This window comes from Streptosporangium sp. NPDC020072 (genome assembly GCF_040631445.1).
Taxonomy (GTDB): domain Bacteria; phylum Actinomycetota; class Actinomycetes; order Streptosporangiales; family Streptosporangiaceae; genus Streptosporangium.
Map to the genome: position 1 here is coordinate 114,393 of NZ_JBEYAB010000019.1, position 50,008 is coordinate 164,400.

The following is a 50,008-nucleotide window of genomic DNA, read 5'->3' on the forward strand; positions in this document are numbered from 1 at the left end:
ACCTGGAGGTCTGGAAGGTCAGGCCGCTCGGTGACGACGCCGTCCAGCTCTACACCAAGGCGGCGGAGGACGTGCTGGCGGCGTTCGCCGAGGACGGCGTGCTCGAACGGGGGTTCACGCTGCCCGAGTTCGCCCCCCGGGGACCGGTATTTCCTGCCCGGCAGGCCATCGGCTTCCACTTCATCGACTACCTGGTGCACGCCTGGGACGTGGCCCGCTCGATCGGCGCCGACTACCGGCCCGACCCGGAGCTTGTCGAGGCCGCCTGGCCGATCGCCCTGGCCGTCCCCGACGACGAACGGCGCACCAGGCCGGGAGCCGCCTTCCAGCCGGGCCTGCCCGTCGACGACGAAACGCCGGGCTTCGACCGCGTCCTCGCCGTACTCGGACGCACCCCCGGCTGGACCCCCTCGGCGTGAGACCGGGAGCCTGGGACGTTCCGCCGCGCGGGAACGCAGCGTGACCACCGGCCGACTGAGTGATATGTCAGTATCAGTGGTTTGTCGGTAGGACCGGCTACCGTTCTCCGGAGTACGGCCACCGCATGTGGTGGTGCCGTTCGGGACGAAGGGATGCTCAGGTGAAGTTCCGGGTCAACCGTGATGTCCTGGCCGACGCCGTGGTCTGGGCCGCTCGTGCCCTGCCGACCCGCCCGGCCGTTCCCGTGCTCTCCGGTCTGCTGCTTGAGGCCGACGCCGAGGACCTGGTGTTGTCGGCCTTCGACTACGACGTCTCCGCCCGCGCCACGATCGAGGCCGAGGTCGCCGAGCCCGGCAGGGTGCTCATCCCGGGCCGCATCCTCGCCGAGATCACCCGGAGCCTGCCCGCCCAGCCGGTCGAGATCGTCACCGACGGGTCCGAAGCGGTGCTGACCTGCGGAAGCGCCGAGTTCGGCCTGCTCACCATGCCCGTTGAGGACTTCCCGTCGCTGCCCAAGGCCCCGCCGAAGATCGGGGCGGTCGGCGGCGGGGTCTTCGCGAGCGCGGTCGGCCAGGTGGCGCCCGCCGCCAGCCGTGACGAGACCCTCCCCATGCTGACCGGCGTCCGCTTCGACATCGCGGGCGAACGCGTGACCATGGCCGCCACCGACCGCTACCGCATCGCCGCCAGGGAGTTCGACTGGCGCCCCGAGCAGCCGGGCGCCACGGCCGCGGCCATGGTCCCGGCCCGGGTGCTCGTCGAGGTGGCCAGGTCGTTGCGCGGCGGAGAGGTCTCGATCGGCCTGGGCGAGGGAGTCGCCGGGTTCGAGAGCGTCGGCAGGAGCACCACGGTCCGCCTGCTCGACGAGCAGTTCATCGACTACCGGGCACGGCTGACCGACGAGTGGCCGATCAGGGCGGACGTGCGGGCCGCCCCGTTCGTCGAGGCGATCAAGCGGGTCGCGCTGGTCGCCGAGCGCAACACCGCGATCAGGCTCACCTTCGGCCAGGGACAGGTGCTCATCCAGGCGGGCGGCGGCGACATCGGCCGGGGCACCGAGGTGCTGGAGGCCGAGCTGTTCGGCGAGGAGATCCAGATCGCCTTCCAGTCGCACTTCCTGCTGGACGGCCTGAGCGGCGTCGAGACCGAGTTCGTACGGCTCAACATGCAGACGCCCAGCCGGCCCGCCCTCATCACCGAGGTGCCCGGAGACGCCGAGCCGGCCTTCCGCTATCTCGTGATGTCCCTGCGTCTGGCCGCCTGAGGCCCCGACCCGGACAGGAAGCACCCGGCGCGGCGGCGTCCGCCGCGCCGGGTGAAGGTCAGCTGGTGAGTTCCTGGGCCTCGGTCAGAGCGATCAGGATGTGCTCCATGCACGCGTGACCGGCGCGCTCGGCGGCGGCGGCGTCGCCCGCCATGATGGCGCGGGCGATGGCGTCGTGCGGGATGTAGGTGCTGTTGAGCGAGGTGCCCGCGGCGGTGATGCTGGCCCGCAGCGCGGCGGAGAAGTCCTGGTAGAGGTCGATCATGACCCGGTTGTGGGTCGCCTGGACGACGGCGACGTGGAAGGCGAGGTCGGCCTCGACGAAGGCGGTCGGCTCGCCCGACTCCCAAGCCTGCTCCCGCTCGGCGAGGGCGGCCTCGATGTGGGCGATGTCGGCCTCGGTCCGCCGCGTCGCGGCCAGCTTGGCGGCCTCGACCTCAAGTGCGCGCCGTACCTCCAGGATCTCCAGTTGCTCGGCGGCGCGTAGCCGTCGCAGCATGGCGCCGGAGAGTTCGCTCGTGGCGCGGACGTAGGTTCCGTCGCCCTGGCGGCATTCGAGCAGGCCTGCGTGGGTGAGTGCCCTTACCGCCTCACGCACGGTGTTGCGTCCGACCCCGAGCTGCTCCGCGAGCACGGTCTCGGTGGGAATCTTCGTGTGCATCTTCCAGGAGTTCGACGTGATCTGCTCTTTGAGCTGGTCGATCACCTGGTCAACGAGAGACGCCCGCTGCGCCGTACGCAGACTCACAGTCCGCCTCCTCCGGAGAAGCCAATCATCCTATGATTCAATGACTGGTAGACCCTAGTTATTCCGGAGGCAGAAAAACAAATCCGGAACGCCGGAGGAGGCGGATTGCTTTATCGAACCAGTGTCGAATCGACCGTCATTCCCACCATCGCGTCGCGGACTCCCGCTGCCTCAAGAGCCTTACGATACGCGCTGGTCTGCTCTTCTCCCGCGCCGACCCTGCCGTAGAGGTCGCCCAGCTCACGCCAGGCACGCGCGACCTCACGGTCGGGATTGGACCGCTCCGAACGCAGGGCGTGAAGAAGCTCCCCCGCGGTGTTCAGCCGTGACAGAACCTCACCCTCCCCCCGCGAGAGCGCGGCCTGGGCAAGGACCAGGTGCGCGGCGGCGGCGGTGGGGCTGGCCTGGCCGGACAGCGTGTCGAGGGCGGACGAGGCCAGGTTGACCGCGCCGTCCGGGTTACCGCTCCCGAGCTGGAGGCGGGCCAGGACCACGAGGCTTCCCGCGTACTCGTTGACCTTCTCGTCGAACGTGGCGAAGACCCCGCTGGCAGCGGTGGCCAACTCGTAGACCTCCTCGGAGAGGGAGGCGCTTCCGAGAGAGACCGTGAGTCTCGCCCATTCCAGTGCGATCCCGGCCAGCCTGAAGGCCATCCGGGCGGGTCGGCCGGTCGCGATGGCGTCGTCGGCCAGGCGTACCGCCAGTGCCGAGTCCTCACCCTCCGCCGCGGCGACGCTCGCCTGCCAGAGGGAGTGGATCTCGGCGGCGCGGTTGACCACCGAGGGAACGCCGTTGACCGCCAGGATGTGCCTGACATACGACAGGCCGGGAGACTGGGGCCTGGCAGCCTCGGTCTCCACCAGCGCGGCGGCCAGTTCGATCGCGATCTCGCCCTGCGTCAACGCCAGGTGGTTGACCTGGCTGAGGGCGTAGATGGCCAGATCATGCGCGCGAAGCGTGTCGCCCGCGCGCTGGTAGCAGCGGCTCAGCGCGACCGTCAGAGGAAGGTCTGCCAGCCGTTCGGGGTGCGCGGCGGCCTCGCGGCGGAGCCGCTCGAACGCCTCTACCGCTGGTCCGACTCGGTCCTGGGCCTCCAGCGAGCGAGCCCGCCCCAGCCGCGCGTGCGCGGCCAGCATGGCGTTCTCCTCGCCGGCGACCTTGACGATCTCGCCGAACCGTTCCGCGGCGACCCCGGGGTCGCCGTGCTGCAGCTCAAGCTCCGCGTGACGCAGGCCAAGCTCGGTGTCGATCCGTTGGCGCGGCTCGATCCCGTGCAGCAAGAACTCGGTAGTGCACCCCAGCCGTTCGGCGAGAAGCCGCGCGACCACGGGGGTCGGCGTGCGCTTGCCGGACTCGATGAGGGAGACATAACTGTCGGAGAGGTCAGGCCCTGCCAGCTGGGCCTGAGACATGCGCCTACTCAGCCGCAGTCCGCGGACGCGGTCACCGATGGTTCCCTGACTCGGCATCTGATCTCTCAGGGCGGGGGATGGTCAATGTTCCCGCCATGATTGCACGAAGCAGTCGAATCGGTAACCCCACGTGAAGAGAATCCACCTGCGGACTCTTCGGGCCCCTATGTCATACGGGACATAGGGGCACTAATCATCCGAATCGTTGCCGCCGGGGAAGAGCATCTGACACACCTCTAGGTAGATGGTCTCCGGATAGGGGATGAAGTTGATCCTTGAGAGGGCCTGGTCCTGACCCGCCGACTCCAGGACGAACTCGCCGTATCCCAGCATGCGACCGAGCAGTGAGCGCTGGAAACTCATGTCGGTCACCTTGCCGAGGGGCATCATGTCGACCTTGCGTGTGATCAGGCCCGTGGTGAGCAGCACACGCTTGGAGGTGACGATGAAATGCTCAACCGACCATTCCGCCACTTTCCACACAAAACGGATCAAAAGGAGGAGCCAAGCCCACCAGACGATCACCAGGGCGGTGCCTCCGGAGCTCTGTCCCCCGAACCACCTGCTGAGCAGGCCGGCCAGGATCAGGCCACCGAAGACCTCGGCGATGGGGCGCAGCAGTACGGCCGGGTGAAGCCGCACCATGATTACTTGTTGCTCGTGGGGGAGTAGGTAGCGGTTGACCGACGCGGGAGCCGAGTCCCCGTGGGTCACCAGCCTCATGACAGATGGGATACGAATTGGGCCAGAGAATTGGCCGCGTTGAACATGGTGTCCATGGCGCCCCTAACTGTGTTCGCTGCGTCACCCGGTCTTGTGAAGAGGTAGAACGCCACAAAAGCAATGGCGCTGTATGTCAGAACCTTCTTGACCTGCACTGCGGCCTCCTACGACCACTCACCCACTGCACCCGCCGTATACATTACCCATGCCATTCGCGAGGTAAAGCGTCTTCCCTGACAGGGTCACGATCTCAGCGACGGGACCCGACCAGGACGGTGTGACATTCGTCACCCACCCTCGCTCGCGGCCAGTGCGAGGACCTCCAAGTGCTTGCGGGCGATCCGCTCGACCAGCACCGGGTGGGCCTGGCCGGTCACCTCCAGCGCGCCGTAGTGCGCGGCCTGGATGCAGCGGGTCACCGTGGCCGCCGGATGGACCTCGGAGAACTCGCTCCGCAACGCGGCACTGACGTGCTCGTAAGGGTCCGGCTCCTGATCCTGGATGGTCCGCTCGCTCATGTTTCTCCCTGATGTGTGCCCGCGGCCTCCCCTGGCCGGGGACACGGAAGAGGCATCCTCGCTACTGCTCGTACCCATTCAAGCACGTTGGGTAACGAAGGGGAGGGTTAACGCCTCCCCCCACACCGGGGAGATCCTCAGACCACGCCGTAGAGACGGTCCCCCGCGTCCCCGAGGCCGGGGACGATGTAGCCGTGCTCGTTCAGCCGTTCGTCGAGCGCGGCGGTCACCAGGCGGATCGGCCTGTCGCTGCCGGCGAACGCCTCGTCCATGTAGGCGATGCCCTCGGGGGCGGCCAGCAGGCACAGCGCGGTCACGTCGTCGGCGCCGCGGTCGAACAGGAACCGGATCGCCGCGGCCAGGGTGCCACCCGTGGCCAGCATCGGGTCGACCACGTACACCTGACGCCCGGACAGGTCGTCGGGCAGCCGCGTCGCGTAGGTCTCGGCCTTGAGCGTCTCCTCGTTGCGGATCATCCCCAGGAAGCCGACCTCGGCCGTCGGCAGCAGCCGGGTCATACCGTCCAGCATGCCCAGGCCCGCACGCAGGATCGGCACCACCAGCGGGTACGGCTGCGCCAGCCGTACGCCCTTGGCCTTGGCGACCGGGGTCTCGACGGTGACACCGGTGACGCGGACGTGCCGGGTCGCCTCGTAGGCCAGCAGCGTCACCAACTCGTCGGCCAGGCGCCGGAAGGTGGGCGAGTCCGTACGCGCGTCCCTGAGAGCGGTCAGCTTGTGCGCGACCAGCGGGTGCTCGACGACGAGGGTCTCCATGGACGTCAACGCTATCCGGACGGCCGTGCGGGGGACAGCGGCGGGACCCACGTCCCGGACGACGGGCGCTCGCCTGGACGACATCGCCCGCTCACCCGGATTTGGATCACAATTTGGCCCCGGAGGCGTACGGCGACGCGGTGCTTCTGAAAGCATTGACGTCCGTAGCGAGCGCACCGGTGGGGATGAGCATGTCAGACGAAGACCCTCTGGACTTTGCCATCGTCGTCTATCGCGAGGACGACGGCTGGGAGGCGGAGCTGCTTCCCGTGGCGCTCACCTCCGACCTCCAGGGTCTCGTCCACGCCCTACGCCAGCAGCCGAGCATCAACGGGACGATTGGCCTGGTCGCCGTTGGGGATGAGTTCTTCGTGGCGTTACGAGTGTTCGGTGAGCATGTGGAGGTCTTCCTCTCCGACATCGCCGCGTCCTGGGACTTCCCCCTGGCGCGGCAGGCGCTGGAATACCTCGACGTGCCGGTGCCCGACGAGGACGAACTGGACGCGATCCTCCAGGATGAGGAGACGGCCCTGCCCGCCGGAGATCTGTCGATCTTCGCCGACCTGGGGCTCGACGAGATGGAGCTCGGCATCCTCTCCGGGGACATCGACCTCCTTCCCGAGGACGTGCTGTCCAGCATCGCCGCCCGTCTGGGATTCTCCGAGCCCTTCGAACGCGCGATCGACTCTGTGTTCGGCTGACCCCGGGAGACCGGCCATGTCCTCCAGGCAATCCACTGGCAGTGTGTTCTCCGCGGCGTTCGTCCGCACCGAGGACGGATGGAACGGCGCCGAGATCGACCTCGGCGCCGCGGAGATAGCCGACGACCTGGGCGACGCCGTACAGGAGCATCTGGGGCTCAACGGTGACGAGCTGGCCCTGCTGTGCGTCGAGGTCGAGGACGAGTGGTTCGCCATCGTCCGCTACGAGGGAGACCGGGAACCGCGCACCTTCCTGTCCGACGCCCAGGCGGGGTTGACCGACGGGCTCGGCGAGCTCTTCACCGAGCTGGCCGGCGTCGCCCCGGACAAGGAGACCCCCGACCTCGGCGTACGGCCCGCGGGCGACTTCGAGCTGCTGAGCGACCTGGGCATGAGCCCGGAGGAGCTCGTCGAGCTGAGCATGGAGGAGGGCGCGCTCCCCGCGGACACGCTCTCGGTGATCGCCGAGCGGCTGGCCTTCGCGGACGAGCTCGACCGGCTCCGGTGAACCCCGAGGCGTACGCCGCCGGGATGCGGCTGGCCCTTGAGCAGGCCGCCGAGGCGGGCGCCAGGGGGGAGGTGCCGATCGGCGCGGTCGTCCTCGACCCCGAGGGGGCCGTGCTGGCCGGGGCGGGCAACGACCGTGAGTCGCTGGCGGACCCGACCGCGCACGCAGAGGTCCTGGCCCTGCGGCGGGCCGCCCTCTCGCGTGGTGAGTGGCGGCTGACCGGCTGCACGCTGGTCGTGACCCTTGAACCGTGCACGATGTGCGCCGGAGCCGCCGTGCTGGCCCGGGTCGACCGGGTCGTCTACGGCGCCGTCGATCCCAAGGGGGGCGCCGCGGGCTCGCTGTGGGACGTGCTGAGGGACCGCCGCCTCAACCACAGGCCCGAGGTCGTCATGGGGGTGCTGGCCGACGAGTGCGCCACGGTCCTCACCGACTTCTTCACCTCTCGCCGGATGCGCGAGCAATAGCGGATATCCGGTAAGCTGCTCGGCGGTGGAGTCGCCTAGTGGCCGAGGGCGCACGCCTCGAAAGCGTGTGATGGGGCAACCTATCCGTGGGTTCAAATCCCACCTCCACCGCCACAGCAACGAAAGGGCCCCCGGTTCGCCGGGGGCCCTTCGTCGTGCCAGGGGTTCCTCAGTCCTCGGGGCGCTCTCAGTCCTCGGGGAGTTCGAGGACGCGGGCGTGCAGAATCGAGCGCTGGTGCAGCGCCGAGCGCAGGGCACGGTGCAGGCCGTCCTCCAGATAGAGGTCGCCACGCCACTGGACCACGTGCGGGAACAGGTCGCCGTAGAAGGTGGAGTCCTTGGCGAGCAGCGAGTGCAGGTCGAGCACCGTCTTCGTGGTGATCAACGTGTCGAGGCGGACCTGCCGCGGCGGTATCTGCGCCCACTCGCGATGCGAGAGACCGTGCTCGGGGTAGGGCCGTCCATCACCGACCAGCTTGAAGATCACAGTACGTAGTTTATGAGAGATTCGGATTCTTTGCCTGCTTGCCCAGGTCGGCGACGGCCTCAGAGGCTCCCTGAGAACGTGTCGCACCGGTTGGGATCCCCGCTCTCGTAACCGGTGGTGAACCACCTGACACGCTGCGCCGACGTGCCATGGGTGAAGGCGTCCGGGTTCACCCGGCCCTGGGTGCGCTCCTGGATGCTGTCGTCCCCCACGGCCGAGGCGGCGCTCAGCGCCTGCTGGATGTCCTGCTGGGTGAAGGGCTTGTCGAACAGGCCGGTCTCGTAGGCGTTCTTCGCCCACACGCCCGAATAGCAGTCGGCCTGCAGCTCAAGCCTGACCGAGCCGCTCCGCGGTCCCTGCCGGTCTCCCTGGGCCATGGAGCTGGTGCCCAGGAGGTTCTGCACGTGGTGGCCGTACTCGTGCCCGATCACATACGCCTGGGCGAACGGACCGCCCTCCGCGCCGAAACGGGTGCGGAGCTCGTCGAAGAAGCTCAGGTCGAGATAGACCTTCTGGTCGGCAGGGCAGTAGAACGGGCCAACCGAGGCGTCGGCCGCGCCGCAGGCGGTGTTCACCTGGCCGGAGAACATCACGGTCTTGGCGGGCCGGTAACCCTGCACGACGGTCGGCCAGTAGTCCTGGATGCTGTTGACCACGCCGACCACCCGGCACTCCTCGTTCTGGTCGGCGTCCTGCCCTGTCCTGCACTTGGCCGCCAGGTCGGTTCCCGGCCCCACGGGGGCGGGCTCGTTCCCGCCGACGATGTCCCCGGGGTTGAGCCCGAACAGCAGGGCCACGATGAGCGCGAGGATTCCGGCGGCGCCCCCGCCGACCGCGAGTCCTCCTCCGGGAATCCTCCTGCGGCCACCGCTTTCCACCTGTGAGCTGTCCAGCCGGGCGTCGTCTCTGAAATCCATCGCAGACGTCCCTTCGATCCGCTTGGACCCCCACTGCCCTCCCCGGGGCCGACCATGCCCACCGGTTCGCCGGGTACGGCGCAGCGCCTCATCGGCGTCGACTTGCACGAAATATATCCCCCACCTGCAGCTTTTCACCGCCAACAAGGGAAATATCGTCACATGCGGCAGATGCGGATGGTAGTCATCAATGCGCTCTTTGTGATGGCCGTACTCCTCGGCAACGATCTGGGCGCCGACCCGGAGACACCGGACAAGGCGGACCTCGAAACCGGGTCCTCCGTGGCCGTCCCCGTGGCGAGAGGCCCGCTGACACTTGAGGCCGACTACCGAAGGGGCATCGCCAGGGTGCTGCCGTCCGTCGTGCAGATCACCTCGCGGTCGGGAGAGGAGATCAGCGAGGGCTCGGGCATCGTCTACGACGACCTCGGGCACATCGTGACCAACGCCCACGTGGTCGGTGACGCCGAACGCTTCGAGGTCATGCTCGCCACCGGTGGCGCCCCCCGTACGGCCCGGCTCGTCGGGGTCTACAAGGCCGGGGACCTGGCCGTCATCAGGGTGGACGACCCGTCGGGCCTCGTCCCCACCGGCTTCGGCGACTCCGACCGGCTCGCCATCGGCCAGATCGTGCTGGCCATGGGCAACCCGTTCGGCCTGTCGGGCAGCGTGACCGACGGCATCGTCTCCGGGCTGAACCGGACCGTCCAGTTCGCGGCCGAGGGGCACGAGACCGTCGCTCCGACGGCCGGCGGCCTCATCCAGACCTCCGCCGCGATCAACCCGGGCAACAGCGGAGGCGCCCTGGTCGACCTCGCCGGACAGGTCGTCGGCGTGCTGGTCGCCGACCTGGTGAACGCGGACACGGGCAGTGTGCTCCCCGGTATCGGCTTCGCCATCCCGGCCAACACGGTCACCCGCGTCGTCCACCGGCTCGTCGAGAAGGGCGAGGTGACCGAAACCGGCCGGGCGGACCTGGGAGTCGCGGCGCAGACCGTGGTCGACAGACACGGCAGACCGAGCGGTGTCGGCGTCGTGCGGACGGCCCAGGGGACGCGGACGACGCTCAGGCCGGGCAACGTGATCGTCGCACTCGACGACACCCGGTTCTGACCGCGCAGGACCTCGCCAGAGCCCTCGCCGCCCACAAGCCAGGTGACTCGGCCAAGGTGGAACTCCTCCACCCCGACGGCTCGACCACCACCACGACCGTACGGCTCGGCACCACCGGAGGCGACTGACCGGTCCTTTCGATGGAGCCGAGGCTTGGGGGCGGGACCAGGCGATCGCGATGCCCGGCAGGAGCGAACAGGCGGATCTCCAAACAGCGGCACAGGTGCTCACGTGCGTCACCGCCCTGGTGGACGCCGCGTCACCGGCCCGCACAAGCACGGTGGCGTCCGCCGGGTAGGGGCCGCCCTCTCCGCGCGTGACCCTCTGCGCCACCGTGAGACAGCTCTCCGGCTGACGCGTGATCCCGGTCACCGCATACGCCGCGTTCGGGCGGAGGCGTTCCGAACCACCTCCGCCGATCACCACTACGGCATCCGCAAGACGGTCTCGCTTCCTCCGGCCAGAGGTCGGTAGGCGTGACGTCGATTCGGGGCGATGCTTTGATCCCTTCCCTGTGGGGGTTGGGCGACGGGGACTCAGCCTGCATGCCTGCGAGGGTTACTTGCCCGGCTCTGGGCCGTACCACTGGAGTGCTTGACCGGTGACCCGGGCGATGCACTCGAAGTCTCGGTCTCGGTGGAGGAGCGTAAGCCCTCGAAGTTCCGCTGTGGCGGCGATGACGAGGTCGACAGGGCCTGCGCTGCGATGTCGCCCTCGCCGGGTGAGGGCTTCCTGAACTTTCCAGGCGCGGTCGTAGGCGCGGTCATCGATGGGGGTCCAGCCGAACAGAAGCCGTAGATCTTCGACGCCTTGCTCGCGATCCGTAATGGATCGGGCACTGGAGAGGAACTCAAATTCGGTGATGGGGCAGACTGCGATGAGTCCTGCGACGGCAGCTTGATCCCAGCCGTACCGGTCCGCGTCGGGGCGCAGGAAACGGGCAAGGGCAGTGGTGGCGATCAGAAACTGAGCCGCATCCATCGACGGTAATTGCTCTTCTCTTCGAAGAGTTCCAGGTCGAAGCCTCCTTCTGAGGCGTCGGAACGGAGCCGAGCGAGCGCTCGGCGCCGGTGCTCCAGCACCTCACGGGTGGCCCCGCACCATCGCCGGCAAGCGCGCATGCTTCGAAGTGGGCGTGTCGACCGAGGCCGGACAGCACGAAGGGCCCGGGTGGATAGTCCGGGCCCTTCGTGTCTTGCTGCTCAACCAAGCGCGGAGGATAGGAGATTCGAACTCCTGAGGGGTTGCCCCCAACACGCTTTCCAAGCGTGCGCCCTAGGCCAACTAGGCGAATCCTCCGTGGAGTAGCTTACCGAACTTTCAGGACTGCGTTGACCACATATTCGAGGCATCTTCGTTGGCGGCCGTTCACTACTCCGAGCACTCGCGACAGAGGCTAGACTGTGCCAGGACCCCTCGCGCGGCGTCATCCTGTGAACCTCCCCAGGGCCGGAAGGCAGCAAGGATAAGCAGGCTCTGGCGGGTGTGCGAGGGGTCTCTTCGTTTCAGACTCCCTCGCAGGTGGGATCGTCGCATGAGTCTTGCGCTGTACCGCAAGTACCGGCCCGGGACCTTCGCCGAGGTCAAAGGGCAGGAGCACGTCACCGAGCCGTTGCGGCAGGCGCTGCGGAGCGGCCGGATCAACCACGCCTATCTGTTCAGCGGGCCCAGGGGATGCGGCAAGACGTCAAGCGCCCGCATCCTGGCCCGTTCGCTGAACTGCGAGAAGGGGCCGACCCCCGACCCCTGCGGCGAGTGCGAGTCGTGTGTGGCCCTGGCGCCGACCGGGCCCGGTCACCTGGACGTCATCGAGATCGACGCCGCCTCGCACGGTGGTGTCGACGACGCCCGCGACCTGCGGGAACGGGCCTTCTTCGCCCCCGTCTCGGCGCGCTTCAAGATCTACATCATCGACGAGGCGCACATGGTGACCCGCGAGGGGTTCAACGCGCTGCTCAAGCTCGTCGAGGAGCCCCCGCCGCACCTGAAGTTCGTCTTCGCGACCACCGAGCCGGAGAAGGTCATCGGGACGATCAAGTCCCGCACCCACCACTATCCCTTCCGGCTGATTCCGCCCGCCGCGCTGCGCACGCTCATGGAGGAGATCCTCACCTCGGAGAACGTGCCGTTCGAACCCGCCGCGCTGCCGCTGGTGGTCAGGGCGGGCGCCGGGTCGGCCCGTGACTCGCTGTCGATCCTGGACCAGCTCTTCGCCGGGTCGGACGAGGCCGGCATCACCTACGCCCGCGCGGTCTCCCTGCTCGGTTACACCGACGGCGACCTGCTCGACGACATGGTCTCCGCTTTCGCCACCCGCGACGGGGCGAAGGTCTTCCAGGCCGTGAACCGGGTGGTCGAGGGCGGTCACGACCCCCGCAGGTTCGCGATGGACCTGCTTGAGCGCTTCCGCGACCTGGTGATCCTGGCGAACGTGCCCGAGGCCGCGACCAGCGGGCTGCTCGACCGTCCCGGTGACGAGCTGGAACGGCTCCAGCAGCAGGCGGCCTCGATGGGCCCGGCCGAGCTGACACGTGCGGCGGAGATCTTCAACGAGGGCCTGACCGAGATGCGCGGCGCGGCCTCGCCCCGGCTGCTGCTTGAGCTGATGTGCGCCAGGACCCTGCTGCCCGGGGTGGCCAGGGACGAGGCGGCGCTGCTGACCCGGCTTGAGCGGCTTGAGCGGGGCGGGGTCACGGTGGTCCAGGCGGCGGCTCCTGGAGTGGCCCCTGCAGTGGCTCCAACGGTGGCCCCGGCAGTGGTCCCGGCGGTGGCCCAGGCGCCTCCCGCTCCGGCTCCCATGGCCGCCCAGGCTCCGGCCCCCACGCAGACCCCCACGCAGACCCCCACGCAGACCCCCGCGCAGCCCGCCGCGGCCGCCGTACCGGTTCGGGCCAAGGACGACGACTGGCCGGCTCCCACGCGGCCGGGAGGGCAGGCGCCCGCCCCCGCCGCGGACCAGCCCCAGGCCCAGGCTCCTGCTGTCCCGGGAGTGTCGGGGGGCGACGCGGGAGCGGTACAGCAGGCATGGCCGCAGGTGCTCGCGGCCCTCAAACGGCGCAGCATCGTCGTCTGGGCGAACGTCAACACCAACGCCCAGGTCGTCGGGGTCGAGGGCAAGGTCGTCACGCTGGGTTTCGCCCAGGTGGGCGCGATGCGCAACTTCACCGGCGGCGGCAAGGACGTGGTGGTCGCGGGGGCGCTGCAGGACGTGCTCGGCGGCACCTGGAAGGTGGAGGCCGTCGTCGGCGGTTCGCCCATGCCGTCCGGCGCCCGGCAGCAGACGCCGCCTCCTCCTCCGCCACGCGCCGAGCCCGTCCAGAGCCCCGTCCAGAGCCCCGCGCAGAGTCCCTCGCAGGGGCCCGTCACGAGGCCGACCGCGGAGCCCCAGGGGGAGGCGCCGCCCCAGGCGGTTTCGCCTCCCCGTGAGGCCCAGCGAGCCCCTCAGACCCCGCAGACGCAGCCTCGCCAGAGCCCGCAGGCCACCGACGAGTCCTGGCCCGACGCACCGCTCCCCGAGGACCCGGGTTCGCCTCCGCCGCCGAGTCCCGGTCTGGCCGCCGCGCGTTCCGCCGCCAGGACGGCCGCCCATACGGTCGCCCAGACGGGGCCGAGGGGGGCGGGGACCAAGTCGGCGTGGCCGGAGGCCGTGCCCGGCAGGTCGTCCGGCTCCGACGACGCCGGTTCGTCCGACGACGCGCTGACCGGCATGGCCCTCCTCCAGCGTGAGCTGGGCGGCCAGATCATCGAGGAGATCGGCCACGCCTGACGGTCCTGCGGGATCAGGGCGAGTCCAGGGCCGACAGGCGGATCGCGGCGGTCACGGCGCGGTGGTCGCTCCGGGGAAGCACGGCGACGAGTCGTTCCAGGACGTGGGCGTCGCCCCTGGCTCCCTCGGTCTCCGCGTAGGCCCACAGGTCGTCGGGGGACCCCCGGGTCAGGAGGCGGGCGCGGACCCGGCCTTCGAGCTCCTCGCGTTCGTCGCGCACCGCGGGGGCGTCGGAGCGGGGCAGCAGCGGCCCGCCGTACGCGCCGGCGATCGCGGTGGTGTCCTCACCGGCGAGCAGGCGTCGCAGGGTGAGGAAGTCGGCCCGCACCACACAGGTCAGCCGGTACGGCCGGGCCGCGACCACGGGGCCGAGCTGCAGGCGCAGGCGGTGGATCTCGGCGCGGGCGGTCACCGGGTTTCCCGCGTCGCCGTACAGGTGGAGGGAGAGCTGTTCGGCCGTGACGCCCTTGGGGTTGAGGGCCAGCACCGTGAGGATCTCGGCGTGACGGGGGGACAGCGGCACGTGGGCGCCGTCGAGATCGGCCGCGGGATGCCGCGTCCCGAGGAAGGACAGGGTCAGCACGGGCGTGTCGGCCGTGCCGAGGACACGCAGCAGGAAGCCGTCGCGGACGGGGGTCAGCAGCGCGGTCTCGCCGTCGGGCAGCACGACCCGGTCGCCGGAGGCGGGCAGCCGTACGCGGTCACCCCATCGCAGGGAGCGGTCGGAGGCGACGACACGGCCCGTGGCGGTGACCAGGGCGCCGGGTTCGCCGCGCAGCGCCAGCAGGTGCTCGTCGTTGCGGGCGCGGAACAGGTCGTCGCGCTCGCGCATGCGCAGCGCCAGGTGGCTCTCCGCCAGTCTGGCCGTGGTCTCGACGAGGGCGACGGTCGCCGGATGCAGGGCGTTCATGGTGCCGCTGATGTCGACGCAGCCGATCACCTCGCCGCTGTCCGGGTCGTTGATCGGCGCCGCCGAGCACGACCAGGGGTGCAGTGCCCTGACCAGGTGCTCGGCGGAGAAGACGTGGACGGGGCCCCGGGTGGCGAGCGCGGTGCCCATGCCGTTCGTCCCGATCACCTCCTCGCCCCAGTGGAAGCCGTCGGCGAGCCCGACTTCGTCGGCCATGCCCATCACCCGGTGGTCTCCGTCGCGCCAGAGCACCCGGCCCTTCTCGTCGGTGACCATCAGGATGTGCGCGCTCGCCGAGGCGGCATCCAGGAGGGTTCCGGCGACGAGCGGCAGCAGGGCGCCGACGGGATGGTGGGAACGGACGTCCTCGACGTCCTCCCGTTCGAAGGCGGGCGGGGCCGCGCTCGCCTCGGGATCGACGCCCGCGTCCATGGATCTGCGCCACGAGGCGGAGATCAGGCCGCGTAACGCCCCGTCAGGAGGTTGGGCACCGTTCAGCACGGACTCGTGCAGACGGCGCAGTCGTAACGAGTGGACGTTCAAATCCGGGACGGCTTCCCGGCGGCTGCCGGACATATGGCTCCCCAGGAATCAGACCGATTGCCGAAGCATCGGTTGTCGGGACGGGTGCACGCAACCGGTTCGGCGAAAAGGGAGTGCGAAGGGTGATTGAACGATCGCAACGTGTGTGCAACCTGGAATCGGTTACCTTCGCAGCGCACGCCGTCGTGTGCGGCCGCTCCGGCGCGTGCGCCGTCGGGTCCCGGACGTCGTGGAGGGGGGCCGGGACCCGACAGGATCGTCGTGAACCGGCGGACCGGGTTTAGTCACCACATGGGGGGAACACGGGCATGGGCCAGTACAACACCCGCCTCTGACCCCGTAGGCTCGTGACGACTGACGTCACGGACGAGGAGCACAACGACGGTGAACCCAGGGGATGTCAACCTGCAGCAGCTGCTGGAGCAGGCACAGCTCATGCAGCAGCAGCTTGTGAGCGCTCAACAGGAGCTGAACGACGCCCAGGTCGAGGGCTCGGCGGGCGGCGGGCTGGTCGTCGCCACGGTCAACGGCGGCGGCGAGCTGCTCGAACTGAGGATCAGCGCCGAGGCCGTTGACCCCGGCGACCCCCAGGACACGGCCGACACCATCGCCGACCTGGTCATCGCGGCGATCAGGGACGCGGTCCGCGCCGCGGCCGACCTCCAGCAGGAGAAGCTCGGCCCGCTCGCACAGGGACTTGGGGGCGGCAGCGGCCTCGGTCAGCTGCCCGGGTTCTGAAGCCATGTACGAGGGGGTCGTCCAGAACCTGATCGACGAGCTGGGCATGCTGCCCGGAGTCGGCCCGAAGAGCGCCCAGCGGATCGCCTTCCATCTGCTGTCCGCCGAGCCCGCCGACGTGAAGCGGCTCGCCCACGCCCTGCTTGAGGTCAAGGACAAGGTCCGTTTCTGCCGGACCTGCGGGAACGTCGCCGCCGACGAGGAGTGCCGGATCTGCCGCGACGCCCGGCGCGATCCCCACGTGATCTGCGTGGTCGAGGAGTCCAAGGACGTCGTGGCGATCGAGAAGACCCGTGAGTTCCGCGGGCGTTACCACGTGCTCGGCGGCGCGATCAGCCCGATCGACGGGGTCGGCCCCGACGACCTGCGCATCCGCGAGCTGATGACGAGACTGGCCGACGGCCAGGTCACCGAGCTGATCCTCGCCACCGACCCCAACCTTGAGGGGGAGGCGACGGCGACCTATCTCGCCCGTCTGGTGAAGCCGATGGGGCTGAGAGTCACACGACTGGCCAGCGGGCTGCCCGTGGGCGGTGACCTCGAATACGCCGACGAGGTCACCCTGGGCCGCGCGTTCGAGGGAAGGAGGCTGCTGGATGTCTGACGCATGGGGTGCTCTGGCGGAACGGGTCGCCGGGCACGCGGAGAACTACATCGACGGTCTGACCAGGCTGGCGAACGGTGAGGGCGGCGACGCCATCCTGTCGTTGCTGCTGGTCGAGGTCGCGCAGGTCAGCTCGGCGGGCGCGCAGCTCGGCGCCAGCCAGGACGTGATCCTGTCCGGCAACTGGGAACCGCACCTGAGCGAGGACCCGGACGTCGACGCGGTCCGTACGGCCCTGGCCGAGCGGCTCGGCCCGGTCGACGACTACGCCGAGGTCTTCGACCCGTACAAGGACACCGCGGTCACGCCGTACCGGCTGTCGGACGACCTGACGGCGGTGGCCGCCGACCTTCTTCACGGGCTCAGGCACTACCAGGCGGGGCGTCCCCTTGAGGCGCTGTGGTGGTGGCAGTACTCCTACTTCAACACCTGGGGCAACCACGCCGGGGCCGCGCTGCGCGCCCTGCAGGCACTCGTCGCCCATACTCGGCTGGACGTGGCCGAAGAGCGCACAACCGTGTGATTGTCCACATAGTGGGCCAAACCAGAAGTGCGCTACCCGGGCGACAGTAGACTGAGAGCTCCACAGCCCTAGATTGCTTCGGAGACATCTCGTGGCGCTCGTTGTTCAGAAGTACGGTGGTTCGTCCGTCGCCGACGCGTCCTGCATCAAGCGGGTCGCCCAGCGGATCGTCGCGACGAAAAAAGCCGGCAACGACGTCGTGGTGATCGTCTCGGCGATGGGCGACACCACCGACGAGCTGCTCGACCTCGCCCAGCAGGTCTCGCCGCTGCCGCCGGTGCGCGAACTCGACATGCTCCTCACCTCGGGTGAGCGCATCTCGATGGCGCTGCTGGCGATGGCGATCGCGAACCTGGGCCAGGAGGCCCGCTCGTTCACCGGCTCCCAGGCCGGGGTGATCACCGACTCCTCGCACGGCCGAGCCCGCATCATCGACGTGACGCCGGGCCGCATCAGCGAGGCGATCGGCGCCGGTCAGGTGGCGATCGTGGCCGGGTTCCAGGGGGTCTCCCAGGACACCAAGGACATCACCACCCTCGGCAGGGGCGGTTCCGACACGACGGCCGTGGCGCTCGCCGCCGCCCTCGAAGCCGACGTGTGCGAGATCTACACCGACGTGGACGGGGTCTTCACCGCGGACCCGCGCATCGTCCCGGTCGCCCGCAAGATCCCCAAGGTCTCCTACGAGGAGATGATGGAGATGGCGGCCTGCGGCGCGAAGATCCTGCACCTGCGCTGCGTCGAGTACGCCCGCCGCTTCAACCTGCCGATTCACGTAAGAAGCTCGTTCAGCACCAAGGAAGGCACGTGGGTCATCTCCGACCCCGACAGTGAAGGAACACAGATGGAGCAGCCGATCATCTCCGGCGTCGCGCACGACCGGAGCGAGGCCAAGATCACCGTTGTCGGGGTGCCCGACAAGGTCGGCGAGGCTGCCACGATCTTCAAAACGCTGGCCGACGCCGAAGTCAACATCGACATGATCGTGCAGAACGTGTCGGCGGCGGCGACCGGTCGGACGGACATCTCCTTCACGCTGCCCGCGAGCGACGGCTCGACGGCGCTGACCGCACTGAAGAAGATCCAGCAGAACATCGGCTTCGAGTCGCTGCTGTTCGACGACCAGATCGGCAAGGTGTCGCTGATCGGCGCGGGCATGCGCTCGCACCCCGGCGTCACCGCGACGTTCTTCGCCGCCCTCGCCGACGCGGGGGTGAACATCGAGATGATCTCCACCTCGGAGATCCGCATCTCGGTGATCGTCGGGCAGGACGAGGTGGACTCGGCGGTCAGCGCCGCCCACCGCGCGTTCAATCTCGACGCCGACCAGGTTGAAGCTGTGATCTACGGAGGTACCGGCCGATGAGCCGCAAGCCCACCCTCGCTCTGATCGGCGCGACCGGTGCCGTCGGCACCGTCATGCGCGACATCATCTCCAACCGGGAGGACATCTACGGCGAGATCAAGCTCGTCGCGTCCGCCCGGTCCGCGGGCAAGGTCCTGCGGGTCCGCGGTGAGGACCTGGTCGTCCAGGAGCTGACCGCCGAGGTCTTCGACGGCGTCGACATCGCGATCTTCGACGTGCCCGACGAGGTCTCCGCCGTATGGGTGCCGATCGCCGCCGAGCGCGGCGCGGTCGCCATCGACAAGTCCGGCACCTTCCGGATGAACCCCGAGGTGCCGCTGGTGGTGCCCGAGGTCAACCCGCAGGCGGCGCGCAACCGCCCGCTGGGCATCATCTCGACCCCCAACTGCACCACGCTGTCGATGATGGCCGCGATGGGCGCCCTGCACACCGAGTACGGCCTGCGCGAGCTGGTCGTCTCCTCCTACCAGGCGGTCTCCGGCGCGGGTGTCGCCGGTTCGGGACGCCTCTACGACGAGGTCGAGGCGCTCGCCGGCGACCGGACGGTCGGCCAGAGCGCCGGTGACGTGCGCAAGGCCCTGCAGAACAAGCTCGGTGACGGCGAGTCTCCCTTCCCCGCGCCGATCGCGTTCAACGTCGTGCCGTGGGCGGGTTCGCTCAAGGACGGCGGCTGGGCCTCGGAGGAGATCAAGCTCCGCAACGAGTCCAGGAAGATCCTCGGCATCGACGACCTGAAGGTCTCCGCGACCTGCGTCCGTGTCCCGGTGATCACGACCCACTCGCTGGCCGTGCACGCGACCTTCGAGCGGGAGATCACCGTCGCCGACGCGCACCGCATCCTGGAGGCGGCGCCGACGGTGGTCGTCATGGACGACCCGGCCAACGGAGTCTTCCCGACCCCGGCCGACGTCGTCGGCACCGACCCCACCTACGTGGGCCGGGTTCGCCAGGCGCTCGACTTCCCCAACACCCTCGACCTGTTCGTCTGCGGCGACAACCTCCGTAAGGGCGCCGCCCTGAACGCGGCGGAGATCGCCGAGCTGGTCGTGGCCGAGCTCTTCTAGCACGTCGTCGTCGCCGGGCGGGTCGTCTCATGGACGGCCCGCCCGGCGTGGTTTCCCGGGCATCCGGTTTCCCGGGTGACAGCGGCGTTCCCGGGCGTCAGCGGAAGAGGATGTCCCAGTGGTCGGACTCCCTGGCGTAGACGGTCTGTGAGTCCCCGTAGAGCGGGGCGCCGTCACCCCTGACCCGCTGGTAGGGATACTTGCTCTTGATGTAGCGGCTGACGCACCGGTTGGGCTTGATGTCCAGCTTGTAGCCCTCGTAGTGGCTGTACAGGCCGGGGGCATGGCCGACCTCGGTGCCTCCGGTGATCACGATGGGGCACCCGCTCTCGCGCTTCAGGCCGATCACCCTGTTCACCGTGTCCGTCCTGACGGCCTCAAGTGAGGTGCACCGCCCGTTGTCTCGGCTGGCGCACCGGCCTGAGGACTTCCGGCCGAGACCGGCCCGCTTCAGCAACTGGGCGGCCTGCGTGTGGGCGAGCCGTACCGAGGGCAGGCGGTGGGCCGTCTGGGCGCTGGTCCGCGCCTGGCCCTTTCTGACCGGGGCCTTGGCCTCGGGCTGCCGGGCCTCACTCAGCCCTTCCCGTTCCCACAGTCCCGTGCCGAGGTCGGCGGGCTCGCGCAGGGCTACGGCCTTCAGGTACAGGTCACGGGTGTAGCGCCTGGCGGCCTCCAGGGCGTTGATGTCGTAGCGGCCGGTGCTCGGCACCCGTGCGGACGCGTCGGACGAGTCCGCGATCATGACGGCGACCGGCGAACTGGCGGCCCCGGTCTCGGCGTTTCCGTCCGAGGCCAGGGCGATGAACGATATCTGCAGAGCCAGAAGTGCTCCCGCCGTAAGCCGGGCCGCTCTCCGTCTACAGGGACGTTTCCCCATTTTCTATCCCTTGTCGCGGAAGCCCTTCCACAAGAAGGATCAATCCCACGCCGAACCGGTGGTGACCCCCGAACATCGCGAAATTTGCCCCGTGCTGGCGATCACCGTGCCCCCCGCTGAACAGGCCTTACGCCAACAAACGCGACAAAGTAGCCGGTTTCCGCAGGGTGTGCCGTACGGCCTCGGGGAGAGAAGATCGCCGAAACGGACGGGGAAAGTGTGCCCGCAGTACCGGGTCATCCGGGATCGCCGATTTCGTGAGTGAACTGTGGCGGAACCGTAGGCATCTGTGTAATGAAAAGATTACCCTAAGTAGTTACATTCATGGTTGATCCGAGGGAGTCCCATGGGCTGGATAAGCGTGCTGGTGGTAGTCGCCGTCGCGATCACGCTGATCGCGCTTCTCGTCCTCAGGAGGAGGGGGCACGAGGGGGAGGACAACGGCTCGGCGTCGATCGACTTCGCGGCCAACCTCGCCCTCGCCATCTACCTGCTGGTCCTGGCCTACGCCGTCGTGCTGTGCCGGGACGCCATCTCCACCTCGCAGACCGACGTCCAGGCGGAGACGGAGGCCCTCAGCGAGCTGTACTGGTCGGTCGCGCCCATCCCCGAGGCGGGGCCCATCCGGGCCCAGATCAGGGACTACTCCGCCAAGAGCGTCTCCCTCGACTGGCCGCTCATGGCCCACGGTGAGATGTCCCCGGTCCCCACGAAGCTGCTTGAGAACATGCGTGCCGAGGTGCTCAGACTCAAGCCGGCCGACGACGCGGGCAAGACCCTCCAGCAGGACGCCCTCAGCCACATCTCCGACGTCTTCCACTCCCGCGCCGTACGGGCCGACGACGCCAACACCGGTCTTGAGAGCATCTTCGTGATCTCCATGCTCATCTCCGGGCTGCTGGTCGTCGTGCTTCCCTGGACGGTCGGGAACCGGCCGACGGGCGCCTCGGTGGTCGGCGACCTGGTCAGGGTGACCGTGGTCGTCGTCGGGGTCGGCTTCATCATGCTGACCGGTCGCCCGTTCAACGGCCTGGGCTCGGTCGGGCCCGACGACTTCGTTGCCGTGCAGCAGCAGTACGACCAGATCGACGCCCAGTTCCCCGCGAAGCTGCCCGAGGGCTGAACGGGTCACACGTAGGAGGCCCGGTTGGCGACCGATCGCCAACCGGGCCTCACGCGTTTATCTGCGCGGCCTGCGCTTGAGCAGGGCGACCGCGGTGACCGAGATGACGCCGGTGAAGAGCACCAGGATGACCAGCCTGCGGTCGGTTCCCTGGCGCCGTTCGGCGAAGCGGTCCTGGATGCGCTGCCGTCGCATCCCGAGGACCGAACTCTCCGGGCTCGGCGACACCGTGGGAGGCGGCGTCGGCGGAGTCGGGGTGGGTGTCGGCGGTGCCGGGACGACGGCGACGGGCGAGACCTGGACGGGTCTCGGCGGCGGCGGTGGCGCGGGTGGCTCCGGGGTGGTGGGCGGCGTCGGAGCGGGTGGCTCCGGGGTCGTGGGCGGGGTCGGGGTGGGGGCAGGCGGCTCGGGCGTCTGGGGAGGCGTCGGAGCCGGGGTCTGCGTGGGCGGGGGTGTCGGGGTGGGCGTGGGGGTGGGCGGAGGAGCCGGGGGCGGGGACGTCGGGGTGGGGGTCGGTGCGGGCGGCGGAGTCGGCGTGGGGGCCGGGGGCTCGACCGTCGGGGTGGGGTGGGGAGCGTGACAGGACTCCCCACCGAGCAGCAGCGAGACGATGGGCAGGCAGATGACGGGTCTCACGGCCTTGGCGAGCGGCTCGCAGTGCGGGACCAGGCCGAGCAGCGGCCCCAGCAGGCCGTGCCCGCAGGACGGCGGCCCGACCCTGACCCCGGACCCGGCCTCCTCGTCGGCGGCCTCGCCCTGGCCCGTGCCTTGGGTTCCATCCTGGGCCCCATCCTGGGCCCCATCCTGGGCTTCGTCCTGAGCCCCGTCTTGAGCCTCGTCCTGAGCCCCGTCCTGGGCCTCGCTCTGGGCTCCACCTTGGGTTTTGGCCGGGGCCTCTTGGGCTTTGGCCGGGACCTCCGGGGAGGCCTTGGGCGGAGCCTCGGCCGGAGTGTCGGCAGAGGCGTCACTCCCGCCCGCGGGGCCGGGCCTGTCGGGAAGGTCGGCTTCGGGCTTCACCCGGGCCTGCGCCGTGACCGACGTGGCCGGGGGCCCGGTCCGGGATGCCTGATGAGTCTGGGGCGTCCCCTCGGTTTGAGGCGGGGAGGCCTCGGGGGTGGTGTCCTGGCCCGCGTCGTACGGCGGGGCGCACTCGGGCGTCCCGTTCCGGGTGGCCGTCAGACATTGGCCGGGAGAGTCCTGGACACCGGCGAACGCCGCGACGGCTCCCCCCGTCACCGGGGCGGCCACACAGGTCGCCAGCACCGCCGTACCCAGAAGTGCGTGTCGTCGTTTTCCGCGCCGGTTTTTCGTCACATAAACGTTCTAACATTTAACAGAGTGTCACGGTAGGGTAATGAAACCCTTGCGAAGATCCACCCACGGAACCACGTTTCCCCCCTGGATCGGGAAGGATGTGGCCACGGCCTCGAAAGGCCCCGAGAGCCTTTCGAAGGGGTGCGTTCGGCAAGGAGTGAGGCGTTGGACGAGCTGTTCGACCTCGACGCGGTCGGCCAGGCGGAGGCGGTGCGCGCCGGTGACGTCTCGCCGAGAGAGCTCGCCGAGGCGGCGATCGCGAGGATCGAGACGCACGACGGGGAGATCAACGCGGTCGTCCACCGCAGGTTCGAGCGGGCGCTCGCGGAGGCCGACAGGCTCACCGGGGACGCCCCCTTCCTGGGGGTGCCGACCCTGCTGAAGGACCTGGGCTGGAGCATGGCGGGTGAGCCGTACCGGGCGGGCTCCCGGGTGCTCGACGGCGTCGAGGTGGCACGGGACGGCTACGCGCCGGCCAAGCTGCGCGCGGCGGGGTTCGTGGTCCTCGGCCGGACGAACACCCCCGAGTTCGGCACCGCGATCACCACGGAGCCCAGGGCCTTCGGGCCGACGCGTAACCCCCATGACGTCCGCTACAGCCCCGGCGGGTCGAGCGGCGGGTCGGCCGCGGCGGTCGCCTCGGGCATGGTCCCGGTGGCCGCGGGCAGCGACGGCGGCGGGTCGATCCGCATCCCGGCGAGCCTGTGCGGGCTGGTCGGCCTCAAGCCGAGCCGGGGGCGGGTGAGCTACGGGCCGGCCGTCGGCGAGGCCTGGGCGGGCTTCTCCACGCCGGGCATGCTCTGCCGTACGGTCAGGGACAGCGCGGCGACCCTCGACGTGATCGCCGGGGCGATGCCGGGCGACCCGTACGGCGCGCCCGTCTGGCCCCGGAGCCTGGCTCAGGAGGTCGGGGCCGACCCCGGACGGCTGCGGATCGGCTTCCTCACCGAGCACCCGGGGCGCCCCGGTGAGACCGACCCCGACCTGACGGCCGCCGTGTTCGGCGCGGCCCGGCTCCTTGAGTCGCTCGGCCACGGCGTCGAGTCCGGCGGCCCCGAGGCGCTCACGGAGAAGGACTTCGCGCTGCACTTCGGCACGGTCGTCGCGGCCCACCTGGCCGCCGACCTTGAGGACTTCGGGCGCTGGCGCGGCAGGCCCGTCGATCTCGACGAGCTTGAGGAGCGCAACCGCATCCTCGGGGCGACCGGGCGAGGGCTCAGCGCGGTCGACTACGTGGCCTCACGCGACTGGATCGACGGGTTCCGCCGCAGGATGGCCACCTGGTGGGAGTCCTTCGACCTGCTGCTCACCCCGTCCCTGGGGGCGGCGCCGTTCCCCATCGGCTGGCTCGCCTCCGACGACGTCAGCATGGCGCGGGGCCGGATGAACCAGGCCGTGGCGTTCAGCTCGCCGGTCAACGCGACCGGCCAGCCCGCGATCTCCCTGCCGCTTCACCGGACCTCGGGGGGGATGCCGGTCGGTGTCCAGCTGGTCGCGGCGGCGGGCCGGGAGGACCTGCTGATCCGGGTCGCCTCCCAGATCGAGGCCGCGGCCCCCTTCGAGCACACCGCGATCAGGCACGCGACCTCCCGCTGACCGCGTCGATCTCCGAGGCGAGGAAGGCGACGGTCAGCTCCGCCCTGAGTGTGGGCCATCCGTCGTCCTGGACCGGGCCGGGCCGGGCGTAGCGCCGCCGTTCGATGTCGTCGACGATCCGTGTGGGGGCGCCCATCTCCCTCAGTACGGCCAGCGCCCGGTGTTTGGTGACGAGTCTCCCCTCCCTGAGGGTCACCGTGGCCCGGGCCAGGGTGAGCATGGCCGCGTCCACCCAGATGTCACGGAGCCACAGGTCGGGGCGGTCGAGCAGCGGGCGCCAGAACTCCCGCAGGTCCCAGGCCACGAACCCGGCGAGCTCCTCGTCGGTCACCGGCGGCAGGAGGGTCGCGGGGGGCGGGCCGTACAGGACCAGGCCGAACTCGTGGAGCTCGCGTCTGGTCACCGGGGTGATCGGCCGGTGGGTGACCTCCTCGTGCGCCCAGGCGAGGTGGGGCCGTGCGGGGTCGTCCAGTTCGGTCGTGACGACGTAGCCGCAGTGCAGCTTCGCCGCGAGCGGTACGGCGGCGCCGAGGCGTTCGTGCATCAGGGTGAGGCCGGACTCCTCCTCGGGGGAGCAGGGGCGGCTGAGGACCGCCACGAGATCGAGGTCGCTGCGGCCCGGCTGGTAGTCGCCCGCGGCCAGGGAGCCGTGCGCCCAGACCGCGAGCAGCGGGACCATGGGGACGAGGCCGGTGACGAAGCGGTCGACGAGGGCGGCGGTGGGGGCGTGTTCGGTCACGGTCATCCCTTTCCCCGGCCGCCCGTGCGTCAGCCCTGGCTTCGGTTCTGGCTGAGGAAGACTTCGAGCTGGATGCCGTCGGGGTCCCGGAAGGCGAGCAGGGCGAAGCCCGCCTCGGGGATGTCCTGGACGCCGGAGTGGGTGACCCCGGCCTCGGTGAGGCGGGTGGCCCAGGCGTCGAGCTCCTGCCGGGTGTCCACGGTGAACGCCAGGTGGTCGAGGCCGGTCCTGCGCTCGTTGAACTCCGCGTCGCCGTCCTCGTGCTTGTGCCTGGTCAGCCCGATGACGACCCCGCTGGGGTGCCGCATGAGCTGCCGTTCGAAGCCCGCGTTGTTCCAGGGGAACAGGGGTGCGAAGTCCAGGACGTCGCCGTACCACCGCACGGAGGCGTCGAGGTCGCGCACGTTCAGCGCGATGTGGTGAACCCCGGAGAAAGTCGTCATCTGTCTCACCTTTCACGTGATGGACATAACCCTAGATTCCTCGGGAACCGTCCACGAGGAGTACGCGTTATATCTTGAGGCGACGGGGTAGAAGGCCGTCGACGAGCGTGCCCCCCGAGGAGGGTTCCCATGGCGAAGGCAGCGCGTGCGGCACAGGCATGGCGGGTCTACAAGCAGGTGTCCCAGCCGGGTTCACCGGGACTCATCACCAGACTGCGCACCGTTCCGAGGATGGTCGGCGCGGTGACGCGGGGCCGGTACCCCGGCATGAGCAAGAGCAGGCTGGCCATGCTCGGCCTGGGCGTGGTCTACATCCTCTCGCCGATCGACGTCATCCCCGACTTCCTGGCGCTCGTCGGGGTGGCCGACGACTTCGGTGTCCTGCTGTGGCTCACGGCCTCGCTGCTCGGCGAGAGCGGACGCTATCTCGACTGGGAGCGCAGGAACATCCAGGCGAGCGTCTTCCCTCCCGAGCACGGGCGTTAGAGCTGTTCCATCCTGAGCCAGGCCCGTGACGGCAGCGGGTGGCCGAACAGGCGGGCGGCGTTGCCGTAGGCGACCCTGGCGATGTCGGCCGGGGGCAGGTTGCCAAGGTTCGTCGCCACGGTCTGCTGGGTGTCGGGCCAGGTGGAGTCGGAGTGCGGGTAGCCGCTCTCCAGCAGCACGTGTTCGAGGCCGACCGCGAAGCGCACCCCGGACAGGGCGTGGTCGTTGAGCGTGCCGAAGAAGAAGTTGCGCCGCAGGACCTCGCTGGGCTTGAGCCCGCCCTCCCAGGCGGCCTCCCCGGCGACCGGGTGGTCGAGCGCGTAGTCGGCACGTTCGGCGAGCATCGGCAGCCAGCCGACCCCGCCCTCCACGATGAGGATCCGCAGTGCCGGGAAGCGCAGCGGGATGCCCGACCAGAGCCAGTCGGCGCAGGCGAACATGGCGCTCGCGGGCATCAGCGTGGTGATCGCCTCGATCGGTGTGTCGGTCGAGGGGACGGGGGTCCAGGAGGCGGAGCCGGTGTGCAGGCACACGACGGTGCCGGTCTCCTCGCAGGCCTGGAAGAACGGGTCCCAGTGGTCGGTGTGGATGGACGGCAGCCGCAGCCGGGTGGGGAACTCGGGGAAGAGCACGGCCTTGAACCCCCTGGCCGCGTTGTCCCTGATCTCCTTGGCCGCGACCTCGGGGTCGGTCAGCCAGGGCAGTTGCAGGGCGATGATCCGCTCGGGGTAGGTGCCGGCCCAGACGTCCACGTGCCAGTCGTTCCACGCCCGCGTGATCGCGAGGCCGAGCTCCTGGTCGCGGGTCTTGGCGAAGACCATCCCCGACTGCCCGGCGAGCATGCCGGGAAAGCACAGCGCCGCCCAGACACCCGCGCGGTCCATGTCCTCGACCCGCGCGTGGATGTCGTGGCAGCCGGGCCGCATGTGCTCGAAACGCACCGGGTCGAGCGTCCACTGCTCACGGGGCAGCCCCGCGCCCACGTCGAGACCCGCACACGGGTAGGTCGCGCCGCCGTACCGCCAGACCTGGTGCCCGGAGTCGGTCTCGACCACCTTGGGGGCGAGATCGGCGTATTTCTCGGGGAGCCGGTCGAGGAACATGTCGGGTGGCTCGATGAGGTGGTCGTCAGCGGAAATGATCACATAGTCCCGCCGCCGTGGCTCGGGGTCGGGCAGCAGCGGCGTAGTCACGCGGTAAACCGTACGTCGCTGACGTCACACTGAACAACCTGCGAGATATCCGCTTGGTATCTGTGTCTCATCCCATCTACCCCTGTGTGTCCGGTAACCGGCGGAAGGCCCACAGGAGGGTGTCCGGAGGGGTGCGTCCTGGTTTCTCGCGTTCGTGTGTGTCGCGATGGGAATGCGGTCGTGTGCCCTTGTAGGGAGCCCCTAATCTATCCGGCGGCGGACATCTCGCGATGGGGGCGGACATGCAGATCCCGAAGGGCATCCCGTACGGCGCGCGGATCGCCCTGTTGTTCGTCCTGGCGCTGTCCACGATCGTGGTCCACCTGAACCAGGACCCTCGGTTGCGCGAGGCCGAGGAACTCATCTCCGACCTGCGGGCCGGTACGGTGACCAAGGTCGTCTACGACCGGGACTGGCCCGCGTACGGCACGCTGACCTGGTCGAACGGTCCTCTTTCGTGGAACGAGGCCTACTTCGACCCGCCGGACGACGTGTGGGACCCGGTGACCACGAGGCTGGTGCCGAGCGAGCTCCGGCGGGTCCAGACGGCCTTCCTGGCCCGGGTCGGGGAGGCGACGGGCCCGTCGGTCGAGATCGGGCAGGCCCGGGGACCCCAGCGGTTCGGGCTGGCCGGGATGTTCATGGGCTCGCCCGCCTACGCCCGCTGGTGGGAGCCGTTCGCCCCGGTCGCGGTCGCCGCCGAGGTGATCGCCTGGCTGCTGATGCTCACCCGGCGGGACAACCGCTACGCGGGTCGCTGGGCGTGGGCGTGGATGTTCCTGGTCGGGGGGTCGTGGCTCTACGTGCTGCTTGAGCCGTACCCGCTGTGGCGTGGGTCGTCCGAGGTGCCGTCCGAGCGGGTCAGGCTCAACGGGACGCAGGGGTTCGCCCTCGCCGTGGCCGTCTTCTTCGGCATAGGGATGATCAGCGCCTGGACGTCATGAGGTAGTAAAGAAGCATGACCTCTGAAGTGGGGGACTTATCGCCCCGATGGCGTGAGGCGCGCTGGGGGTGGTGGCTCGCCGGGACGGTCGTCAGGGTCGTGTTGCTGTTGGTCCTGTTGTTCGGCGCCCTGCTCGTGGTGGCGGCCGCGGCGCCGACGGGGAGGACGCTTTCCGACTTCCGTGCGGCCCTGAAGGCGGACAGGGTCACGGTCGTCGTCTACCGGGCGTCTCAATCGGGGACGGTATCCACGGACCAGCCGCCCGCAGCGGTGCAGCCGCCCTCGGTGGAGCAGCCGCCCCCGGAGGCGGAGGCCCCTGACTCGTCGGACTCGCCGGAGGTGGTGTACGCGCTGAGGTGGGCCGAGGGGCCGCTGGTCTGGCACCGGATCGACCAGGGACCGGTGTCGGACGGCAAGGGCGCCTACACCTTCGACCGGTTCGGCGCCGACATCGGCGACTCCGGGGCCAGGCTGGTCCAGGAGAGCGTTCGACAACCCTCCTGGTGGTACGCCACCTGGCCCTTCGAGATCCCCCCGACGCTGGGGATGTGGTGGGTCGGGGCCGCCTGGGTGGCGACCCTCATGATCATGCTCGGCTCGACCCCCAGGCTGGGCAACAGGTGGGCGTGGTTCTGGCTGTTCGGCGTCGGTCAGATCGGCGCGTTCGCCTTCCTCCTGCTCGAACCCCGCCCGCTGTGGCACCGGTACGGGCGGCCCCCACCCGAGCGGGGACGGATGCGGGGCGGTACCGGCTGCCTGCTGTCGATCGTGACGTCCGTGGTCGCCGTGGGCGTCGCCGCGGCCGTCGGCGGCCTTCTGAACCTGCTGTTCCCCTGACGACCGTTCTAGGCGTCGACCGTCTCCTTCTCGCCCTTGGCCGCCTCGGCTCGCAGGTCCGCGGCCTCCCGGCGGATCAACAGGATCCAGCCGCCGATCGCGATGCCGATGAACAGCCACCACTGCACGCCGTACGCCAGGTTGAGGCCGCCGCCTCCGCCGACGTCCGGCGCGGGCACCGGGGCGGGCGCGGCCTGGGCCTGCGGCTGCTGGCCGGTCAGCTCGACGTACCCGTCGAGCAGCTTGTACGGCAGGCCCCGCCCGACCGACTCGGTGTTGATCAGCAGGACCTGGCCGGGGGGAAGGCCGGGCCGGTTCCTGATGCCGGTCGTCTCCTCGGTCTCGCTGGGCTGCAGCCGCCCGGTGACGGTCACCTCGCCGGTGCTCGGCGGCGGGACCTCGGGAGGCGCGTCCGCCGTCGCGCCCGCCTTGACCCAGCCCCGGTTGACCAGGACGCCGACGCCGTCGGCCGTCCGCAGCGGGGTGAGCACGTAGAAGCCGACCCTGGTGTCCTGGACGCGTCTGCGGACCAGCAACTGGGCGCCCGCGTCGAACGTGCCGGTGACCGTCACGGGACGGTACCTGTCGTGTGCCCGCATCGGGGCGCCGGGAGGCACGAGGCCTTCGAGGGGGACGGGGGCCGCGGACATGTTGGCGGTGGTCTGGTGGCTGCTGCTCGACCGTTCCTCGTAACGTCCGAACTGCCATCGGCCAAGGAACACGAAGGCGGGGATGACCAGCAGAACCACCACGTGGAGCGCCAGCCATCGGGGAGTCAGAAGGAACCGGTACACGTTCCCAAGGGTAGGCACCGTACTCACCGCTCTCTCCTTCGGCCGGTGCCGGATGTCCGGGAAAGGCTGTCGGACACTCCGGACATCGCGTACGGTCGGATGGATCCGCCCCCCTCGGACCGTTCCATCTCCCCCTCCGGAGCCCGCGCACGATGACCTTGGTCCTGTCGCCCCCCGCGGCTCCGGTCGCACTGCCCCGCCTCGGGGCGCTGCTGCGGCACGCCGCCCCGAGGGTGCTGGAGGGCATGATCCTGCCGGTCGCCGTCTTCTACGCGGGCCTGATGTTCTTCGGTCTGTACGGCGCGCTCGCGGTCGCGGTGGCATGGGTCTACGGCGGCATCGTCTGGCGGCTGGTCAGGCGTGAGCCGGTGCCGGGGACCGTGCTGCTGGCGGCGGGGACGATCACGGTCAGGGCGGTGCTGGCCGCGGCCACCGGCAGCCCGGTGCTGTTCTTCCTGCAGCCCTGCCTGGGAGTGCTCTGCGCGAGCCTGGGCTTCCTGCTCACCGCCCCGACGCGCAGGCCGCTCGTCCAGCGGGTGGCGACCGACCTGGTCCCGCTGCCCGAGCACCTGCTCGAACACCCCCGGATGCGCCGCTTCTTCGTGTGGCAGTCGCTGCTGTGGGGCGGCGCGCAGCTCATCAACGCCTCACTCAGCGTGTGGCTGCTGCTCACCCAGACGCTGGAGACCTATCTCGTGGTGCGGACCTCGCTGGTGGCCGTGCTGCTCGGCGGGGCGGGGCTGGTCTCCGTGCTCGGCCTCAGGCGTTGCCTGCGGGCACTGGACCACGGGTACGGCACGCTCCAGGACCGGGCGACGCCGTGATGTCCCTCGGGCCGGAGATCTCGTGCCCGTCCGCGCAGCGGAAGTGCTGTTCGATCGCGGCACCGCAGTCACGGTGGGTGAGCAGCATCGGGGGCCCCTCGGGGTCGGCGAGATAGCGGTCGCCCCACTGCATCAGGGCGACCAGAGCCGGATAGAGGTCGCGGCCCATCTGGGTCAGTCGATATTCGTCGCGTCTGCGCTGACCGGGCTCGCGGTAGGGGACCTTGCGCAGCAGCCCCTCCTCGACCAGGCGCGCCAGCCGGGCGCTGAGGATCTGTTTCGGGGCCCCGGTGAAGGCCTGCATCTCGGCGAACCTGCGCACCCCGAGAAAGGCCTCCCTGAGCACCAGGAGCGTCCACTTCTCGCCCACGATCGTCAGCGCCCGCTCGATGGAGCAGTTGTCGGGGCGCGGGAGCGCGTCGCTCATGACCGCATCGTAGGTCGTCACGGCGTCACCTCCAACGCGGCTAAGTCTACTTGACATACTCAGCTGCCGGGCGGAAGTCTAGGTTCATGTTGCGAACTCAGGGGGTGCTCGCAGGAACCGTCGTCGAGATCAGGTCCGCCGGGCCGGGCGACGGGGAGCGGATTCGCCACTTCCTCGCGGAACTGTCGCCAAGGACACGGCACCTGCGCTTCCTCACCGCCGTGGACGAGGACATGGCGGGCAGGCTGCTGGCGGAGACCGGCCGGGGGGACGTGCTGCTCGCCGTCGCGGGGGAGAAGGTCGTCGGGCATGCCGTGGGAGCCAGGGCCGGCGCCGAGGTGGAGATCGCGGTGGTCGTCGCCGACGCCTGGCAGGGAAGGGGCATCGGCTCCCGCCTGGTCCGCAGGCTGCTGCGCCGCGCCTCGGTCAACGGAGCCAGGACCGTGAACATGGACGTCCTCGGCGACAACCACCGGGTTCTGGCGATGATCCGGGGCCTGTGGCCGGGAGCCGTCACCCGGACCTCCCAGGGGAGTGTGGAGGTGAACGCGCCGGTCGAACCGGCCCTCGGAGGGGGCGTCGCGCCGGGTGGTGGCGGCGAACGGAGCGTTATCATCGACGGGGAGTCCGGTGGCCGGACACCATTTGCGGAACAAGGTTCTGTTGGCGCACCATTGACACCGTGAAAAGTGCCAAGAACGGACGCGACGGCCGCACCAGGATCATCGAGGGCGCACTGCGCCGGTTCAGCCAGGACGGCGTCTCGGCCACCACGCTCGCCAGCCTCCGCGAGGAGAGCGGCGTCAGCGTCGGCAGTTTCTACCACCACTTCGCGAGCAAGGAACACGTCTTCGGCGTGCTCTACGCCGACACCCTCAGGATGTACCAGGAGGTCTTCCTCACCGAACTGCGGCGTCACGAGGGGGCCAAGGAGGGCATCGAGGCCATCGTCGCCCTGCACATGAGGTGGTACGACGACAACAGGGAGCGGGCGCACCTGTTGCTCAGCGAGCGCCCGCCGAAGCGCGACGAGCCGGGCGGCACCGAGGTCTCCGAGCTGCGCAGGGCCTTCTTCCGCAAGGTCGCCGACTGGTGGCGGCCCCACATGAAGAACGGCCTGCTCCAGCCCGTCCCCCCCACCATGTGCTACGTGCTCTGGCTCGGCCCCGCGACCGAGATGTGCCGCCTGTGGTTCGCGGGCGCCCACCAGCCGACGCCCGAGGAGATCGCGGGCCTGTGCGAGGCCGCCTGGCACAGCCTGCGCCAGCGTCCCGCCCCCGCCTGACCGTACGGCTTCGCCCACCTGGCCCCCGTCGCCGCACCCGTCACCCGCCGCCCACGGCCCCGCGCCGCCCGGCGCCGTCGTCCGTGAGAGCCCCGGTTTTCGGGCGTCTGAGAGCTCCGGCCCGGAGTCCGGGGGTTCGTCCGGGCCGGAGCGGTCTCAGCGTGCTCCCGCGAGCTGCCGTAGCCGGGTTGGCACCCGCCAGACCTTCTCGTCCAGCGAGATGTCCAGCCGCAGGTCCTGGCGTCGTCGCCGCAGACCGGGCACGCGGACCCGGTCGCTGACGTCGAACCCGCCGTGTCCGCCGTTCGCGGAGTATCCGAAGCCCAGCTCGCCCGGCAGGACCCGTAACTCGTCCCGGTTGCCGCACCTCGGGCAGGTCCACGCGACCATGTCCCGGCCACGGTTGTAGTCGTGGCAGGCGCGGAAGTACTCGTCGGGCCGGAAACGGGACTCACAGGCGAAGCAGGGGATCAACATCTCGGAAACCTCAGGACCGGGTGGAGCGACTCCTCATTGGTACCGTCTCCCACTTGTGCCGTGCTTGCAGAACGCTTACGGCCGTCTGCAACGATCGGGTCACCCCCGGCTGGGAGGGCTGCGGGAGGATGGTCGGGTGAGAGATCTTCCCGCCCGTCTCAGAGAGCTGCTGCTCGAAACCGGCTACACCGTCGACGGCGTCCGCGACCGCCTCGGCACGGTCGCCGCGACCGCGCTCTCCCGTGAGGAGACGACACCCGCGCTGCGCGTCACCCGCGACGGCGACCCGCTCGGCACGCTGATCCGGTTGTGGTGGCTCGGAACACCGGTCGAGGCGCCGGAATGGCTCCCGGTCGAGGCGCTCGCCGAGGGCGGGCTGGTGACCGTACAGGACGGTCTGGTCAGCGCGGCGGTGCACCTGCAGCCGTGGGAGACGGGTGGCTACGTCGTCTCCGACCGCAAGGTCAGGCCGGGCGATCCCGCGTTGCGCGAGGACCACGTCGTCGGCGCGGGAGGGGCGTCGGCGAACCTGGCCCAGCTCGTCTCGCGCCGCCCGGCCGGGCGCGTCCTCGACCTCGGCACCGGGTGCGGTGTGCAGGTGCTGCACCTGGCCGGCCGGGCGGAGGAGGTCGTGGCGACCGACGTCAACCCCCGCGCGCTCAGGATGGCCCGGCTGAGCTGGGCGCTGTCCGGGATCGAGGGTGTCGAGGCCAGGCAGGGGTCGCTGTTCGAGCCCGTCGAGGGGGAGCGGTTCGACCTGGTCGTCTCGAACCCGCCGTTCGTGATCTCCCCCCGGGGCCGGTTCACCTACCGGGAGTCGGGCTTCGAGGCCGACGGTTTCTGCCGCGATCTCGTACGGCTCGCCCCCCGCTTCCTCTCCCCGGGCGGCACCTGCCAGCTGCTGGCCAACTGGCTGCACGTCGACGGCGAGGACTGGCGTGACCGGGTCGGCGGATGGCTCGCGGGGACCGGCTGCGACGGCTGGGTGGTGCAGCGGGACGTGCAGGACCCGGCCGAGTACGCGGAACTGTGGCTGAGGGACGCCGCCGAGCAGGGCACCCCCCGTTACCGGGAGCTCTACGACGACTGGCTCGACTGGTTCGAGACCATGAAGGTCACCGGGATCGGCTTCGGCTGGATCACGCTGCACGACTCCGGCAGCCTCGACCCGGTGGTCAGGGTCGAGGAGCTGGGGCAGCGGGTCGAGTTGCCGGTCGGCGGCTATGTGGACGAGGTGCTGGCCTCGGTCGGTCTGGCCCACCGCCTCACCGACGAGGAACTGCTCGGCGCCCGGCTCGCACTGGCCGAGGGCGTGGCCGAGGAGCGTACGGGGCCGCCCGGCGCCGAGGACCCGTCGCGGATCGTGCTCAGGCAGACGCGGGGGCTGCGCCGCGCCACCCAGGTGGGAACCGTCGAGGCGGCCCTGGCGGGGGTCTGTGACGGTGATTATCCACTGGCCCCGCTGCTGGCGGCCATCGCGGAGCTCACCGGCCAGGACGCCGATGACCTGCTGGTTCGTGCTCCCGAAGCGCTCCGCCCGTTGATCGCCGAGGGATTTTTCCACATATCAACCCCCTGATTATCCACAGGCTGTGCATATCCCTGGATGTCCCCACCGATCGGTTGTTGATCCGATGTTGACCGCCGGAAGGGATGCTCTGGACGTGGGCACGGCGTGGACCCGGGGGGTAAGGGACCACGCCGAGTCCGGCCGGTCGTCACAGTGAGGCGGCCGGTCGCCGAAGACGCACCGGATGACCGGGCCCCCTAACGCGTCTTCGACGGCCAGACGGCCGGCCGGGCGCCCCGCATCCGATCTCAGGTTCCAGAGCGACGGGAATTCCAGTGATCAACCACTTTTGGATGACACGGCTCGACGACGATCTGTACGACCTGTATGACGTGTCGTGGTCAGTTACCGACGGGGTCACGGTCGAGCAGAGCGCGGATGTCCGCGGCCTCGGGGGCGCCGAGCCTGTCGAAGATGTCGTGCGCCCGCTGAAGGCAGTCACGGCTGCGCCGGATGTCACCCTGCCCCGCGAGCGCTCTGCCTAGCACCCACAGCGACAGTGCCTCGCCGTACGGGTGGCCGATCTCGACGCTGACCGCCAGTGCCTGCTCCGCGTGCCGGGTGGCGTCCCCGAAGCGGTTGGCCGTGATGAACGTCTCGGCGAGCCGTGAGCAGACGCGCTGCTCCCACACCCGCTGTCCGCTGGTGCGGAAGAAGGCCAGGCACTCGGCGTGGTGGTGCACCGCCTCGTTGAGCCGTCCCACCCGGGACAGCACCATCCCCAGGTGGTAGCGCGCCCGCGCGGTGCCCGGACTTGAGCCGATCTCGGTGAAGATGGTCAGCCCCTGCTCCGCGGCGGCGATCGCCTCCTCGGCCTGACCGAGGAAGAGGTGGTCCCTGGCCGAGTAGCTGAGCGTCAGGGCCTCACCTCCCGGCGCGCCCATCTCCCTGAAGACCTCGCGGGCCGCGTCGAACAGGGCGAGCGCCTCCTGGTGACGGCGCTGACGGCCCGCGACGACGGCCAGCGCGTTGAGCACCTCGCCGCTGACGATGCGGTCGCCCTCGACCGCTAGGCCGAGCGAGGCCTCGAACTCCTTGCGGGCCTCGACCAGCCGGTTCGCGCCGAACAGCACCCTGCCCAGCACGTAGCGGCAGCGCAGCTCGCTGGAGGGCGCGCCGAACCGCTGGGCGGCGGCCAGGGTCTCCCTGGCCCGCCGCTCGAACTCGCGGGCGTGGCTGCCGGACTCAAGCAACGGCTCCATGGCCAGCAGCAGGTCGGCCGCCGGCAGCAACGCCTGGGCCGTCGTCTGGGCCGCCGCCTGGGCGGTCGTCTGGGCGATGGCCGCGAACAGCGACTCCGCCTCGATCGACAGCCACGCCACGGCCTCGTCGGCGGAGGCGAACGTGTGGCCGGGGCCGGTCACCGAGAGCTGTTCGGCGAGCGTGCTGCCGTCGTAGGCCAGCCGGTGCGCCGACTGCGCCGACGCCAGATAGAAGTCGAGCAGCCGCCGCAGCGCGGGCCCGCCCGCCTCGGCGTCCGCACCGCGCTCCGCCGTACGGCGGGCGAAGAGCCGCAGCAGGTCGTGGAAGCGGTAACGCCCCGGCGCGGGCGCCTCAAGCAGGCTCGCGTCCACCAGGGACTCAAGGATGTCCTCGGTCTCCGTCGGGTTCAGCGCGAGGACGGAGGAGGCGGCCCCGACGGAGATGTCGGGACCGCCGGGCAACGACAGCAGCCGGAAGGCCCGTGCCTGGGGTGGGGCGAGCTGGCCGTACCCGAGGGCGAAGGTCGCCTCGACGGCGAGGTTGCCCACCCGCAACTCGTCGAGGCGGCGGCGCTCGTCGGCCAGCCTGGGCACCAGCGAGGCGACCGTCCACGACGGCCTGGCCGCCAGCCGCGCCGCGACGATCCGTACGGCCAGCGGCAGGAAACCGCAGGCGGCGACCACCTCCATGGCGGCCGTGCGCTCCGCGGCCACCCGGTCGGCACCCGCGACCGTGGCGAACAGCGACAACGCCTCGTCGGACTCCATCACGTCCAGATCGACCAGCCTGGCGGCGGGCAGGTCGGCGAGTTTGGGGCGGCTGGTCACGATCGCCGCGCAGCCCGTCGTGCCGGGCAACAGGGGACCGACCTGGGCGGCGTCACGGGCGTTGTCGAGCAGCACGAGCATCCGCCGCTCGGCCAGCAGCGAGCGGTACAGCGCCGCCCGCTCGGCCAGACCGTCGGGAATGACGTCGGGAGGCAGGCCGAGCCCGCGCAGGAACGCCGCGAGCACCGACTCGGCCGCGGCCGGCTCGTCGCCGTAACCGCGCAGGTCGGCGTAGAGCTGACCGTCGGGGAACAGGTCCTGCATGGTGTGCGCCAGGTGCACCGCCAGGGCCGTCTTGCCGACGCCGCCGATGCCGGAGATGGCGGCGACCGGCACACCGTCAGAACCCGCCTGCGACAGCAGGGTGCGCAGCCTGGCGACGACGTGACGGCGGCCGGTGAAGTCACTGACGGCCGCGGGCAGCTGCGCGGGACGGGGCAGCTCGGGGACCTCGACCTCGGTCGGCTCGGGCGGGGCCGTACGCTCCTCGGGCACGGAGACGGCGGCACGCGCGGGCACGAGAGCCGGGTCGCCGGAGAGGATGCGCCGGTGCAGGGTGGTCAGCTCGGGCCCCGGCTCGATGCCGAGCTCGTCGATCAGCGCGGTCCGGGTCTCGGCGAAGACGGCCAGGGCGTCGGCCTGCCTGCCGCACCGGTAGTAGGCCAGCATCAGCTGGGCGCGCAGCCGTTCCCGCAGCGGGTGGTCGGCGGTCAGCGCGACCAGCTCGGAGACCACGTCGGCGTGCCTGCCGAGCTCAAGGTCCAGGTCCATGAGCGTCTCCACGACGCTCATCCTGCGTTCGACGAGCCTGCCGCGCTGGTGTTCGGCGTAGGGGCCCACGGCCCCGGCCAGCGGTTCCCCGGTGCACAGCTCCAGACTGGCGCGCAGACTCTCCGCCGCCCCCCTGCCGTCTCCCGTACGGCGGGCGGTCTCGGCCTCGTGGACACCCCGCTCGAACTGCGTCAGGTCGAGGGTGACGTCGTTCAGCCGCAGAGCGTATCCACGGCCGACCGAGGTGAGAAGCTCCGGGCGGGTCCGGGGGGATCTGCCCGGTTCCAGGACGGCCCGCAGCCGCGAGACGTAGGTGCGCAGCGCGCCGAGAGCCCTGGGCGGCGCGTCCTCGCCCCAGACCGCGTCGATCATCTCCGTGGGAGTGACCGCCCTGCCCTCACGCAGCAGCAACATCGTCAGGATGGAGCGTTGCAGCGGCGTGCCGAGGTCGAGTTCGACGCCGTCACGCCAGGCCTGGACAGGGCCGAGCAAGGCGAAGCGCAACCCCTCTTCGCTGCTGTGAGCAGCCATTTCCTGGATCTCCGCCCTCAAGAAAAAGCCTTACCACCGAAATGATAGGTCCTGCAATGCCGTCACCACAGGAAACCGCCCACTCGTTAACCCTGGTGTTGATTCATCGTCAATCGGGCGTTGAACCGCTTCCCGGATGCTGTGACATGCCGGGCATGGCCCCATACGGGGGCGGTCATGCCCGGTGTTTCACCAGGTTGCAGGCGTTGATTCAATCGTCTGCAGGCGTCGATAAAGGCGCTGTAAGCACGGTGCAGGGACCTCGTCCTATCAATGGGTCATGACTTCCACCAAGGAACGGGAAGTCCGGCCCTCTGGGAGAGGAACCATGAACCGCACCATCCGCAGCCTGCTCGGCGTCGCCGCGGCGACCGCCGTCCTCGCGGTCGGCGTCCCGGCGCTGACCTCCTCGGCCTCGGCCGCGACGACCGGCACCGCGACCGCCGGTGCCCTCGACGTCGACTTCTGGGGCTCCTACTACTCCAAGTACCGCAACGGCTCCCGGGCCAAGGCCAACGGCCAGGTGTGGGACGACGGCTCCGAGGTCCACGTCCAGGGGCGTCTCTACGACAAGAACAGTCCGTGGCGGCTGTGCGGCTACGTCCAGGTCAAGTTCGAGAACGCCGACGGCGACGAGTCCTACGACTGGGCCAGGCAGTGCGTTTCGTCCGGCTACCGGTCCTTCCACTTCTCCGAGGAGGACGTCGACAACGTCCAGGTCCGGGTCTGCTACTGGGAACGGCCCGGGGCCCAGCGCGTTTCCTGCGGCCGGTGGAACTACATCTACGAGGCCGATGACGACGAGTGACGCCTGACGGACGATGAGGTCATCGGGGCGGCCTTGGAAAAGGCCGGGAAGACGAACATCGGGCCCGCCCGGAACTCCGGGCGGGCCTTTTGTTCCATGGTTCATCGGAAGTGATGGGGCTCCGTCACGCGGCCTCGAACAGGCCGAGTCGCGTGTGGAGCCGTTCTCGTACGGCAGGCCACTCGCCGCTCAGGATCGAGTAGTACGCGGTATCTCGGACCGTGTCGTCGGCGCCTCGGGTTTCCGCCCGCCGCACACCGTCGAGGTGTGCGCCGAGGGCCTCGATGGCGGCCCGGGATCGTGCGTTGCGTACGTCGGCTTTGAGCGTGATGCGGTGGACCTGCCAGGTCTCGAAGGCGAGCGAGAGCATCAGGTACTTGCTCTCCCGGTTGACACCCGTGCCCTGGGCCGAGGCGGCCAGCCAGGTGTAACCGATGTCCGCCACGGACGGGACCTCGCCCACCGCTCCACGCGTACCCGGCGGCCAGGGCATGGGGCCCTGCCAGTACTCCAGGTGCATGAGGCGGGTGGCACCGACTATGCGGTCGGTGTGTAGCCACCGGACGGCGAAGGGCAACGTGCGGCCCTCCGCCTGCTCAGCCAGAGCGGCCTCCACGTAGGAGACCATCTCTTCCCGGCCTTGGGGAACGCGAGTGAAGGCGTAAGTAGAACGGTCCTCACTCGCCGCGGTGACGAGGTCGTCGACCACCGCGAGGCTGAGCGGTTCCAGGCGCACGGAGCGCCCGGACAGGGTGACAAAAGCGGGCATGAGCACATGATGGGGGCTGACAGGCATGCCTGGTGCCAAATGACACAAGACATCTTGGTTAAGCCCCTGGTGCCCCCTGCTCGGAGGGGTGAAATCGCAGGTCAGAGCATGCGGATGCTATCCCGGATGTGCCTGCTCACGGGGTAAAGTTTCCTTAAAGTGATCTCCTGAAAGATCAGCCCGTCACGGGGCTGGGAACGGCGCCGGAAACACGGCGTCCACCGGGTGCCGGCCGGGCCCCCGCCAGGCCGGTCAGGGCCTCACTCAGATGGTCGAGCGCGGCCGAGATCCAGGGCAGTTCCAGCGGGTCGGCGGCGTGCAACGCGGCCAGTCGCCGCTCGGTCGTCTCGCCGTACAGCAGGCTCGTCGCCACCCGCACCCGCAGGGCCCTGACGTCGTCGCCGAAGACGTGTCCGGCGAGCACCCCGACCCCGTGCCGGTCGAGCAGCGCCGCGGCCAGTTCGGCGGAGGTCGTGAAGTCATGTCCGGCGAAATCGGGATAGAGGTAGAAACCGCCGAGCGGCGCCTCGGTCCGCACTCCCGCCCGGACGAGCCTGTCGTGTACCGCCCGCGCGACCGTGCCGTGCAGCCGCCTGCTCAGGTCGATCCGCTCGACGAGCTCGGCGGGCTCGGTGTAGGCGTAGGCCGCGGCCCGCTGGACGGGCGCCGCCGGACTCGACCAGATCTCACTGGCCACCGCGAGCAGCCGGTCACGCAGCTCGGCGGAGGGAAGCCTGGCCACGCCGATCCGCCAGCCGCCCAGGGCCAGGCTCTTGCTGAGCCCACTGGTGATCACCGTGCGCTCGGGGGCGACGTCGGCGGGACTGACGAAGCCGGTCGCCGGATCGTGCAGGAGGTCGCGGTAGATCTCGTCGGAGATGACGATCAGACCGAGGTCACGGGCGATCCTCGCCAGCCGGGTGACCGTGGCCGGGGAGGCCAACGTGCCGGTCGGGTTGTCCGGCAGCGTGAGCAGGATGGAACGGACGTCACGCCCCCGCGCCCGCGCGTGCAGTACGGCGGAGGCGACTCGGTCGGGATCGGGCACCCCGCCTTCGCCAGGAGGGGCGGGAACCGGCAGCGGACGGGCCCCGACCAGGTCGGCCTGGGCGGCGTAGCTCACCCAGCTCGGCATCGGCAGCACGACGTCACCGCCGATCGCCAGCAGCAGGCCGTACAGCAGGGGCTTGCTCCCGGGGCCGCAGACCACCAGGTCGGGGTCCGTCGGCAGGCCGCGCCTGTCCCAGTAGCCCGCCGCGGCCTCGCGCAGCGGCGTGATCCCCGCGACCGGGCCGTACCCGTTGTGCTCGGAGGCGGCGGCCAGCCGTTCGCGTAGCGCCGGATGAACGGGCAGACCCGCCTCACCGAAGGCCAGGTGGAGCACCCGCTCACCGGCGCGCCGTCTTCGTTCGATGTCCTCGTTCGCCGCCAGCGTGGCGGAAAGCGTCACGTTCATCAGTGTCCCTTTCCGATCAATGCGGAACGTTCCCAAGCGTGATGGGATGCAGGCATCGGAACAAGCACTGGTTGGTGTGGGTGGGCGTAAGGAAGTCCGATGCTTGATTTTCGTCGGCTTGTGGTGATCTGTGAGTTCGCCAGGAGAGGGAGCATCGCCGCGACGGCGGCCTCCCTCGGCTACAGCCCGTCCGCGGTCTCCCAGCAGCTCGCGACCCTCGAACGGGAGGCCGGAGCCGCGCTGCTCGACCGTTCCGCGCGCAGCGCCGAGCTCACCGACGCCGGACGCCGCCTGGTCGAGCACGCCCAGCGCATCCTGGCGATGGTCGAGAACGCGGAGTCGGACCTGTCCGCCCACCAGGGAACCCCGTCGGGGCGCGTCACCGTGACCGCCTTCCCCACCGCCGCCGTCGCCTTCGCGCCCGCCCTCGCCAGGTCGCTGCGCAGGCACACCGCGCTGACCCTGCGGATGGGTCAGGGACGCTCAGGACGGGGGATGCGCGAGGTCAGGTCGGGCGAGGTGGACATCGCGCTGGTCGACGACTGGTACGGCAGGGTGCGCGAGACGGACACGCTTCGGGTCTTCCCGCTGCTGCACGACCCACTGGTGCTCGTGGTGCCGCGCAGGCACCGGCTCGCCTCCCTCGACGAGCCCGTCGACCTGCGCGAACTACGTGACGAGCCGTGGATGGCCACCCCGGACGGCGAACCCTCCCGGCTGGCCGTCGACCGCATGCTGGCCGACTTCGGCGGGGCCCAGCCGGTGCCGTGGGAGTTCGAGGGGCTGGGGACGATCCTCGGCCTGGTCGCCAAGGGCATCGGCATCGCGGCCGTCCCGGCCCTGGCCCTGGCCGCCGGGGTCAGGGGGATCGTCGTGCGGGAGTTCCCCGGCGATCCGGTCAGCCGCGTCGTCCACGCCGTCGCCCGCGCGTCGAGCGTCAACCGGCCCGCCGTCTCCGTCACCCTGCGGGCCGTACACGTGGCCGCCCGGATGCTGGTCGACGACCTGGCCGTCGTCCGGCTGGCCGAACGGTAACGTCTTCAGCCATGCCTCCCACATACGCGCTCGAACGGCTGCTGTCCGGCAACGGGTCGAAGACCGTCGCCGGGATCGACGAGGTCGGCCGGGGCGCCTGGGCCGGACCCGTCGCGGTCTGCGCGGTGGTCACCGACCTGTCCGAGCCGCCCGCCGGACTGACCGACTCCAAGATGCTCACCCCGGCCCGCCGTACCGCCATGTTCGACGAGATCGTCACCTGGGCCGTCGGCGTCGGGTACGGCGAGGCCACCCACGCCGAGATCGACGAACTCGGCATGACCGAGGCACTGCGCAGGGCGGCGGGCCGGGCCCTGGCCGAACTGCCCGTCCGGCCCGACGTGGTCATCCTCGACGGCAAACACGACTATCTCGGGGCGCCCTGGCCGGTCCGGTGCGAGATCAAGGGAGACCTGTCCTGCGTCTCGGTCGCCGCGGCCTCGGTGGTGGCCAAGGTCCGCCGCGACGCCTACATGGCCTCTCTGGTCGGTGTCGAGGAGTACGGCTTCGCCGACAACGCGGGCTACCCCTCGCCGATCCACCAACAGGCCCTGGAACGCCTCGGCCCCACCGAACACCACCGCCTGTCCTGGTCCTACCTGGACGACCTCCCTCGCTGGCGCCACCTCAAGAGACACCGGAACCCTTTGGCGGGGGAAGGTCAGCTCGGGCTGTTCGGGTAGGTGGGTCACTCGCCTGTTGAGGCGTCCTCAATCTTCAACTGCTGTGCGCTGTCCGGGTTGACCAGCCAGAGGAGATCCAGGGCCTGCTTTTCCATGATCGGAACATCGGTTCTGGAAGTTTTCCAGATTGCGCTGAGATCCACTGAGAAGTAAGCATGAGCAAGGATGTTTCGGAGACCACGGATCTTGCGCCAAGGGATCTCCGGACGCATCGCCCTGGTGGCTTCGCTGATGCCAGAGGCGGCTTCCCCGATGTTCATGATCTTCCACTGCACAGCCGACTGCAGCTGTTCGTCGCCGAGCCATCGTTCCTCTTCGACATCTTTGAGGAAGTAGGCGATCGATCTGGCGGACTTGACGATGTCGATGAGGTAGAGCTCGTCACGCCGCGTAGAGGACTTGGGCGTCATGCAGGACCTCGTCTCTGATTGATTCGTTGAGGTAACGCTTGGCGACCAGGTCGACGGGACGGTCGAAGAGATCTTCAAGCTCTTCCTGAAGGGTGATGATCTCTAGTAGGCCTAGTGGAGCACCCTCAGCATGAACATAGAGCAGATCAAGGTCGCTCTCCGGCCTGTCATCGCCCCGGGCGACAGACCCGAAAACGGACAGTTCGGTGATTCCAAAGCGCTGACAGAGAGCGCTGAGCTGTGCCTGTGTCTCGTTGAAGTCCATCTTCGCCTCCTTTGTTCCCTGACGAGCTATAGGCTCTGGAGCCTGGGGTGACACGCCAACCACGTTGGTTGTGGCCTCCAGGAGGTTGCTTCTGCGGAACCCGACATCGAGCAGGTCGGGGGACATAGCTGTTCCTCGCCTTCGTCTAGGGTCCAGATCCTCCAGTGTGATGAGTGACCGCATGCCCACCTACCAAACTAATGTTTGAGGGTATGGTTGCGAACCCTCCAGGGTGACGAGCGACTCGGCAAACAGGGCAGCTTCCGCCGCCCGTTGTTCGGGTCAAGCCCGAACGTGTGCAGCTTGACCCGGGCGACCTCGCGGACGCTACCGGTCACCACCGTCTGCACCACCCCGTCTCGGTCGGCCACGGCTTGCAGCGCGGCAGCCGCCCCCCTGCCGTATCTCGCCCCGCCGCAGCAGATGAACCTCGGCCAGGGCGGCGGCGAACCGCTCGAAATCATCCCCGCCGGTCGTCAGGCCGTGCAGCCGGGCGGTCTCCCGGAAGATCACCGCCTCGGTGAGGCCGTCGATCCTGGCCTGCTGCCGCATGACCACCCCGGTCACCCGCTCGAACGCCTGCGCCGACAGCTCAAGACCGATGCCCGCATGTCGATCAGCGTGTGATCGATGTCCCACAACACCACCCGGATCACCGTCACCTCCTCGATGTACGGCTCGCTCTTGTCGGAACCCGGGTCTCCCGGAGATCAGGCGTCGGTAAGAGGGTCACCTTATGTGGGGTTTCCGGTGAGGGGAGGCCTCAACGCCAAGACGTGAGGAAAGGGCGCGGTTCAGGCCGGTCCGGCGCCGTGGACGGTGGCGATGGCGTCGATGTGGTGGGCCAGGTCGAAGTCCTTGGCGGTGAGGCGGTGCCCGGCGTCGTGGGTGGTGACGGCGAAGCGGATGCGTTGCCAGGTGATGTGCATGTCGGGGTGGTGTCCGACCTCGCGGGCCTTGGCCGCGACGTACATGGCCAGGTGGACGCACTCGTGGTAGGTGTGCCGGAAGGTCCGCTCGATCGTATGCCCGTTCCGTTCCCAGCCGGGCAGCCCGGCCAGGCGCTCGGCGATCTCCTCGTCGGACAACGGGTGGAGGGTCATGGGTTCGTCAGCAGGTGGGTGCCGTCGTGGTGGCGTATGGCGGGCGGTTGGCCGGGGCGCATGGCGTCCAGGACACGTACGGCGAATGCCTCGTTGGCGAGGGTTTTCACTTCCTTGGGGTCGGCCCAGCGGAAGGCACGGCTTTCGCGATTCTTGGTGAGGCGGCCGCCGGTGGCGGCGCAGCGGAAGACCAGGGCGACGACGGCGCGGGTCATGTTCTTGTAGACCCCGGTCAGGGCGAGGGGTTCGACGATCAGGCCGGTCTCCTCGCGCACTTCGCGCACCAGACCGGTGGTGATGTCCTCGTCACGCTCCAGAATGCCGCCGGGCGCCTCCCAGCGGCCGTTGTCGCGCCGCTGGACGAGCAACGCACGTCCCTGGTCGTCGAGAACCACCCCGGCCACACTGACCGAGTGCCCCAGATTCATGACGCGGCCTTTCGGGTGAGTCTCCTCAGGATGCCTGCGGCAGGGCCTCTTGGAGGGCACGGGCGCCCGGTGCGCGCATGCGGTCCAGTAGTCCGGCCACCTTGCGCAGGTCACGGACGGCGTAGGTGTTGACGGCCACCGCGTCGGGAGCGACGTCGAGCGCCGTCTCCGTCGCGGCTTCGGCCTCGCCCGCCAGCGCGTGCGCGCGGGCCAGGCAGGCGCCGAACCAGGCGCGATCACGCCGGTAGGACCCCGCCAACCCCGCCAGCCCCCGTTCGAGGAAGGGCACCGCGCGATGGCCGTCGCCCAACTCCAGTTCGGCCATGCCACGCTGCATGAGGAACCAGCCCTCGTCGTAGAAGTACATCCACGACGGCTCCTCCTCGGGACGCTCGGCTGCTTTTCTGATCAGTTCTTCGGCTTCGCCGAGCAGGGAGCGCGCTTGCCGACCCTGTCCCATCTGCGCCTGTCCCCGGGCGGCCATCTGGGCGGCCATCCCCTGGATGCCCAGTGAGGTGCGGCCGTCGTGCCAGCGGGACGCCTCGGCCAGCCGTACACACCGCTGCGGGTCCCCGGTGCTCCACGCCAGGTGAGCGCGCATGTTCAGGGTCGTCGCGGCCAGGGCGGCGTCTCCGGCCTCCAGCGCCCAGCCGTGGGAGCGGTCGTACCAGGCCAGCGCGGCGGCCAGATCGCCGCTGTCATGGCACATCCACGCCAGGAACTGGGCGTACTGGGCGACCATGCCGACCAGCCGGTCTCCCGCCGTCCCGCGAACCCCTCGGGCGAGATCGGCGACGGTGGCGAACTGGGCACGGACCACGGGCATCAGCGGGCGACTGCCCATGGTGTCCTCGGCCCGGCGGTGCTCGGCCAGACATCGCTCAAGCCACGCGATCGTCTCCAGATCCACCCGCCCCGGTTCGCCGATCGTCTTCGTGATCCGTTCGTACAAATCAGGATCAGGAGCAAGAGATGGCAGAGCCAAAGCGGAAAGCGGCATGTTCGCGGAGGCGAACAGTTCCTCACCGAGACCGAGCACCTTGCGATAAAGCGGCAAATACGGGTCGTCCGGCCTGTGGCGCCCGGTTTCGTGCCCCTTGATGCTGGCGACTATCGACTTCAGCCGGGGCAGAGTGTACGGCTCAGCCACTTTCAGCATTTCACGGGCCAGATCGGCCCGCCCCCATCCGCGCAGCTCACGCTCGGCGCGCAGCCGTGCCGCCCATACGGGCAATTCATCGTTCACAGCCATTGATGCCTCACCACGGGTGGGTAAACGCTGTTCTTACCCTCAGTATCCCCACCGGCACACCTCGACGTGGCGTTACGGCCCCATTGAAATAGCCGTACACCACAACGCCATCCCGTCCGCCTCTCATGTTCCGGCGGGATTTCGAACGCAACGGAGGTGAGGTCCATGGAAACTGCCAGGTCCCTTCCGGCCGCCCAGGTCATCCCCGGCTGGCGGCTGATCATCAGTGACGCCGGTCGGTTCTGGGCTGTCCGCAATCGGGCGTTCCCGGGTACGGCGTTGCGGGCCGGAGCGGAGCCGACCGTGGACGCCGACACCTTCGAGGAGGTCCGGGAGGCCGTGGCCCGTCAGGAGGAGATCGCTGAGGGGGTGTCGGCGTGACGGGGCGGCATCGGGACGGCCTGCAGTACGCGGCGGTGTATCGGCGGGTGTGGGACGGCCCGGCCCGCGCCGAGGCCGAGCGGATCGATCGGGCGTGGGCTGAGTGGACGGTTCTCTACAGCCTGGGAAAGCGGTGCTTCTACGCCATGGCCGCTTGGGACGGCCCGCGACCGGTGATCGTCGAGGACGTCACGGGTGAGGGGTTGGAGGAGCGGATACGGGAGGCGGAGATGATCCGGGCGATCCGGCTCGCGGTGCAGTCTTCCCCAGCGCTGGTTCATGGCGGGGCTTCCCGTAGGCGGGCAGGGCCCTCCGTGGTGGCGGTCGCCGAGGAGCCCGGCGGGGAGGCGGGGCTCGCCGGGGGACGGCGTTCGCCGGGTGGGAGGGCGGCGTGATGTCGTGTCCGGTGTCGGATGTCGTGCTTCAGGGGTGCGACGCCGTACAACAGGCCCATCCGGATTGGCTGGTTCTCCACAGTTCGCGGTCCGGGCTGTGGAGCGCCTACCGCCGCTTCCTTCCCGGCAGGCCGGGTCTCGGAGACGTGCTGTTGGTGCGGGCCGGGTCGGTCGATGAGTTGGAGCGGAAGCTGAGCGCCCGGGTGTCCCCGACGGTGCCGCCGAGTATCCGAGCCATCGCCGTCGCCCGTGCTCTGCGGACTCCCACCGCCCGGGTCGTCCCGGCTGTACGCCCTGGTCAGGCCGTCGTGGCGAGCCGGTCTACGGCGTTGCGCAGGTTGCTGCGCTCCTGAAGGCCGGTACGGCGGGTGAGGAGACGCATGCCCGCCGTACCTCGTGAACGTGCGGTCCAGGGATGAGGGACCTGGGCCGCACAGGACTCCTGAAAGCCGGTACGGCGGGCGGTGGAAACTCATCCCACCCGTCCGCCCGCCGTACCCCCATGAACGTGCGGTCCAGGCGGGAGGGGTCTGGGCCGCACACCCTAGCAAGACAGCTCCCACGCACGTCCGAAGCGTGCTGGGGAAGGAGGGAGTCGTCTGGCGCACCGGTCTTCCCCAGGGGAAGGCCGGTCCTCCTCCAGGGTGCCCGGCCGTCGTGCTCCCCGGCTCGGGGCCGGGCACCCGCCCCGCACTTCTTCCGCTCCCGCACCCAGGGACGACCATGACTGACGACGATCGACGACTGATCGACCTGCTCATCAGCACCCATCCCGGCTGGCGGTACGAGTACCTTCATCTGCCCGGCCTGCCCCGGTGGTGGGCCATCCGGTACGAGCCGTTGCGGCCTGACCAGCGCAGAGCCGGGGCCCGCGATGTGCTTGGCCGTACGACACTGCGTCGGCTGGCTCGCGCGTTGGCCCGGCATGACGAGATCCTCCACCGAAGCCGCTACTGAAGGGGTTCCCCATGTCTCCCCTCAAGGCCGTCGCCCCGGACGGCACCTTCGCCACCGGGCCGGACACCACCGAACGGCTTCTCACTCCCGGGGAGGTCGCGCGGATCTTCGGGGTGGACCCGAAGACCGTCAATCGGTGGGCGTTGACCGGGAAGATCCCCTCGGTGCGGACGCCCAGCAGGCAGCGGCGTTATCGGGAGAGCGACATCAACGCGCTTCTCAACGGCTGATCCATGGGGGAAGGGTGATATGCCCTTTTCTGTCGGGGGGCGGTGGCGCATGGTGGGCAGCATGCGGGTTGGGATCTTCCTCATCGCGGCCGGATTCCCCGGCAGGGAGCCGGGACAGGTGTTGCGGGACACGGTCGAGGCGGTGGTCGTCGCCGAGGAGGCGGGCTTCGACGACGCGTGGATCGCCGAGCACCACTTCATGTCGTACGGCGTGTGCCCCTCGGCGGTGACCTTGGCGGGGGTCGCGCTCGGCCGTACGGACCGGATCGGGGTGGGGACGGCGGTGAGCGTACTGTCGGCGCGGCACCCCGTTGAGCTGGCCGAACAGGCGGCGATCCTGGACCAGGTCTCCGGCGGGCGGTTCACGCTCGGGGTCGGGCGGGGCGGTCCCTGGACGGAGCTTGAGGTGTTCGGGACGGGGCTGCCCAGGTTCGAGCGGGGGTTTCCCGAGTCGCTCGACCTGCTGTGCGCGGCCCTCGGGCAGGACACGGTCCGTGCGGACGGGGAGTTCTTCCGGTTCCGGGAGGTACCGATGGTCCCGACCGCCCGACTCAGGCCGGTCGTGGCGTGCACCTCGCCGGGGACGGTCGCACTGGCCGCCGGGCGGGGGCTGCCGATGCTGTTGGGGATGCACCTCGACGACGAGGGGAAGGCCGGGCTGCTGCGGGAGTACGGCGAGGCCTACGGCGCTGGGGGAGGTGCCCGGGGTGGCGGCTGTGACGACGGGAATCCAGGGCATCGTGGTGTCCGTGGAGGCGGGGACCTGGGGCGTGGTGAGGCCCATGGCGATGGGGATCAAGGGTGTGGTGGCGCCTGGGACGGTGGGGATCCGGGGCATGTGGCGGCGGTGGTCGGGCATGTGGCGGACTCGACGCGGGAGGCCGTCGCGGAGTTGAGGGCGGCGATGCCGGGCTGGCTCGGACCGGGGCTCGCGGGGTACGTGCCCGTTGACGGGCGCCCCACGCCGCGCCGTGACATCGCGGACTACGTGGACTTTCTCTGCCGGACGCACCCGGTCGGCTCTGCCGACCTCTGCGTCGAGCGGATCGAACGGACCGTCAACAAGACGGGGCTCGGCCACCTGATCCTCATGGTCGAGGGGGCGGGCACACGGGAGCGAACCCTCGAAACGATCAGACGGCTGGGGGCTGAGGTGCTGCCCCGCGTCAGGAATGGGAAAGCGCCCTCGCCGGGTTGGGGTACGGCCTGACGAGAGAGAGGGACTGGAGTGCTGTCCTGGGCCAGGAACCTGGTCAGAACGGCGCTGGGTTGGTATGGCCTGGCGAGGGTGGGGGTGCCCCGGACAGGAAAAGGAAAGCGCCCTCGTCAGGCCGGGGTGCGGCTTGACGAGGGCGGGAGGGGTCAGCAGTCGACGAGTTCGGGGCTCTGGTTGAGGATCTGGGACCTGGCGGTGATGAACTCGGCGTGGGCCTTGACGGCCGCCGGGTCGAAGACCGCGACCCGGTGGCAGTTCTGGAAGGCCAGTTTCACCCCGAAGTGGCGCTCAAGCGCGCCGCGCATGGAGTCGCTGGCGAGGCAGCGCAGGAGCTGGCCGCGGGCGGCCTCGTCCGGCGGCGGGACGGTGTTGTCGGTGAACTCGGCACCGGTGCGCTCACGCTCCCCCACCAGGTCACTGATGAGCGTCCATGCATATGGCAGGGAGTCACGGACACAGGCGACGAACGTCGCGTCGTCCACCTCTCCTGCCTTCGCCTGGTCGAGAAGCTCGTTCGGAACGGTCAGCGACATGCTGCCTTCTCCTCTCAGAAGGGAACTTACAGACACTAGGCCGGGCCCGATCGACCTCCAGCTAGCGCTGGAGGGACACTCGTGTGGGCCCGAAGACGAATTCGGGGTCGATCTGCGCCGCGAGATCCTCCCCCGTGGCCCGGTTCGCCCAGGCCCGCGCGTTACGCAGATGGAACTCCACCGCCTGACGACCGAACAGCCCCCAGTCCTTCTCCCGGCCGTCCACCGCCGCCAAAAGCACCTCCAACCCCGAGGACAC

General features: G+C 69.8%; 57 protein-coding genes, 2 tRNA genes, 1 other RNA gene and 1 pseudogene (1 of these 61 running past the window's edge). 33 read left to right on the plus strand and 28 right to left on the minus strand.

Annotation, left to right across the window (positions count from 1 at the left end; genetic code table 11):
• Both ABZ470_RS36500 and dnaN read left to right on the plus strand, forming a co-directional pair.
• Positions 1-419 carry the 3' portion of a TIGR03086 family metal-binding protein gene (locus tag ABZ470_RS36500; protein ID WP_352013677.1) on the plus strand. It extends 181 nt beyond the left edge of the window, so only the last 419 of its 600 coding nucleotides appear in the window; its start codon lies off the left edge, out of view; its stop codon occupies positions 417-419.
• A gap of 161 nt (positions 420-580) precedes the next feature.
• Positions 581-1,684, plus strand: a complete 1,104-nt coding sequence (gene dnaN / locus ABZ470_RS36505) for a DNA polymerase III subunit beta (protein ID WP_362917230.1) — start codon at positions 581-583, stop codon at positions 1,682-1,684.
• Positions 1,685-1,742: 58 nt separating this feature from the next.
• Here dnaN and ABZ470_RS36510 read toward each other — a convergent pair whose 3' ends face one another.
• The 5 genes from ABZ470_RS36510 to upp form a co-directional block, all read right to left on the minus strand.
• Positions 1,743-2,432 carry a FadR/GntR family transcriptional regulator gene (locus tag ABZ470_RS36510; protein WP_352013679.1) on the minus strand — a complete coding sequence of 230 codons (690 nt, stop codon included), beginning with the start codon at positions 2,430-2,432 and terminating at the stop codon, positions 1,743-1,745.
• A 110-nt stretch (positions 2,433-2,542) separates the two neighbouring features.
• Positions 2,543-3,901 carry a helix-turn-helix transcriptional regulator gene (locus ABZ470_RS36515; protein ID WP_362917232.1) on the minus strand — a complete coding sequence of 453 codons (1,359 nt, stop codon included), beginning with the start codon at positions 3,899-3,901 and terminating at the stop codon, positions 2,543-2,545.
• 132 nt (positions 3,902-4,033) lie between these two features.
• Positions 4,034-4,567, minus strand: coding sequence for a PH domain-containing protein (locus ABZ470_RS36520; protein ID WP_352013681.1), 534 nt, complete (start codon positions 4,565-4,567; stop codon positions 4,034-4,036).
• 287 nt (positions 4,568-4,854) lie between these two features.
• Positions 4,855-5,085 (minus strand): hypothetical protein, encoded by a 231-nt coding sequence (locus tag ABZ470_RS36525; RefSeq protein ID WP_352013682.1) that lies wholly within the window; start codon positions 5,083-5,085, stop codon positions 4,855-4,857.
• 137 nt (positions 5,086-5,222) lie between these two features.
• Positions 5,223-5,861 carry a uracil phosphoribosyltransferase gene (gene upp, locus ABZ470_RS36530; protein WP_362917235.1) on the minus strand — a complete coding sequence of 213 codons (639 nt, stop codon included), beginning with the start codon at positions 5,859-5,861 and terminating at the stop codon, positions 5,223-5,225.
• A 191-nt stretch (positions 5,862-6,052) separates the two neighbouring features.
• On the opposite strand from upp, the gene ABZ470_RS36535 reads away from it, so the two are divergent.
• The 4 genes from ABZ470_RS36535 (at position 6,053) to ABZ470_RS36550 (ending at position 7,651) form a co-directional block, all read left to right on the plus strand.
• The gene (locus ABZ470_RS36535) at positions 6,053-6,562 is read left to right on the plus strand and encodes a tRNA adenosine deaminase-associated protein (RefSeq protein ID WP_352013684.1); all 510 of its coding nucleotides are present in this window, start codon (positions 6,053-6,055) and stop codon (positions 6,560-6,562) included.
• A gap of 16 nt (positions 6,563-6,578) precedes the next feature.
• Positions 6,579-7,070 carry a tRNA adenosine deaminase-associated protein gene (locus ABZ470_RS36540; RefSeq protein ID WP_352013685.1) on the plus strand — a complete coding sequence of 164 codons (492 nt, stop codon included), beginning with the start codon at positions 6,579-6,581 and terminating at the stop codon, positions 7,068-7,070.
• Between the two features lie 23 nt (positions 7,071-7,093).
• Positions 7,094-7,537 carry a tRNA adenosine(34) deaminase TadA gene (gene tadA / locus ABZ470_RS36545; RefSeq protein WP_352013728.1) on the plus strand — a complete coding sequence of 148 codons (444 nt, stop codon included), beginning with the start codon at positions 7,094-7,096 and terminating at the stop codon, positions 7,535-7,537.
• Between the two features lie 24 nt (positions 7,538-7,561).
• Positions 7,562-7,651 (plus strand) — tRNA-Ser (locus ABZ470_RS36550).
• A 73-nt stretch (positions 7,652-7,724) separates the two neighbouring features.
• Here the strand turns inward: ABZ470_RS36550 and ABZ470_RS36555 are convergent.
• Entirely contained in the window at positions 7,725-8,024 is a 300-nt protein-coding gene (locus ABZ470_RS36555) for a type II toxin-antitoxin system VapB family antitoxin (RefSeq protein ID WP_352013686.1), read from the minus strand.
• A 59-nt stretch (positions 8,025-8,083) separates the two neighbouring features.
• Entirely contained in the window at positions 8,084-8,941 is an 858-nt protein-coding gene (locus tag ABZ470_RS36560) for a neutral zinc metallopeptidase (protein ID WP_352013687.1), read from the minus strand.
• 171 nt (positions 8,942-9,112) lie between these two features.
• Between ABZ470_RS36560 and ABZ470_RS36565 the strand changes: the two genes are divergently transcribed.
• Positions 9,113-10,054: a trypsin-like peptidase domain-containing protein gene (locus ABZ470_RS36565; protein ID WP_362917237.1), complete on the plus strand. Its 942-nt coding sequence runs from the start codon at positions 9,113-9,115 to the stop codon at positions 10,052-10,054.
• Positions 10,055-10,612: 558 nt separating this feature from the next.
• Here the strand turns inward: ABZ470_RS36565 and ABZ470_RS36570 are convergent.
• Positions 10,613-11,035, minus strand: a complete 423-nt coding sequence (locus ABZ470_RS36570) for a PIN domain nuclease (RefSeq protein WP_362917239.1) — start codon at positions 11,033-11,035, stop codon at positions 10,613-10,615.
• Positions 11,036-11,267: 232 nt separating this feature from the next.
• A tRNA-Ser gene (locus ABZ470_RS36575) sits at positions 11,268-11,353 on the minus strand.
• Positions 11,354-11,461: 108 nt separating this feature from the next.
• Between ABZ470_RS36575 and ffs the strand changes: the two genes are divergently transcribed.
• Positions 11,462-11,557, plus strand: an RNA gene (gene ffs, locus ABZ470_RS36580) — signal recognition particle sRNA small type.
• Positions 11,558-11,588: 31 nt separating this feature from the next.
• A complete protein-coding gene (locus ABZ470_RS36585) occupies positions 11,589-13,820 on the plus strand; it encodes a DNA polymerase III subunit gamma and tau (RefSeq protein ID WP_362917241.1) in 2,232 nt (743 codons plus the stop codon).
• A gap of 13 nt (positions 13,821-13,833) precedes the next feature.
• On the opposite strand, the gene ABZ470_RS36590 is transcribed toward ABZ470_RS36585, so the two are convergent.
• Positions 13,834-15,306 carry a GAF domain-containing protein gene (locus tag ABZ470_RS36590; RefSeq protein WP_362917243.1) on the minus strand — a complete coding sequence of 491 codons (1,473 nt, stop codon included), beginning with the start codon at positions 15,304-15,306 and terminating at the stop codon, positions 13,834-13,836.
• Positions 15,307-15,657: 351 nt separating this feature from the next.
• Between ABZ470_RS36590 and ABZ470_RS36595 the strand changes: the two genes are divergently transcribed.
• The 5 genes from ABZ470_RS36595 (at position 15,658) to ABZ470_RS36615 (ending at position 19,568) form a co-directional block, all read left to right on the plus strand.
• Entirely contained in the window at positions 15,658-16,011 is a 354-nt protein-coding gene (locus ABZ470_RS36595; protein WP_352013692.1) for a YbaB/EbfC family nucleoid-associated protein, read from the plus strand.
• A gap of 4 nt (positions 16,012-16,015) precedes the next feature.
• Positions 16,016-16,615 carry a recombination mediator RecR gene (gene recR / locus ABZ470_RS36600; protein ID WP_352013693.1) on the plus strand — a complete coding sequence of 200 codons (600 nt, stop codon included), beginning with the start codon at positions 16,016-16,018 and terminating at the stop codon, positions 16,613-16,615.
• A complete protein-coding gene (locus tag ABZ470_RS36605; RefSeq protein ID WP_352013694.1) occupies positions 16,608-17,138 on the plus strand; it encodes a DUF5063 domain-containing protein in 531 nt (176 codons plus the stop codon). Before recR ends, ABZ470_RS36605 begins: the two co-directional genes overlap by 8 nt.
• Before the next feature lie 91 nt (positions 17,139-17,229).
• On the plus strand, positions 17,230-18,504 hold the full coding sequence (locus ABZ470_RS36610; protein ID WP_352013695.1) for an aspartate kinase: 1,275 nt from the start codon (positions 17,230-17,232) through the stop codon (positions 18,502-18,504).
• Positions 18,501-19,568 (plus strand): aspartate-semialdehyde dehydrogenase, encoded by a 1,068-nt coding sequence (locus ABZ470_RS36615; RefSeq protein WP_352013696.1) that lies wholly within the window; start codon positions 18,501-18,503, stop codon positions 19,566-19,568. The genes ABZ470_RS36610 and ABZ470_RS36615 overlap by 4 nt, the downstream gene beginning before the upstream one ends.
• Positions 19,569-19,665: 97 nt before the next feature.
• Here ABZ470_RS36615 and ABZ470_RS36620 read toward each other — a convergent pair whose 3' ends face one another.
• Positions 19,666-20,310 (minus strand): hypothetical protein, encoded by a 645-nt coding sequence (locus ABZ470_RS36620; RefSeq protein WP_362917245.1) that lies wholly within the window; start codon positions 20,308-20,310, stop codon positions 19,666-19,668.
• A 481-nt stretch (positions 20,311-20,791) separates the two neighbouring features.
• Between ABZ470_RS36620 and ABZ470_RS36625 the strand changes: the two genes are divergently transcribed.
• Positions 20,792-21,568 (plus strand): hypothetical protein, encoded by a 777-nt coding sequence (locus tag ABZ470_RS36625; protein WP_362782069.1) that lies wholly within the window; start codon positions 20,792-20,794, stop codon positions 21,566-21,568.
• Between the two features lie 57 nt (positions 21,569-21,625).
• Here ABZ470_RS36625 and ABZ470_RS36630 read toward each other — a convergent pair whose 3' ends face one another.
• A complete protein-coding gene (locus ABZ470_RS36630) occupies positions 21,626-22,831 on the minus strand; it encodes a hypothetical protein (RefSeq protein WP_362917247.1) in 1,206 nt (401 codons plus the stop codon).
• Between the two features lie 216 nt (positions 22,832-23,047).
• Between ABZ470_RS36630 and ABZ470_RS36635 the strand changes: the two genes are divergently transcribed.
• A complete protein-coding gene (locus ABZ470_RS36635) occupies positions 23,048-24,478 on the plus strand; it encodes an amidase (protein ID WP_362917250.1) in 1,431 nt (476 codons plus the stop codon).
• Here ABZ470_RS36635 and ABZ470_RS36640 read toward each other — a convergent pair.
• On the minus strand, positions 24,456-25,223 hold the full coding sequence (locus ABZ470_RS36640) for a nucleotidyltransferase (RefSeq protein ID WP_362917252.1): 768 nt from the start codon (positions 25,221-25,223) through the stop codon (positions 24,456-24,458). The two genes, ABZ470_RS36635 and ABZ470_RS36640, sit on opposite strands and share 23 nt — an antisense overlap.
• Before the next feature lie 23 nt (positions 25,224-25,246).
• Positions 25,247-25,660 (minus strand): VOC family protein, encoded by a 414-nt coding sequence (locus ABZ470_RS36645; RefSeq protein WP_352013702.1) that lies wholly within the window; start codon positions 25,658-25,660, stop codon positions 25,247-25,249.
• 129 nt (positions 25,661-25,789) lie between these two features.
• Here ABZ470_RS36645 and ABZ470_RS36650 point away from each other — a divergent pair, with 129 nt between their 5' ends.
• On the plus strand, positions 25,790-26,146 hold the full coding sequence (locus ABZ470_RS36650; RefSeq protein WP_352013703.1) for a YkvA family protein: 357 nt from the start codon (positions 25,790-25,792) through the stop codon (positions 26,144-26,146).
• On the opposite strand, the gene ABZ470_RS36655 is transcribed toward ABZ470_RS36650, so the two are convergent.
• Positions 26,143-27,339 (minus strand): amidohydrolase family protein, encoded by a 1,197-nt coding sequence (locus ABZ470_RS36655; protein WP_352013704.1) that lies wholly within the window; start codon positions 27,337-27,339, stop codon positions 26,143-26,145. The two genes, ABZ470_RS36650 and ABZ470_RS36655, sit on opposite strands and share 4 nt — an antisense overlap.
• 242 nt (positions 27,340-27,581) lie before the next feature.
• Between ABZ470_RS36655 and ABZ470_RS36660 the strand changes: the two genes are divergently transcribed.
• Both ABZ470_RS36660 and ABZ470_RS36665 read left to right on the plus strand, forming a co-directional pair.
• Positions 27,582-28,283, plus strand: a complete 702-nt coding sequence (locus ABZ470_RS36660) for a hypothetical protein (RefSeq protein ID WP_362917254.1) — start codon at positions 27,582-27,584, stop codon at positions 28,281-28,283.
• 14 nt (positions 28,284-28,297) lie between these two features.
• On the plus strand, positions 28,298-29,119 hold the full coding sequence (locus ABZ470_RS36665; RefSeq protein WP_362917257.1) for a hypothetical protein: 822 nt from the start codon (positions 28,298-28,300) through the stop codon (positions 29,117-29,119).
• Between the two features lie 8 nt (positions 29,120-29,127).
• Here ABZ470_RS36665 and ABZ470_RS36670 read toward each other — a convergent pair whose 3' ends face one another.
• Complete coding sequence (locus ABZ470_RS36670) at positions 29,128-29,940, minus strand: SURF1 family protein (protein ID WP_362917259.1); 813 nt, start codon at positions 29,938-29,940, stop codon at positions 29,128-29,130.
• Between the two features lie 125 nt (positions 29,941-30,065).
• On the opposite strand from ABZ470_RS36670, the gene ABZ470_RS36675 reads away from it, so the two are divergent.
• Entirely contained in the window at positions 30,066-30,737 is a 672-nt protein-coding gene (locus ABZ470_RS36675; protein ID WP_362917261.1) for a VC0807 family protein, read from the plus strand.
• Here the strand turns inward: ABZ470_RS36675 and ABZ470_RS36680 are convergent.
• A complete protein-coding gene (locus ABZ470_RS36680) occupies positions 30,673-31,185 on the minus strand; it encodes a helix-turn-helix domain-containing protein (protein ID WP_362917263.1) in 513 nt (170 codons plus the stop codon). The two genes, ABZ470_RS36675 and ABZ470_RS36680, sit on opposite strands and share 65 nt — an antisense overlap.
• Positions 31,186-31,250: 65 nt before the next feature.
• On the opposite strand from ABZ470_RS36680, the gene ABZ470_RS36685 reads away from it, so the two are divergent.
• Positions 31,251-31,850 (plus strand): GNAT family N-acetyltransferase, encoded by a 600-nt coding sequence (locus ABZ470_RS36685; RefSeq protein WP_362917265.1) that lies wholly within the window; start codon positions 31,251-31,253, stop codon positions 31,848-31,850.
• The gene (locus tag ABZ470_RS36690) at positions 31,847-32,449 is read left to right on the plus strand and encodes a TetR/AcrR family transcriptional regulator (RefSeq protein ID WP_352013711.1); all 603 of its coding nucleotides are present in this window, start codon (positions 31,847-31,849) and stop codon (positions 32,447-32,449) included. The genes ABZ470_RS36685 and ABZ470_RS36690 overlap by 4 nt, the downstream gene beginning before the upstream one ends.
• 156 nt (positions 32,450-32,605) lie before the next feature.
• Here the strand turns inward: ABZ470_RS36690 and ABZ470_RS36695 are convergent, their stop codons facing one another.
• Entirely contained in the window at positions 32,606-32,926 is a 321-nt protein-coding gene (locus tag ABZ470_RS36695) for a hypothetical protein (RefSeq protein WP_352013712.1), read from the minus strand.
• Between the two features lie 136 nt (positions 32,927-33,062).
• Between ABZ470_RS36695 and ABZ470_RS36700 the strand changes: the two genes are divergently transcribed.
• Complete coding sequence (locus tag ABZ470_RS36700; protein ID WP_362917267.1) at positions 33,063-34,505, plus strand: methyltransferase; 1,443 nt, start codon at positions 33,063-33,065, stop codon at positions 34,503-34,505.
• 332 nt (positions 34,506-34,837) lie between these two features.
• On the opposite strand, the gene ABZ470_RS36705 is transcribed toward ABZ470_RS36700, so the two are convergent.
• A complete protein-coding gene (locus tag ABZ470_RS36705) occupies positions 34,838-37,828 on the minus strand; it encodes a BTAD domain-containing putative transcriptional regulator (protein WP_362917269.1) in 2,991 nt (996 codons plus the stop codon).
• Positions 37,829-38,156: 328 nt separating this feature from the next.
• On the opposite strand from ABZ470_RS36705, the gene ABZ470_RS36710 reads away from it, so the two are divergent.
• Complete coding sequence (locus tag ABZ470_RS36710; RefSeq protein WP_352013715.1) at positions 38,157-38,636, plus strand: hypothetical protein; 480 nt, start codon at positions 38,157-38,159, stop codon at positions 38,634-38,636.
• Positions 38,637-38,760: 124 nt separating this feature from the next.
• Here ABZ470_RS36710 and ABZ470_RS36715 read toward each other — a convergent pair whose 3' ends face one another.
• Both ABZ470_RS36715 and ABZ470_RS36720 read right to left on the minus strand, forming a co-directional pair.
• Entirely contained in the window at positions 38,761-39,405 is a 645-nt protein-coding gene (locus tag ABZ470_RS36715) for a GNAT family protein (RefSeq protein ID WP_362917271.1), read from the minus strand.
• Between the two features lie 175 nt (positions 39,406-39,580).
• A complete protein-coding gene (locus ABZ470_RS36720; protein ID WP_362917273.1) occupies positions 39,581-40,861 on the minus strand; it encodes a pyridoxal phosphate-dependent aminotransferase in 1,281 nt (426 codons plus the stop codon).
• A gap of 99 nt (positions 40,862-40,960) precedes the next feature.
• Between ABZ470_RS36720 and ABZ470_RS36725 the strand changes: the two genes are divergently transcribed.
• Positions 40,961-41,896 (plus strand): LysR family transcriptional regulator, encoded by a 936-nt coding sequence (locus ABZ470_RS36725; RefSeq protein ID WP_352013718.1) that lies wholly within the window; start codon positions 40,961-40,963, stop codon positions 41,894-41,896.
• Between the two features lie 11 nt (positions 41,897-41,907).
• Positions 41,908-42,579: a ribonuclease HII gene (locus ABZ470_RS36730; protein WP_362917276.1), complete on the plus strand. Its 672-nt coding sequence runs from the start codon at positions 41,908-41,910 to the stop codon at positions 42,577-42,579.
• 5 nt (positions 42,580-42,584) lie between these two features.
• Here the strand turns inward: ABZ470_RS36730 and ABZ470_RS36735 are convergent, their stop codons facing one another.
• Positions 42,585-42,989: a HepT-like ribonuclease domain-containing protein gene (locus ABZ470_RS36735; protein WP_362917278.1), complete on the minus strand. Its 405-nt coding sequence runs from the start codon at positions 42,987-42,989 to the stop codon at positions 42,585-42,587.
• Positions 42,961-43,380 carry a nucleotidyltransferase family protein gene (locus ABZ470_RS36740; RefSeq protein ID WP_362917280.1) on the minus strand — a complete coding sequence of 140 codons (420 nt, stop codon included), beginning with the start codon at positions 43,378-43,380 and terminating at the stop codon, positions 42,961-42,963. Before ABZ470_RS36740 ends, ABZ470_RS36735 begins: the two co-directional genes overlap by 29 nt.
• Positions 43,381-43,557: 177 nt before the next feature.
• Between ABZ470_RS36740 and ABZ470_RS36745 the strand changes: the two genes are divergently transcribed.
• Positions 43,558-43,881, plus strand: a complete 324-nt coding sequence (locus ABZ470_RS36745; RefSeq protein ID WP_362917282.1) for a hypothetical protein — start codon at positions 43,558-43,560, stop codon at positions 43,879-43,881.
• A gap of 167 nt (positions 43,882-44,048) precedes the next feature.
• On the opposite strand, the gene ABZ470_RS36750 is transcribed toward ABZ470_RS36745, so the two are convergent.
• From ABZ470_RS36750 to ABZ470_RS36760, 3 genes are read right to left on the minus strand one after another with little or no spacing between them, the layout of a single operon-like run.
• Positions 44,049-44,342: a 4a-hydroxytetrahydrobiopterin dehydratase gene (locus ABZ470_RS36750; RefSeq protein ID WP_362917284.1), complete on the minus strand. Its 294-nt coding sequence runs from the start codon at positions 44,340-44,342 to the stop codon at positions 44,049-44,051.
• Between the two features lie 11 nt (positions 44,343-44,353).
• The gene (locus tag ABZ470_RS36755) at positions 44,354-44,785 is read right to left on the minus strand and encodes an NUDIX domain-containing protein (RefSeq protein WP_362917286.1); all 432 of its coding nucleotides are present in this window, start codon (positions 44,783-44,785) and stop codon (positions 44,354-44,356) included.
• A 25-nt stretch (positions 44,786-44,810) separates the two neighbouring features.
• Entirely contained in the window at positions 44,811-46,037 is a 1,227-nt protein-coding gene (locus ABZ470_RS36760; protein WP_362917288.1) for an XRE family transcriptional regulator, read from the minus strand.
• Between the two features lie 165 nt (positions 46,038-46,202).
• On the opposite strand from ABZ470_RS36760, the gene ABZ470_RS36765 reads away from it, so the two are divergent.
• The 6 genes from ABZ470_RS36765 (at position 46,203) to ABZ470_RS36790 (ending at position 49,210) form a co-directional block, all read left to right on the plus strand.
• Positions 46,203-46,418, plus strand: a complete 216-nt coding sequence (locus ABZ470_RS36765) for a hypothetical protein (RefSeq protein ID WP_362917290.1) — start codon at positions 46,203-46,205, stop codon at positions 46,416-46,418.
• Positions 46,415-46,813, plus strand: a complete 399-nt coding sequence (locus tag ABZ470_RS36770; protein ID WP_362917292.1) for a hypothetical protein — start codon at positions 46,415-46,417, stop codon at positions 46,811-46,813. The genes ABZ470_RS36765 and ABZ470_RS36770 overlap by 4 nt, the downstream gene beginning before the upstream one ends.
• 11 nt (positions 46,814-46,824) lie before the next feature.
• Complete coding sequence (locus ABZ470_RS36775; RefSeq protein WP_362917294.1) at positions 46,825-47,166, plus strand: hypothetical protein; 342 nt, start codon at positions 46,825-46,827, stop codon at positions 47,164-47,166.
• Positions 47,167-47,536: 370 nt separating this feature from the next.
• Positions 47,537-47,770, plus strand: a complete 234-nt coding sequence (locus ABZ470_RS36780) for a hypothetical protein (protein ID WP_362917296.1) — start codon at positions 47,537-47,539, stop codon at positions 47,768-47,770.
• Positions 47,771-47,781: 11 nt separating this feature from the next.
• Positions 47,782-48,000 carry a BldC family transcriptional regulator gene (locus ABZ470_RS36785; RefSeq protein ID WP_362782126.1) on the plus strand — a complete coding sequence of 73 codons (219 nt, stop codon included), beginning with the start codon at positions 47,782-47,784 and terminating at the stop codon, positions 47,998-48,000.
• A gap of 61 nt (positions 48,001-48,061) precedes the next feature.
• On the plus strand, positions 48,062-49,210 hold the full coding sequence (locus ABZ470_RS36790; protein WP_362917298.1) for an LLM class flavin-dependent oxidoreductase: 1,149 nt from the start codon (positions 48,062-48,064) through the stop codon (positions 49,208-49,210).
• Between the two features lie 152 nt (positions 49,211-49,362).
• Here ABZ470_RS36790 and ABZ470_RS36795 read toward each other — a convergent pair whose 3' ends face one another.
• Entirely contained in the window at positions 49,363-49,749 is a 387-nt protein-coding gene (locus ABZ470_RS36795; protein ID WP_352013722.1) for an SCO5389 family protein, read from the minus strand.
• Between the two features lie 61 nt (positions 49,750-49,810).
• Positions 49,811-50,008: pseudogene (locus tag ABZ470_RS36800) on the minus strand (hypothetical protein); the annotation flags it as partial.

What these genes read in the sequence shown, in the direction of transcription:
- ABZ470_RS36560 (WP_352013687.1), bottom strand. Translation starts at nt 8,941, where the DNA reads ATGGATTTCAGAGACGACGCCCGGCTGGACAGCTCACAGGTGGAAAGC.
- ABZ470_RS36795 (WP_352013722.1), bottom strand. Translation starts at nt 49,749, where the DNA reads ATGTCGCTGACCGTTCCGAACGAGCTTCTCGACCAGGCGAAGGCAGGA.
- ABZ470_RS36540 (WP_352013685.1), top strand. Translation starts at nt 6,579, where the DNA reads ATGTCCTCCAGGCAATCCACTGGCAGTGTGTTCTCCGCGGCGTTCGTC.
- ABZ470_RS36685 (WP_362917265.1), top strand. Translation starts at nt 31,251, where the DNA reads ATGTTGCGAACTCAGGGGGTGCTCGCAGGAACCGTCGTCGAGATCAGG.
- ABZ470_RS36740 (WP_362917280.1), bottom strand. Translation starts at nt 43,380, where the DNA reads ATGTCCCCCGACCTGCTCGATGTCGGGTTCCGCAGAAGCAACCTCCTG.
- ABZ470_RS36650 (WP_352013703.1), top strand. Translation starts at nt 25,790, where the DNA reads ATGGCGAAGGCAGCGCGTGCGGCACAGGCATGGCGGGTCTACAAGCAG.
- ABZ470_RS36525 (WP_352013682.1), bottom strand. Translation starts at nt 5,085, where the DNA reads ATGAGCGAGCGGACCATCCAGGATCAGGAGCCGGACCCTTACGAGCAC.
- ABZ470_RS36705 (WP_362917269.1), bottom strand. Translation starts at nt 37,828, where the DNA reads ATGGCTGCTCACAGCAGCGAAGAGGGGTTGCGCTTCGCCTTGCTCGGC.
- ABZ470_RS36620 (WP_362917245.1), bottom strand. Translation starts at nt 20,310, where the DNA reads ATGATCGCGGACTCGTCCGACGCGTCCGCACGGGTGCCGAGCACCGGC.
- ABZ470_RS36695 (WP_352013712.1), bottom strand. Translation starts at nt 32,926, where the DNA reads ATGTTGATCCCCTGCTTCGCCTGTGAGTCCCGTTTCCGGCCCGACGAG.
- tadA (WP_352013728.1), top strand. Translation starts at nt 7,094, where the DNA reads ATGCGGCTGGCCCTTGAGCAGGCCGCCGAGGCGGGCGCCAGGGGGGAG.
- ABZ470_RS36780 (WP_362917296.1), top strand. Translation starts at nt 47,537, where the DNA reads ATGACTGACGACGATCGACGACTGATCGACCTGCTCATCAGCACCCAT.
- recR (WP_352013693.1), top strand. Translation starts at nt 16,016, where the DNA reads ATGTACGAGGGGGTCGTCCAGAACCTGATCGACGAGCTGGGCATGCTG.
- upp (WP_362917235.1), bottom strand. Translation starts at nt 5,861, where the DNA reads ATGGAGACCCTCGTCGTCGAGCACCCGCTGGTCGCGCACAAGCTGACC.
- ABZ470_RS36765 (WP_362917290.1), top strand. Translation starts at nt 46,203, where the DNA reads ATGGAAACTGCCAGGTCCCTTCCGGCCGCCCAGGTCATCCCCGGCTGG.
- ABZ470_RS36720 (WP_362917273.1), bottom strand. Translation starts at nt 40,861, where the DNA reads ATGAACGTGACGCTTTCCGCCACGCTGGCGGCGAACGAGGACATCGAA.
- ABZ470_RS36515 (WP_362917232.1), bottom strand. Translation starts at nt 3,901, where the DNA reads ATGCCGAGTCAGGGAACCATCGGTGACCGCGTCCGCGGACTGCGGCTG.
- ABZ470_RS36585 (WP_362917241.1), top strand. Translation starts at nt 11,589, where the DNA reads ATGAGTCTTGCGCTGTACCGCAAGTACCGGCCCGGGACCTTCGCCGAG.
- ABZ470_RS36565 (WP_362917237.1), top strand. Translation starts at nt 9,113, where the DNA reads ATGCGGATGGTAGTCATCAATGCGCTCTTTGTGATGGCCGTACTCCTC.
- ABZ470_RS36755 (WP_362917286.1), bottom strand. Translation starts at nt 44,785, where the DNA reads ATGAATCTGGGGCACTCGGTCAGTGTGGCCGGGGTGGTTCTCGACGAC.
- ABZ470_RS36625 (WP_362782069.1), top strand. Translation starts at nt 20,792, where the DNA reads ATGGGCTGGATAAGCGTGCTGGTGGTAGTCGCCGTCGCGATCACGCTG.
- ABZ470_RS36710 (WP_352013715.1), top strand. Translation starts at nt 38,157, where the DNA reads ATGAACCGCACCATCCGCAGCCTGCTCGGCGTCGCCGCGGCGACCGCC.
- ABZ470_RS36590 (WP_362917243.1), bottom strand. Translation starts at nt 15,306, where the DNA reads ATGTCCGGCAGCCGCCGGGAAGCCGTCCCGGATTTGAACGTCCACTCG.
- ABZ470_RS36790 (WP_362917298.1), top strand. Translation starts at nt 48,062, where the DNA reads ATGCGGGTTGGGATCTTCCTCATCGCGGCCGGATTCCCCGGCAGGGAG.
- ABZ470_RS36735 (WP_362917278.1), bottom strand. Translation starts at nt 42,989, where the DNA reads ATGACGCCCAAGTCCTCTACGCGGCGTGACGAGCTCTACCTCATCGAC.
- ABZ470_RS36520 (WP_352013681.1), bottom strand. Translation starts at nt 4,567, where the DNA reads ATGAGGCTGGTGACCCACGGGGACTCGGCTCCCGCGTCGGTCAACCGC.
- ABZ470_RS36725 (WP_352013718.1), top strand. Translation starts at nt 40,961, where the DNA reads ATGCTTGATTTTCGTCGGCTTGTGGTGATCTGTGAGTTCGCCAGGAGA.
- ABZ470_RS36665 (WP_362917257.1), top strand. Translation starts at nt 28,298, where the DNA reads ATGACCTCTGAAGTGGGGGACTTATCGCCCCGATGGCGTGAGGCGCGC.
- ABZ470_RS36660 (WP_362917254.1), top strand. Translation starts at nt 27,582, where the DNA reads ATGCAGATCCCGAAGGGCATCCCGTACGGCGCGCGGATCGCCCTGTTG.
- ABZ470_RS36535 (WP_352013684.1), top strand. Translation starts at nt 6,053, where the DNA reads ATGTCAGACGAAGACCCTCTGGACTTTGCCATCGTCGTCTATCGCGAG.
- ABZ470_RS36645 (WP_352013702.1), bottom strand. Translation starts at nt 25,660, where the DNA reads ATGACGACTTTCTCCGGGGTTCACCACATCGCGCTGAACGTGCGCGAC.
- ABZ470_RS36675 (WP_362917261.1), top strand. Translation starts at nt 30,066, where the DNA reads ATGACCTTGGTCCTGTCGCCCCCCGCGGCTCCGGTCGCACTGCCCCGC.
- ABZ470_RS36605 (WP_352013694.1), top strand. Translation starts at nt 16,608, where the DNA reads ATGTCTGACGCATGGGGTGCTCTGGCGGAACGGGTCGCCGGGCACGCG.
- ABZ470_RS36615 (WP_352013696.1), top strand. Translation starts at nt 18,501, where the DNA reads ATGAGCCGCAAGCCCACCCTCGCTCTGATCGGCGCGACCGGTGCCGTC.
- ABZ470_RS36715 (WP_362917271.1), bottom strand. Translation starts at nt 39,405, where the DNA reads ATGCCCGCTTTTGTCACCCTGTCCGGGCGCTCCGTGCGCCTGGAACCG.
- ABZ470_RS36640 (WP_362917252.1), bottom strand. Translation starts at nt 25,223, where the DNA reads ATGACCGTGACCGAACACGCCCCCACCGCCGCCCTCGTCGACCGCTTC.
- ABZ470_RS36760 (WP_362917288.1), bottom strand. Translation starts at nt 46,037, where the DNA reads ATGGCTGTGAACGATGAATTGCCCGTATGGGCGGCACGGCTGCGCGCC.
- ABZ470_RS36730 (WP_362917276.1), top strand. Translation starts at nt 41,908, where the DNA reads ATGCCTCCCACATACGCGCTCGAACGGCTGCTGTCCGGCAACGGGTCG.
- ABZ470_RS36785 (WP_362782126.1), top strand. Translation starts at nt 47,782, where the DNA reads ATGTCTCCCCTCAAGGCCGTCGCCCCGGACGGCACCTTCGCCACCGGG.
- ABZ470_RS36570 (WP_362917239.1), bottom strand. Translation starts at nt 11,035, where the DNA reads ATGGATGCGGCTCAGTTTCTGATCGCCACCACTGCCCTTGCCCGTTTC.